The sequence below is a fragment of the Oceanospirillum sediminis genome, from assembly GCF_014164585.1.
Classification (GTDB): domain Bacteria; phylum Pseudomonadota; class Gammaproteobacteria; order Pseudomonadales; family Halomonadaceae; genus Oceanospirillum; species Oceanospirillum sediminis.
This window is the reverse complement of the sequence record NZ_JACJFM010000007.1, coordinates 71569-127889: the sequence shown is the minus strand read 5'-3', so window position 1 is coordinate 127889 and position 56321 is coordinate 71569. Positions and strand designations below refer to the sequence as shown.

At 50.5% G+C, this 56321-nt stretch carries 62 protein-coding genes (1 of these 62 running past the window's edge); 40 read left to right on the top strand and 22 right to left on the bottom strand.

From position 1 onward, the window contains the following. A protein-coding gene (gene rph / locus H4O21_RS07820) for a ribonuclease PH (RefSeq protein WP_182808294.1) crosses the window boundary here: on the top strand, positions 1-120 show its final stretch. It extends 612 nt beyond the left edge of the window; only the last 120 of its 732 coding nucleotides appear in the window; the start codon falls outside the window, past its left edge; it ends in the stop codon at positions 118-120. Positions 121-231: 111 nt separating this feature from the next. On the opposite strand, the gene H4O21_RS07815 is transcribed toward rph, so the two are convergent. Continuing rightward, a complete protein-coding gene (locus H4O21_RS07815) occupies positions 232-993 on the bottom strand; it encodes an exodeoxyribonuclease III (RefSeq protein WP_182808293.1) in 762 nt (253 codons plus the stop codon). Positions 994-1158: 165 nt separating this feature from the next. Between H4O21_RS07815 and pyrE the strand changes: the two genes are divergently transcribed. The 3 genes from pyrE (at position 1159) to H4O21_RS07800 (ending at position 3854) form a co-directional block, all read left to right on the top strand. Next, on the top strand, positions 1159-1800 hold the full coding sequence (pyrE, locus tag H4O21_RS07810) for an orotate phosphoribosyltransferase (RefSeq protein WP_182808292.1): 642 nt from the start codon (positions 1159-1161) through the stop codon (positions 1798-1800). Between the two features lie 133 nt (positions 1801-1933). Beyond that, a complete protein-coding gene (locus tag H4O21_RS07805; RefSeq protein WP_255487195.1) occupies positions 1934-3277 on the top strand; it encodes a deoxyguanosinetriphosphate triphosphohydrolase in 1344 nt (447 codons plus the stop codon). A 148-nt stretch (positions 3278-3425) separates the two neighbouring features. Further along, positions 3426-3854, top strand: coding sequence for a PaaI family thioesterase (locus H4O21_RS07800; RefSeq protein ID WP_182808291.1), 429 nt, complete (start codon positions 3426-3428; stop codon positions 3852-3854). Between the two features lie 135 nt (positions 3855-3989). On the opposite strand, the gene H4O21_RS07795 is transcribed toward H4O21_RS07800, so the two are convergent. Beyond that, positions 3990-4376: a DUF423 domain-containing protein gene (locus H4O21_RS07795; protein ID WP_182808290.1), complete on the bottom strand. Its 387-nt coding sequence runs from the start codon at positions 4374-4376 to the stop codon at positions 3990-3992. Positions 4377-4667: 291 nt separating this feature from the next. Here H4O21_RS07795 and thiS point away from each other — a divergent pair, with 291 nt between their 5' ends. From thiS to trmB, 3 genes are all read left to right on the top strand, one after another. Continuing rightward, positions 4668-4868 (top strand): sulfur carrier protein ThiS, encoded by a 201-nt coding sequence (thiS, locus tag H4O21_RS07790; protein WP_182808289.1) that lies wholly within the window; start codon positions 4668-4670, stop codon positions 4866-4868. Positions 4869-4971: 103 nt separating this feature from the next. Further along, positions 4972-5754, top strand: a complete 783-nt coding sequence (locus H4O21_RS07785; RefSeq protein ID WP_182808288.1) for a thiazole synthase — start codon at positions 4972-4974, stop codon at positions 5752-5754. A 24-nt stretch (positions 5755-5778) separates the two neighbouring features. Continuing rightward, positions 5779-6555, top strand: coding sequence for a tRNA (guanosine(46)-N7)-methyltransferase TrmB (trmB, locus tag H4O21_RS07780; RefSeq protein WP_182808287.1), 777 nt, complete (start codon positions 5779-5781; stop codon positions 6553-6555). A 121-nt stretch (positions 6556-6676) separates the two neighbouring features. Here the strand turns inward: trmB and H4O21_RS07775 are convergent, their stop codons facing one another. After that, positions 6677-7552 carry a LysR family transcriptional regulator gene (locus H4O21_RS07775; RefSeq protein WP_182808286.1) on the bottom strand — a complete coding sequence of 292 codons (876 nt, stop codon included), beginning with the start codon at positions 7550-7552 and terminating at the stop codon, positions 6677-6679. 91 nt (positions 7553-7643) lie between these two features. Between H4O21_RS07775 and H4O21_RS07770 the strand changes: the two genes are divergently transcribed. From H4O21_RS07770 to nifM, 9 genes are all read left to right on the top strand, one after another. Next, positions 7644-8843, top strand: a complete 1200-nt coding sequence (locus H4O21_RS07770; protein WP_182808285.1) for an MFS transporter — start codon at positions 7644-7646, stop codon at positions 8841-8843. Next, positions 8840-9160 (top strand): hypothetical protein, encoded by a 321-nt coding sequence (locus H4O21_RS07765; protein WP_182808284.1) that lies wholly within the window; start codon positions 8840-8842, stop codon positions 9158-9160. Before H4O21_RS07770 ends, H4O21_RS07765 begins: the two co-directional genes overlap by 4 nt. Positions 9161-9496: 336 nt before the next feature. Then, on the top strand, positions 9497-9820 hold the full coding sequence (locus H4O21_RS07760; RefSeq protein ID WP_182808283.1) for a HesB/IscA family protein: 324 nt from the start codon (positions 9497-9499) through the stop codon (positions 9818-9820). 12 nt (positions 9821-9832) lie between these two features. After that, complete coding sequence (nifU, locus tag H4O21_RS26275) at positions 9833-10888, top strand: Fe-S cluster assembly protein NifU (protein ID WP_182808282.1); 1056 nt, start codon at positions 9833-9835, stop codon at positions 10886-10888. Positions 10889-10890: 2 nt separating this feature from the next. After that, the gene (nifS, locus tag H4O21_RS07750) at positions 10891-12090 is read left to right on the top strand and encodes a cysteine desulfurase NifS (protein WP_182808281.1); all 1200 of its coding nucleotides are present in this window, start codon (positions 10891-10893) and stop codon (positions 12088-12090) included. 37 nt (positions 12091-12127) lie between these two features. Beyond that, positions 12128-13300, top strand: a complete 1173-nt coding sequence (nifV, locus tag H4O21_RS07745) for a homocitrate synthase (protein ID WP_182808280.1) — start codon at positions 12128-12130, stop codon at positions 13298-13300. Between the two features lie 13 nt (positions 13301-13313). After that, entirely contained in the window at positions 13314-13682 is a 369-nt protein-coding gene (gene nifW, locus H4O21_RS07740; protein ID WP_182808279.1) for a nitrogenase-stabilizing/protective protein NifW, read from the top strand. Next, positions 13679-14149 (top strand): nitrogen fixation protein NifZ, encoded by a 471-nt coding sequence (locus tag H4O21_RS07735; RefSeq protein WP_182808278.1) that lies wholly within the window; start codon positions 13679-13681, stop codon positions 14147-14149. The genes nifW and H4O21_RS07735 overlap by 4 nt, the downstream gene beginning before the upstream one ends. Position 14150: 1 nt before the next feature. After that, positions 14151-15032 (top strand): nitrogen fixation protein NifM, encoded by an 882-nt coding sequence (nifM, locus tag H4O21_RS07730; RefSeq protein ID WP_182808277.1) that lies wholly within the window; start codon positions 14151-14153, stop codon positions 15030-15032. A 342-nt stretch (positions 15033-15374) separates the two neighbouring features. Here nifM and H4O21_RS07725 read toward each other — a convergent pair whose 3' ends face one another. The 7 genes from H4O21_RS07725 to rsxA form a co-directional block, all read right to left on the bottom strand. Continuing rightward, complete coding sequence (locus H4O21_RS07725) at positions 15375-15650, bottom strand: RnfH family protein (protein WP_182808276.1); 276 nt, start codon at positions 15648-15650, stop codon at positions 15375-15377. Between the two features lie 33 nt (positions 15651-15683). Then, entirely contained in the window at positions 15684-16364 is a 681-nt protein-coding gene (locus H4O21_RS07720) for an electron transport complex subunit E (RefSeq protein ID WP_182808275.1), read from the bottom strand. A gap of 16 nt (positions 16365-16380) precedes the next feature. Then, positions 16381-17205: an RnfABCDGE type electron transport complex subunit G gene (locus H4O21_RS07715; RefSeq protein WP_182808274.1), complete on the bottom strand. Its 825-nt coding sequence runs from the start codon at positions 17203-17205 to the stop codon at positions 16381-16383. A gap of 10 nt (positions 17206-17215) precedes the next feature. Next, a complete protein-coding gene (locus H4O21_RS07710) occupies positions 17216-18382 on the bottom strand; it encodes an RnfABCDGE type electron transport complex subunit D (protein ID WP_182808273.1) in 1167 nt (388 codons plus the stop codon). A 2-nt stretch (positions 18383-18384) separates the two neighbouring features. Continuing rightward, positions 18385-19851, bottom strand: a complete 1467-nt coding sequence (gene rsxC, locus H4O21_RS07705) for an electron transport complex subunit RsxC (protein WP_182808272.1) — start codon at positions 19849-19851, stop codon at positions 18385-18387. Between the two features lie 52 nt (positions 19852-19903). After that, the gene (locus H4O21_RS07700; protein ID WP_182808271.1) at positions 19904-20428 is read right to left on the bottom strand and encodes an RnfABCDGE type electron transport complex subunit B; all 525 of its coding nucleotides are present in this window, start codon (positions 20426-20428) and stop codon (positions 19904-19906) included. Between the two features lie 77 nt (positions 20429-20505). Next, positions 20506-21081, bottom strand: a complete 576-nt coding sequence (rsxA, locus tag H4O21_RS07695; RefSeq protein ID WP_182808270.1) for an electron transport complex subunit RsxA — start codon at positions 21079-21081, stop codon at positions 20506-20508. 472 nt (positions 21082-21553) lie between these two features. Between rsxA and nifL the strand changes: the two genes are divergently transcribed. The 5 genes from nifL (at position 21554) to H4O21_RS07670 (ending at position 27534) form a co-directional block, all read left to right on the top strand. Beyond that, complete coding sequence (gene nifL, locus H4O21_RS07690) at positions 21554-23092, top strand: nitrogen fixation negative regulator NifL (RefSeq protein ID WP_182808269.1); 1539 nt, start codon at positions 21554-21556, stop codon at positions 23090-23092. Then, positions 23085-24677: a nif-specific transcriptional activator NifA gene (gene nifA / locus H4O21_RS07685; RefSeq protein WP_220495560.1), complete on the top strand. Its 1593-nt coding sequence runs from the start codon at positions 23085-23087 to the stop codon at positions 24675-24677. The genes nifL and nifA overlap by 8 nt, the downstream gene beginning before the upstream one ends. A 236-nt stretch (positions 24678-24913) precedes the next feature. Beyond that, positions 24914-26431, top strand: coding sequence for a nitrogenase cofactor biosynthesis protein NifB (gene nifB / locus H4O21_RS07680; protein ID WP_220495559.1), 1518 nt, complete (start codon positions 24914-24916; stop codon positions 26429-26431). A 163-nt stretch (positions 26432-26594) separates the two neighbouring features. Beyond that, positions 26595-26846: a 4Fe-4S binding protein gene (locus H4O21_RS07675; protein ID WP_182808267.1), complete on the top strand. Its 252-nt coding sequence runs from the start codon at positions 26595-26597 to the stop codon at positions 26844-26846. A gap of 124 nt (positions 26847-26970) precedes the next feature. Further along, a complete protein-coding gene (locus tag H4O21_RS07670; protein WP_182808266.1) occupies positions 26971-27534 on the top strand; it encodes a nitrogen fixation protein NifQ in 564 nt (187 codons plus the stop codon). A 25-nt stretch (positions 27535-27559) separates the two neighbouring features. Here the strand turns inward: H4O21_RS07670 and modC are convergent, their stop codons facing one another. The 5 genes from modC to H4O21_RS07645 form a co-directional block, all read right to left on the bottom strand. Continuing rightward, a complete protein-coding gene (gene modC / locus H4O21_RS07665; RefSeq protein ID WP_182808265.1) occupies positions 27560-28702 on the bottom strand; it encodes a molybdenum ABC transporter ATP-binding protein in 1143 nt (380 codons plus the stop codon). 8 nt (positions 28703-28710) lie between these two features. Next, positions 28711-29400: a molybdate ABC transporter permease subunit gene (gene modB / locus H4O21_RS07660; RefSeq protein WP_182808264.1), complete on the bottom strand. Its 690-nt coding sequence runs from the start codon at positions 29398-29400 to the stop codon at positions 28711-28713. Between the two features lie 120 nt (positions 29401-29520). Next, positions 29521-30354, bottom strand: a complete 834-nt coding sequence (gene modA / locus H4O21_RS07655; protein ID WP_182808263.1) for a molybdate ABC transporter substrate-binding protein — start codon at positions 30352-30354, stop codon at positions 29521-29523. 252 nt (positions 30355-30606) lie between these two features. Further along, a complete protein-coding gene (locus H4O21_RS07650) occupies positions 30607-31029 on the bottom strand; it encodes a bacteriohemerythrin (protein ID WP_182808262.1) in 423 nt (140 codons plus the stop codon). Between the two features lie 115 nt (positions 31030-31144). Beyond that, positions 31145-32038, bottom strand: coding sequence for an SIR2 family protein (locus H4O21_RS07645; protein ID WP_182808261.1), 894 nt, complete (start codon positions 32036-32038; stop codon positions 31145-31147). Between the two features lie 395 nt (positions 32039-32433). Here H4O21_RS07645 and nifH point away from each other — a divergent pair, with 395 nt between their 5' ends. The 15 genes from nifH (at position 32434) to fdxB (ending at position 44925) form a co-directional block, all read left to right on the top strand. Further along, on the top strand, positions 32434-33309 hold the full coding sequence (gene nifH, locus H4O21_RS07640; RefSeq protein WP_182808260.1) for a nitrogenase iron protein: 876 nt from the start codon (positions 32434-32436) through the stop codon (positions 33307-33309). A gap of 84 nt (positions 33310-33393) precedes the next feature. Beyond that, a complete protein-coding gene (gene nifD, locus H4O21_RS07635; RefSeq protein ID WP_182808259.1) occupies positions 33394-34863 on the top strand; it encodes a nitrogenase molybdenum-iron protein alpha chain in 1470 nt (489 codons plus the stop codon). A gap of 116 nt (positions 34864-34979) precedes the next feature. Then, on the top strand, positions 34980-36551 hold the full coding sequence (gene nifK, locus H4O21_RS07630) for a nitrogenase molybdenum-iron protein subunit beta (protein WP_182808258.1): 1572 nt from the start codon (positions 34980-34982) through the stop codon (positions 36549-36551). A 134-nt stretch (positions 36552-36685) separates the two neighbouring features. Continuing rightward, positions 36686-36898 (top strand): putative nitrogen fixation protein NifT, encoded by a 213-nt coding sequence (nifT, locus tag H4O21_RS07625; protein ID WP_182808257.1) that lies wholly within the window; start codon positions 36686-36688, stop codon positions 36896-36898. A gap of 44 nt (positions 36899-36942) precedes the next feature. Further along, a complete protein-coding gene (locus tag H4O21_RS07620; protein WP_182808256.1) occupies positions 36943-37131 on the top strand; it encodes a 4Fe-4S binding protein in 189 nt (62 codons plus the stop codon). Between the two features lie 105 nt (positions 37132-37236). Continuing rightward, on the top strand, positions 37237-38088 hold the full coding sequence (locus tag H4O21_RS07615) for a NifB/NifX family molybdenum-iron cluster-binding protein (protein WP_182808255.1): 852 nt from the start codon (positions 37237-37239) through the stop codon (positions 38086-38088). Further along, positions 38078-38362 carry a DUF6129 family protein gene (locus H4O21_RS07610; RefSeq protein ID WP_182808254.1) on the top strand — a complete coding sequence of 95 codons (285 nt, stop codon included), beginning with the start codon at positions 38078-38080 and terminating at the stop codon, positions 38360-38362. The genes H4O21_RS07615 and H4O21_RS07610 overlap by 11 nt, the downstream gene beginning before the upstream one ends. A 14-nt stretch (positions 38363-38376) precedes the next feature. Next, the gene (locus tag H4O21_RS07605) at positions 38377-39417 is read left to right on the top strand and encodes a hypothetical protein (RefSeq protein ID WP_182808253.1); all 1041 of its coding nucleotides are present in this window, start codon (positions 38377-38379) and stop codon (positions 39415-39417) included. Positions 39418-39839: 422 nt separating this feature from the next. Further along, the gene (gene nifE, locus H4O21_RS07600; protein WP_182808252.1) at positions 39840-41258 is read left to right on the top strand and encodes a nitrogenase iron-molybdenum cofactor biosynthesis protein NifE; all 1419 of its coding nucleotides are present in this window, start codon (positions 39840-39842) and stop codon (positions 41256-41258) included. Positions 41259-41271: 13 nt separating this feature from the next. Then, positions 41272-42648 carry a nitrogenase iron-molybdenum cofactor biosynthesis protein NifN gene (gene nifN / locus H4O21_RS07595; protein WP_182808251.1) on the top strand — a complete coding sequence of 459 codons (1377 nt, stop codon included), beginning with the start codon at positions 41272-41274 and terminating at the stop codon, positions 42646-42648. Beyond that, positions 42636-43196: a NifB/NifX family molybdenum-iron cluster-binding protein gene (locus tag H4O21_RS07590; RefSeq protein WP_182808250.1), complete on the top strand. Its 561-nt coding sequence runs from the start codon at positions 42636-42638 to the stop codon at positions 43194-43196. Before nifN ends, H4O21_RS07590 begins: the two co-directional genes overlap by 13 nt. Next, positions 43193-43723, top strand: coding sequence for a SoxR reducing system RseC family protein (locus tag H4O21_RS07585; protein ID WP_182808249.1), 531 nt, complete (start codon positions 43193-43195; stop codon positions 43721-43723). The genes H4O21_RS07590 and H4O21_RS07585 overlap by 4 nt, the downstream gene beginning before the upstream one ends. Before the next feature lie 83 nt (positions 43724-43806). Then, positions 43807-44274 carry a NifX-associated nitrogen fixation protein gene (locus H4O21_RS07580; protein ID WP_182808248.1) on the top strand — a complete coding sequence of 156 codons (468 nt, stop codon included), beginning with the start codon at positions 43807-43809 and terminating at the stop codon, positions 44272-44274. 154 nt (positions 44275-44428) lie between these two features. After that, positions 44429-44641, top strand: coding sequence for a CCE_0567 family metalloprotein (locus tag H4O21_RS07575; protein WP_182808247.1), 213 nt, complete (start codon positions 44429-44431; stop codon positions 44639-44641). Continuing rightward, positions 44641-44925 carry a ferredoxin III, nif-specific gene (fdxB, locus tag H4O21_RS07570; protein ID WP_182808246.1) on the top strand — a complete coding sequence of 95 codons (285 nt, stop codon included), beginning with the start codon at positions 44641-44643 and terminating at the stop codon, positions 44923-44925. Before H4O21_RS07575 ends, fdxB begins: the two co-directional genes overlap by 1 nt. Positions 44926-45046: 121 nt before the next feature. Here fdxB and H4O21_RS07565 read toward each other — a convergent pair whose 3' ends face one another. The 3 genes from H4O21_RS07565 to H4O21_RS07555 form a co-directional block, all read right to left on the bottom strand. After that, positions 45047-46603, bottom strand: coding sequence for a methyl-accepting chemotaxis protein (locus H4O21_RS07565; RefSeq protein ID WP_182808245.1), 1557 nt, complete (start codon positions 46601-46603; stop codon positions 45047-45049). Between the two features lie 217 nt (positions 46604-46820). Continuing rightward, the gene (locus H4O21_RS07560; protein WP_182808244.1) at positions 46821-47090 is read right to left on the bottom strand and encodes a hypothetical protein; all 270 of its coding nucleotides are present in this window, start codon (positions 47088-47090) and stop codon (positions 46821-46823) included. After that, positions 47087-47473, bottom strand: a complete 387-nt coding sequence (locus tag H4O21_RS07555) for a bacteriohemerythrin (RefSeq protein ID WP_182808243.1) — start codon at positions 47471-47473, stop codon at positions 47087-47089. The genes H4O21_RS07560 and H4O21_RS07555 overlap by 4 nt, the downstream gene beginning before the upstream one ends. 264 nt (positions 47474-47737) lie before the next feature. Between H4O21_RS07555 and H4O21_RS07550 the strand changes: the two genes are divergently transcribed. From H4O21_RS07550 to H4O21_RS07540, 3 genes are all read left to right on the top strand, one after another. Next, entirely contained in the window at positions 47738-49741 is a 2004-nt protein-coding gene (locus tag H4O21_RS07550; RefSeq protein WP_182808242.1) for a TonB-dependent receptor plug domain-containing protein, read from the top strand. Between the two features lie 39 nt (positions 49742-49780). Further along, positions 49781-50977, top strand: coding sequence for an HmuY family protein (locus H4O21_RS07545; RefSeq protein ID WP_182808241.1), 1197 nt, complete (start codon positions 49781-49783; stop codon positions 50975-50977). A gap of 187 nt (positions 50978-51164) precedes the next feature. Beyond that, complete coding sequence (locus H4O21_RS07540) at positions 51165-52232, top strand: hemin-degrading factor (protein ID WP_182808240.1); 1068 nt, start codon at positions 51165-51167, stop codon at positions 52230-52232. Between the two features lie 113 nt (positions 52233-52345). Here the strand turns inward: H4O21_RS07540 and H4O21_RS07535 are convergent, their stop codons facing one another. The 3 genes from H4O21_RS07535 to H4O21_RS07525 are packed head-to-tail and all read right to left on the bottom strand — an operon-like array spanning position 52346 to position 55047. Then, entirely contained in the window at positions 52346-53104 is a 759-nt protein-coding gene (locus tag H4O21_RS07535; RefSeq protein ID WP_182808239.1) for a heme ABC transporter ATP-binding protein, read from the bottom strand. 28 nt (positions 53105-53132) lie between these two features. Beyond that, positions 53133-54161: a FecCD family ABC transporter permease gene (locus H4O21_RS07530; protein WP_220495558.1), complete on the bottom strand. Its 1029-nt coding sequence runs from the start codon at positions 54159-54161 to the stop codon at positions 53133-53135. A gap of 34 nt (positions 54162-54195) precedes the next feature. Then, the gene (locus H4O21_RS07525) at positions 54196-55047 is read right to left on the bottom strand and encodes a heme/hemin ABC transporter substrate-binding protein (RefSeq protein ID WP_182808238.1); all 852 of its coding nucleotides are present in this window, start codon (positions 55045-55047) and stop codon (positions 54196-54198) included. A gap of 294 nt (positions 55048-55341) precedes the next feature. On the opposite strand from H4O21_RS07525, the gene H4O21_RS07520 reads away from it, so the two are divergent. After that, a complete protein-coding gene (locus tag H4O21_RS07520) occupies positions 55342-55875 on the top strand; it encodes a HugZ family pyridoxamine 5'-phosphate oxidase (protein WP_182808237.1) in 534 nt (177 codons plus the stop codon). 87 nt (positions 55876-55962) lie between these two features. Here H4O21_RS07520 and H4O21_RS07515 read toward each other — a convergent pair. Then, the coding region (locus tag H4O21_RS07515) for a hypothetical protein (RefSeq protein WP_220495557.1) at positions 55963-56321 on the bottom strand (359 nt) is incomplete at its 5' end.

The following is a 56321-nucleotide window of genomic DNA, read 5'->3' as shown; positions in this document are numbered from 1 at the left end:
GTGCAGGGTACAGCAGAGGGGGCACCTTATTCTCAGGATGAGCTGCTGGCGATGCTGGAGCTGGCGAAGAAAGGCTGTCAGGAGCTATTTGATATTCAGCAGCAGGCTCTGGCTGAATAGTGTTTGGCTGCCGTTATCTGTGACGGATACTGGCAGACAATAGAAAAAGCCCGCTTAGCGGGCTTTTTCGTTTACGGATGTTTCAGTCATCGTAAACCAGAACCAGGGGAGTTACAGCTCCAGGTCGTATTCGATGACCAGAGGTACATGTTCTGAGAAACTGGCGTGAGTATCAAACCAGGCGTTGACAATATTACGACGCATATTAGGACCGGTGACCTGATAGTCGATACGCCAGCCATCCTGACGGTTTTTTGGCTGATCCAGATCCGGATACCAGGAGAACTGGTTTTCATCGCGGTTTACTTCGCGAAATGCATCCAGAAAACCCATAGGACCAAAGACCTGATCCAGCCAGGCGCGTTCTACCGGACGGAATCCCGGAGTGTCCTGGTTGTTAGCCCAGTCAGCCAGATCAATGGTTTTATGTGCGGTATACCAGCTACCGCAGATAATGTATTCACGACGTTTACGGCGCAGTTTTTTCAGATACTCATTAAACTGCTCCATAAAGGCATATTTTTCCTGAGGCGAGCTGTTATCCGGCATCAGGAAGGAGCCGATGCTGACCTTGTCGAAATCAGCCTGAATATAGCGGCCTTCAAAATCAGCCTGCTCGAAACCCAGACCAGTCATAATGGCCTTGGGTAGCTTACGGCAATACACACCCGTTCCGCTGAAGTTTTCTTTGTCAGCGTCAAAAAAGTAACCCTCATATCCTTGAGGATAAAGAATGCTGTCATCCAGTTCGTAGGATCTGGCCTGCAGATTCTGAACGCAGATTACATCAGCGTCCTGTTGTTGCAGCCATTCCAGAAAGCCGCGTTCTACGGCCCGGCGAATGCCATTTAAGTTAACGTTAATGATCTTCATACATGGTTCCTGCTACGACTAGCGTGTATGATACCCGAGCTTTAGACGTTTTGGTAAGGACACAGCTAAAAAGTCGCGGTTTATTGCGATTTTTTGCCTGTTTGTGACCCTGTTAGCGTCTGAAAGTTGTATCTTTACAGCAGACAATCCATCGGAGCTTATTGAATGAAAGACTATCAGCGTGAGTTTATCGAATTTGCCATTGAACAGAACGTACTTCGTTTTGGTGAATTTACCCTTAAATCAGGCCGGGTTAGTCCATACTTCTTTAATGCCGGTCTGTTCCGCACCGGTCGTGCGCTGGCGAAACTGGGGCGTTTTTATGCCGAAGCGATTGTTGCTGCTAAAGTAGAGTATGACGTAATTTTTGGTCCTGCGTATAAAGGAATTCCTCTGGCAGCGGTTACAGCTGTTGCGCTGGCAGATCAGCATGACCTGGATGTGCCTTATGTCTTTAACCGCAAAGAAGCCAAAGATCACGGTGAAGGTGGTGTACTGGTAGGGGCTGAGCTGAAAGGTAAGGCGCTGATTGTGGACGACGTCATTACGGCAGGTACTGCTATTCGTGAAGTGATGCAGATCATTGATGCTAATAGTGCTCAGGCCGGTGGTGTGGTGATCGCTCTGGACCGTCAGGAGCGTGGCAAAGGTGAGCTGTCTGCTATCCAGGAAGTTGAGCGTGATTTTAACATTCCTGTGGTCAGTATTATCACTCTGGAACAGGTACTGCAGTATCTGGATGAGAAAGGTGGTCTGGAACAGCATGCTGATGCGATTCGTGCGTATCGCGAACGGTATGGTATCTGATGCTGTTATCAGATCAGTAATATCCGGCCAGACTGTTAAACAGAAGGCATCTGTATTGTATGGAGCGGTTGTCCCGTAGGCTGGATTCCCGGATAAATCTGGGGGTGTTTCTAAGTGCATTAGGGAACCGATAATGAAAGCTATGATGAACTGGCAACAACTGTTGTCTGATGCACGTCTTAAAGGATGTACCCGGCACAGTCTGGATGATGTCGGGCGCTCCCCCTTCCATAAAGATCATGACCGCGTCGTTTTCTCCGGTTCTTTCCGTCGTATGGGACGCAAAACCCAGGTGCACCCCTTTGCTGAAAATGATCATATTCACACCCGTCTGACCCATAGTCTGGAAGTGGGGTGTGTCGGGCGCAGCCTGGGGATGATGGTGGCAGAACAGTTGCAGGAGCAGTTACCGTCAGGTATCAGTGCGGCAGATCTGGGAGTGATTATCCAGAGTGCCTGTCTGGCCCATGATATTGGCAACCCGCCTTTTGGTCATGCCGGTGAGTATGCGATTCGTGACTGGTTCACCCAGGCCCAGAAACAGGGGCGCTTGCAAGGCCTGACCCGAGAGCAGCAGGCTGATCTGGTCACTTTTGAGGGTAATGCTCAGGGCTTTCGTATGGTGACTCAGATTGAGTACAACCAGTTTTCCGGTGGTATGCGTCTGACCTATGCCACACTGGGTACTTTTCTGAAATATCCCTGGACGGCACCCTATGCGGACCATGCCGGTAAATTCAGCTGTTATCAGACCGAATTGCCTGCACTGCAGGAAGTGGCTGATGCCCTGGGATTGATCCAGCTGTCTGATCAGCGCTGGTGTCGACATCCTCTGGTGTATCTGGTCGAAGCCGCAGATGATCTCTGTTATGCCCTGCTGGATCTGGAAGATGGTCTGGAGATGGAGATTCTTCGTTATCAGGAAGTGGAAGAGATTCTGCTACAGATCGCAGGTGGCAATCCTGCAGGCTACAGTGAGCTGAATCAGGCCTCAAATCGGCGACGGATTGCAGCACTCAGAGGCGCGGCTATGGAGCAGGTTGTAGCCGCTGTATCTGAACAGTTTGTACAGCATCAGGCCGATCTGCTCAGCGGGCAGTTTGATTCCGATCTGATTGATGTCTGTCTGCCCGATATTGCTGAGGGTGTCGCTGAAGCCAAGCGTCTGGCGCAGCAGTGTATTTTTGATCATCCCCGGAAAGCCAAGCTGGAAATTGGTGCTTACAGTACTCTGGGCGTACTGCTGGAGTCCTTCTGTGGCGCGGTGGAAGAGCTGGGTCAACTGCAGGATGGCGATTCACTGGATCATCTGAGTTTTAAACATAAGCGTATTCTGGCCCTGATTGGCGAGAACATACCAGGACCTGACTGGAACCGCTATGAAGCTTATCGTCGGGTACTGGACTTTATTGGTGGTATGACCGACAACTATGCAGTGGATCTGGCCCAGGAGATGGGTGGGCGACTGAACGGCTGATTGTTTCTATGCGGGCTGTCAGGGACTCACAGGTCATACTCACTGCTGTTCTTCTCCGATACTTTCACGTCATACTGTGACCTGATGCTGACAATCAGTCACAGACTGAAGCCACCATAACAAAAACAACAATATCGGAGTCTCTGCCATGAATGCACCCTTACCCGACACTGTGATGACGACAGATGAAATTACCCTGTTTCTGGAACAGGAGTTTCCGCAACATATTGGCCATGTGGTTCGTCTGGGGAAAAATACGGCGGATATGCGACTGGATGTGAGTGATGACCATCTGCGTCCCGGAGGTACCGTATCTGGCCCGACGATGATGGCACTGGCGGATGTCTGCCTGTATGTGGCTATTCTGGCTCAGATTGGACCGGTAGCGCTGGCGGTCACCACCAGTCTGAACATCAACTTTTTACGTAAACCAGTGCCGGAAAAAGCGATTCTGGCACAAGCCCGGTTACTGAAGCTGGGGAAACGTCTGGCAGTGGGGGAGATCAGTATTTTTTCTGAAGGAGAGGAAGAGCCTGTCGCTCATGTGACGGCGACGTATTCTATTCCGCCTCGTTAATGGCCGCTTTATGTCCGACTGTGCTGGCAAACAGTTATGATGAGCAGAAGAGCGAAGTCTTGAGGGTGTGAAGAGCTGTGCAGGTGATAGCGACGAGACTGTTTGTATTACAGGTCTCGTCGCATGTTCTGGGCCTCAGAAGCCGCTTTGTCGTGAACGCTGGATATAGCCCAGCCCGGAAACCGCCAGTAGTATCCAGCCCAGCGCTGTAATCAGACCACCAGCAGGGGTAATCATACCGGTATTCAAAGCCATCAGGTGTTTACCGTAAATGCCTCCACTGAATGCAATGATACCCAGAGTAAAACACCAGGCTGGCAGGATATGTATAAAACGAGGGCTTTTACCGGCCAGGATCAGGGATATAATCACCAGCACACTATTCAGTTGCTGGTAATAAATGGCTGTTTTAAGGCTGGACATAACATCCGGCGTAGTATTCAGACCATGACTGAACCAGGCATCCAGTAATACACTGCTGCCTCCCAGCAGTGCGACGCCTGTCCATAGCAGTGTCGTCATGGAGTTCTCCTTGTAATGAGCAGTATCCGGCGACTGTGCCGGAGTAATCGTTATCGTAATTCGGGATTAACTTCTGTTATGTCGGCATTCTGAGCGGAGTGTTTATTTTTTAACACGTTTACCCGCTGCTTCAGACCTGCAAAATCCTGGAAATCCGTTACAATGTCGGGTCATTCTGACAGATAGCCTGCGGCTGTAATACGTGCCGGGTCGCTCGTGGTATCCGGATTCTGTATTACTCGGCCTGAGGCCTGTTAATGATTCACCAGACTATCCGGAGCATTTTATCGTATGCAGATCCAGGTAAATGGCGACACGCGTACCCTTGACGCTGGCAGTACGCTGCTACAACTGATTCAGTTACTTGAGCTGGAAGGCAAACGTATCGCAGTGGAAATTAATGAAGAGATCGTTCCGCGCAGTGAGCATGGCAGTACGATTCTGAATGAAGGCGACAATATCGAAATCGTGCATGCGATTGGCGGTGGCTGATCCGGTCAGTTTATGCAAATCCTGCAGACCACATAAGTTACAGACATCCGCATACGGAATCTTCTGAATACAGGGTACATCTGAGAAAAGGGTAACAGACGTTATGACTCAAGATCTTTTAACCATCGCAGGCAAATCTTATCAGTCCCGATTACTGGTCGGTACTGGTAAATACAAAGACCTGGATGAAACCGGCCGGGCGATTGCAGCCAGTGGCGCTGAAATTGTGACAGTCGCAGTTCGCCGTACTAATATTGGTCAAAATGCTGATGAACCGAATCTGCTGGATGTGATCTCCCCGGATAAGTACACCATTCTGCCTAATACTGCAGGTTGTTATACCGCTGATGATGCGGTACGTACCTGTCGACTGGCTCGTGAACTGCTGGACGGCCACAAACTGGTCAAGCTGGAAGTGCTGGGTGATCAGAAAACCCTGTACCCGGATATGGAAGAAACCCTGAAAGCCATGGATACTCTGGTGAAGGATGGTTTCGATGTCATGGTGTACTGTAACGATGACCCGATTGCAGCGAAGAAACTGGAAGATATGGGCGCTTGTGCGATCATGCCTCTGGGTTCTCTGATTGGTTCGGGGCTGGGGATTCTGAATCCGCACAATATCCGTATTATTATGGAAAGTGCCAATATCCCGGTTCTGGTCGATGCCGGTGTAGGTACAGCATCTGATGCAGCGATTGCTATGGAGATGGGCTGTGAAGCGGTGCTGATGAACACGGCTATTGCTGCCGCTAAAGACCCTGTTCTGATGGCATCGGCAATGAAAAAAGCCATTGAAGCCGGCCGTGAAGCCTATCTGGCCGGTCGTATGCCACGTAAAAAATACGCCAGTGCCTCTTCTCCGCTGGACGGTCTGATTGATTAATATTTATACAGGTTAAACAAGATAATGTCTGATTCCACTGATGCTCAGAATCTGAATCAGGACGCTGCTGAAGCGACTGAAGCTGAAAATAATCTTCCTGAGCAGGAGCAGAATGTGCCGGAAGAGCACAAACGCCGCATCCGTAGTTTTGTACTGCGTACCGGACGTATGACCGCAGGTCAGCAACGGGGAATGGATGAGTTCTGGCCGAAATGGGGCCTGACTCTGGAGCAGGGAATGATCGACCCGACAGACGTCTTCGGACGTGAAGCGCCGTTAGTGCTGGAAATCGGTTTTGGTATGGGCCACTCTCTGCTGGAGCAGGCGAAGACCATGTCTGATCATAACTTTATCGGGATTGAAGTGCATACGCCGGGCGTAGGCAAGCTGATGGCCGAAGCCGGTGATGCTGGCCTGAGCAACCTGCGGGCTTATGAAGATGATGCCATTGAGATTCTGAAACAGTGTATCCCGGATGGCTCTCTGGACTTATTGCAGCTGTTTTTCCCGGACCCGTGGCATAAGAAACGCCACCATAAACGTCGCATTGTGCAGGCGGAGTTTGCTCAGATGATTCGCCAGAAACTGAAAGTCGGCGGGCGTTTCCACATGGCAACAGACTGGGAAAACTATGCAGAGCATATGGTTGAAGTGATGAATCAGGCAGAGGGCTACGAAAATACCGCGACTGATGGTGATTACGTGCCGCGTCCTGATTCCCGTCCGGTGACTAAATTTGAAAAACGGGGTGAGCGCCTGGGGCATGGCGTATGGGATATTATCTATCGCCGCACCTGTTAAGTTCATGATCATCTGATCGTTAAAGGCTGCCATCTCCGGGCAGCCTTTTTTGTGTGTTCTTTGTATTCTGTTCTCCTGGCACTGCTTGCGCTTGCAGACAGCGGATTTTCGCAGGCTCAGGCTATTGCAGTTTATCAAACAGGTGTCTGGCGATATCAGAACTCTGCCCTGACATGCAGAGATAAAGCCCGATACTGTTCTCCCGACCAGATGCCGGGCGGGCCGCAAATTGTTCAGAAAATGAGCGGGCTACACTTTCGGGCAAAATGGCAACTCCGAGGCCAAACTGCACCATATTGATCATGGCTGAGATATCCGACACTTCAATAATATTGCCCGGACTGCAATGGTTCTCTTTCAGATAATGATCAATACGCAGGCGAAGCGAGGTGTTATCGGTACGACTGTAGGTCACCAGTGCACAGGACTCCAGCTGCCGGGGATGTACGATGGTTTGCTGCATCAGTGGATGATCAGCCAGAGCCAGCACATACAATTGCTCCTCTGATATGTGATGGTAAAGCAGATCGGGGCTGGCAGGAGGCTGGCTGTTCCGGATCAGAGCCAGGTCCAGCTGATCACTTAATAGCTTCTGTTGCAACTCTGTCGCATTACCGCACACCATATGCAGGCTGACGCCTGATTGCTGAGCGGCATACTCTTTCAGCCGCTGCATCACCGGAGCGACAAAGGTACTGGTGCCTGAATAACCGATACGGATTTTTTGTTGTTGCTGCTTACCCAGATCCCGGACTTCATAACGGGCCTGGTCAGTATCACGGATAATGTTTCGGGCTTTGCCCAGAAAATATTCACCGGCAGGTGTCAGGCTGACCTGGCGGGTATTTCTGATCAGCAGCTGAGTATCCAGCTCCTCCTCCAGCTGACGAATCTGCTGGCTCAGAGGCGGCTGAGTGATATACAGACGTTCCGCTGCGCGGCGGAAGCTGAGTTCTTCAGCCACGGCGATAAAATATTTCAGCTGCCTGATATCCATCTGATTAAGTCCTTTGCTGAATAACAGTGATCTGAAAACAGACATTCTCTGCTCAGCCACCTTGTGGGATTCTCGAAGAAGGGAGAATCTCATGCAAGTATTTATCACATTTGTCGCCTCTGCCGGGGCTTTTTTCAATCTGTATCAATTACAGGCACTGTTTCCACAGCTCAATGTGTTGTTCGGAGTCTCCGAAGCGCAGGCCGGACCTCTGAATATGGCCACGTTACTGAGCCTGGCACTGATGGCGCTATTCAGCAGTGCACTGCTGGGACGTATCAGTAGTTACCGGTTAATTTATAGTGCATTCCTGTTGATGGCAGTCTGTAATGCCGCGCTGGCAATGGTCAGTGAACAATGGCAGCTACTGGTGGTCAGGCTGACCCAGGGCATTCTGATTCCGCTGATTCTTTCCACCTTATTACGTTCAGCCCGTAACACCTGTGCAGATAAAAAAGCCACCGTTATTTCAGCTTATGTCACGGGTACAATTCTGGGGAGTGTATTCAGCCGGTTTGGTTCCGCCTGGCTGGTAGACAGTACTGGCTGGCAGTTCGGGTTTATGATCGCAGCCGCCCTGATGCTGCTGGTGTGTCTGCTGGTTTATAGCCAGAAATCGCTGTTTCATGATGGAGATAGCGACTCGTTACCTTCTGCAGATGGGGAACAGACTGCCCAAACTAACATTCGACACTGGTATCAGCTGACCGGGACTGATCAGCACCGGCTGAAGGTTCTGCTGGTGATCGGTTTCTGTATTCTGTTTTCTCAGAGCAGCATGTTTACGGCCATTGGCCTGAGACTGGCGGTGGAGTATCAACTCAGCGCCAGTGAATCCGGTCTTATTTATCTGACCGCAGCGCTGGCAGTCTTCTTTCCGGCAGTTGCGCTTAATCTGTCCCGGCTATACGGGCAATGTATCGCCTTACTACTGATTAGCTGCCTGAGTGTATCGGCGGTATTGTTCTCAATGGTGGAATCTCTGCCTTTGATTGCCGTTGCGATTGCTGCGTTTTCCGTCAGTGCCTATATGGCACAGGCACTGACTAACTACCTGATTTCTGACCTGCCCGCCGCCGCTGTACGGTATGGCAATGGTCTTTACCTGTTTTTTTACTACCTGGGGGGATGCTCCGGAGCCCTGCTATCAGCCTGGCTGTACAGCCACTATAGCTGGGGGTATATCGTAGCCAGTGTCGCAGCCTTTCAGATAGTTACCGCTTCATATGTTGCCCGACAGGTCCTGGCCAGTCGGGAGAAGGGAATAATGAAAGACAGGAGTGTGTCATGAACCTTGAACCTATCTTTGACTTTGGTAATGCCGGCTGGAATATCATTCTTGAACGTTTTGGCCGCCTGATCACTGCAGATTATCCATCGTATCAGTTTTATCATGCATTTATTGAACGTCAGAGTCCTCAGCCCTGGCGGGATGACCTGATCCATTATCGCAGTGCTTTCCAGGATATTCAGCGCCACCTGTTACGTATCTGGGTCACTCAGGGAGAACAAGTACAGAGCCGACCTCCGGGAGTTATCAGCTATCGGGCTGAAAATACACTCTCCGCCAGACATAAAGCCTCTGCGCCATACGCTATGACCTTTTAAGCTGATCCCGCGAAATATATATTCCCCGTAGAACTGACAGACTCTGATCTGTCAGTTTCTTCTTTACCAGCATAGCAACATTTACATCTTCATCAGAAACCGTTTCTTCCTGCTGTAGCCCTCTGTTTCCCCGGACATCCGGTTCCTTGTGGCAAAGGCGTGTCGTAAAACCGACAAATGTGATGCCTCGTAGTATTCAGTACATACATTGCACTGCATTATAAAAAATAAAATCATTATTTTTCATGGTGTTACAGATGATTTTATCTGCTGGTACAGAGTTTGCGCTACTCCGGTTAACACTCGTGATTAGTAAAAAAATACCGGAGAACTGTCATGCTTACTGTTACTCCCAACGCTCAACAAGCGATCAGTCGCTTTATTCAGAATTATCAAGGGCCGGTTGCCGGACTGCGTATCTCCGTTTCAGACGGTGGCTGTTCAGGTTATCAGTATGGTTTACAGCTGGAAAACCAGGTGGCGGATGACGATATCCGACTGGTATTTGATGATGTGGTGGTATTAATCACCCCGGACAACCAGGCGTTGCTTGATGGCTGTGTGGTCGATTTTGTCGAAAACCTGGAAGAGAGCGGCTTTAAATTTGAAAACCCGAATGCAAAAGCGGCCTGTAACTGTGGTAAGTCGTTTTCGGCTTAGGGGGGAAGGGATATGTGGAATTATTCAGAAAAAGTACAGGAACATTTCTTCAATCCTCGTAATGCCGGTGAACTGGAAGAAGCCAATGGCATTGGGGATGTGGGCTCTCTGTCCTGTGGTGATGCGCTTCGACTGATGCTGAAAGTGGACCCGGATACGGAAACCATTCTGGATGCCAGATTCCAGACCTTTGGTTGTGGTTCGGCAATCGCATCGTCTTCGGCACTGACGGAAATTATCAAGGGAAAAACGCTGGACGAAGCACTGGCGGTCAGCAATCAGGATATTGCGGATTACCTGGATGGTTTACCACCGGAAAAAATGCATTGCTCCGTCATGGGACGAGAAGCACTTCAGGCGGCAGTGGCTAATTATAAAGGTGAGGAGTGGAGCGACGACCACGAAGAGGGTGCTCTGGTCTGCAAGTGTTTTGCAATTGATGAAGTCATGATTGAAGACACCATCCGGGCTAATCATCTGAGTACAGTGCAGGACGTTACCCATTACACCAAGGCGGGCGGTGGTTGTTCAGCCTGTCATGAGGGCATTGAAGACATCCTTAACCGTGTACTGGCTGAGCGTGGTGAAGCTCCTGTCGGCAGCAATCTTCAGCCTTCTGATAGTCGGTCTGAGGGGCATATCATTCCTGATGATCAGGTCTCAGGTGTCTGGGTCAGTTCATCTGCCGGAGAAAAAGCGATGACAGCCGCTGATGTGGCTGCCGATGCGATGGCAGCGTTGAGCCAGATAGAGCTGCCAGATACTCCGGTGGTACCTGATACTGCGCCAGTGACTGGTAATACCGCGAAACCTGTGATGAACAATCTGCAGCGGATGCGCAGAATTGAAGCTGTTATTGAGCGGGTGCGTCCTCAGTTACAGAGAGATCATGGTGATGTGGAGCTGATCGATATTGATGGCAGCAATATCCATATCAGACTTACAGGGGCCTGCACCAATTGTCAGCTGGCCAGTATGACGCTCAGTGGAATTCAGCAACAGATGATGGAAGAGCTGGGTGAATTTGTGAAGCTGATTCCTGTTAAAAGTGCGGCGGTAGGAGTATAGCGATGGAGACGATTTATCTGGATAACAATGCCACCACCCGTGTTGATCCGGAAGTAGTGGAGACCATGTTGCCTTACTTTACAGAGCAGTTTGGCAATCCTTCTTCGCTGCATGAGTACGGTAATCGGGTTGGTCTGGCACTGAAAAAAGCCCGTGGACAAATTCAGGCTCTGTTAGGTGCGGAATATGACACAGAGATTGTGTTTACCTCTTGTGGTACCGAGAGCGATTCCACCGCGATTTTATCAGCTCTTAAGGCTCAGCCTCAACGCAGGGAAATTATCACCACCCAGGTAGAGCATCCTGCGGTGCTGGCGCTGTGCGAACACCTGGAAAAAGAAGGATATACCGTTCATTACCTTGCCGTTGATGGTCAGGGGCGCCTGGATCTGGAACAGTATCAGTCTCTGCTGTCTGAGCAAACCGCTATTGTCAGTGTGATGTGGGCCAATAACGAAACAGGCACCTTTTTCCCGGTACTGGAGATGGCTGAGATGGCTCATGCCAGAGGTGTGATGTTCCACACCGATGCTGTTCAGGCGGTGGGTAAAATTCCGATGGATCTGAAAAACAGCAAAATCGATATGCTGTCGTTATCCGGCCATAAACTGCATGGGCCTAAAGGCATTGGCGTTTTATATCTGCGTCGTGGGACCCGCTTTCGTCCGTTATTACGCGGGGGGCATCAGGAACGGGGCCGCCGGGCCGGAACTGAAAATGCCGCATCTATTGTGGCGCTGGGTAAAGCAGCTGAGCTGGCACTTCAGGCTATGGAGCATGAAAATACAGAGGTCCGGCGGCTCAGGGATAAGCTGGAGAAAGGGATTTTATCTCAGGTGAATTATGCTTTTATCACCGGAGACCCGGATAACCGCCTGCCCAATACCAGTAATATCGCCTTTGAATATATTGAGGGGGAATCCATATTACTGATGCTGAATAAGTTTGGTATTGCCGCTTCCAGTGGTTCTGCCTGTACATCCGGTTCGCTGGAACCTTCCCATGTTATGCGGGCTATGGGACTGCCCTATACTGCGGCCCATGGCACGGTACGCTTTTCTTTGTCACGGGATACCACTGAGGCTGATATTGATCGTGTCATTGTTGTGCTGCCCGGCATTATTGATCAGCTGCGCACCCTGTCCCCTTATTGGAAATATAACGCACCGGTCAAGGAGAGCTTTGATCCGGCATATGCCTGAGTGGGCAGCGTTCTGAATTTAATATAGGGGGCAGAGGATGAAACAGATCATTATTGATGATACTACGCTTCGGGATGGTGAGCAGACGGCTGGCGTTGCTTTTTCGCTGGAGGATAAACTCCGTATCGCCCGTCAGCTTGATGCTCTGGGGGTTCCTGAACTGGAGATTGGTATCCCGCCTATGGGAGCGGCAGAGCGGGATGATATTCAGAGCATTGCTGCAGAAGGACTACAGGCTGAATTACTGGCCTGGTGTCGGATGCACCCCCAGGATTTGAAAGCCTGTGCCGCTTTACCTCTGTCGTTACTGGATCTGTCCATCCCGGTGTCCGACCTGCATATTGAACGCAAGCTGAAAAAGGACAGAGCCTGGGTGCTGCAACAGATTGCAGATCTGGTGCCTGAAGCCAGTGATCTGGGGTACAGGATTGTTGTTGGCTGCGAAGATGCTTCCAGGGCTGATCCTGATTTTCTGTTGCAGGTGGCAGAAACCGCTCAGAAAGCCGGTGCTGTCCGTCTCCGGTTTGCAGATACGCTGGGCATTATGGAGCCATTCGGCGTTTTCGACAGTATCAATCAATTGGCGAGAAATACGGATCTGCAGCTGGAAATGCATGCTCATGATGATCTTGGGCTGGCGACCGCTAATAGCCTGGCAGCGGCTCACGCCGGTGCAACGCATATTAATACTACGGTCAATGGCCTGGGTGAGCGTGCCGGTAATGCGGCTCTGGAAGAGGTGGTGCTGGGACTGGATCATCTTTATGGCATGGATACCGGTATTCGTCTGCATGACTTCCCTGAACTATCCAGTTATGTAGCTCAGGCCTCGGGAAGGCCTGTCAGCTGGCAGAAAAGCCTGGTGGGAGAGGGTGTTTTCACCCATGAGGCGGGCATCCATGTGGATGGTTTATTAAAAGATCCTCTGATCTATCAGGGTGTCGATCCGGCCTTGCTGGGGCGTACGCATCAGCTGGTGCTGGGCAAACATTCGGGACGCAAAGCGGTGCAGGCCAGCTACGCCCGTCTGGGCATTACTCTGGATAATCAGCTGGCCGGGGAGCTGTTAACCGGGATACGTCACTGGAGTACTCTGCATAAGCATCCTCCGGGGGATCACCAGTTACTGAGTCTGTACCATGCTGCACTGAATAACACGGATACACCAGTGCTGCCACAGGCTCAGTCTTTTCTTCCTTCCTGCACATGATGAGGTGAATATTATGAGCAATCTGCAACAGATCGACTCGCTGGAAGCTCTGGATGAAGCTCTGTATGAACTGGAATCCGCAGAGGATTTTCTGGAGTTCTTTCAGCTGGAATTTCAGCCTGAAGTGGTACAGGTCAATCGTCTGCATATTCTGCAGAGATTCCATAACTATCTGCAGCAGCAAGAGGAGCTGCCTGATTCAGTCCAGCATCGTATAGCGGTCTATCAGACGCTGCTGGATCAGTCCTATCAGAGCTTTATTAACTCCAGTGCCCAGCAGGAAAAAGTCTTAAAAATTTTTAATCGCCCTCAACCGGGACAGGGATTTGTTTCCCTGACAGCCATATCCACTCAGTCTGCCAGTAAGCCGGAGGCGTTATGATTTCTGTGTTTGATTATGGAGATGAAGTCAGGGTGATCCGGAATCTGCGTAATGATGGCAGCTTCCCCGGAGCCGATAAAGGTGATTTGCTGATTCGACGAGGACAGATCGGTCACGTACGTAATGTCGGAACCTTTCTTCAGGATCAGATTATTTACACGGTGCACTTTCTGGAAGAAGACCTGCAGGTCGGCTGTCGTGAGGAAGAACTGATTGATGCCTGTGAACCCTGGCTGGCCAGCCAGTTTGATAACAGGGATAAAGTGCTGTCAGCGATGGCATTATCCGTTCAGGGTGATGTGCTGGTAGAAGAAGGTACGGAAGGACAGATTTTTAAAGTGCTGAGAGATACAGAGCAGCAGCGTATTTCCTACCATGTCCAGTTTCCGGGGCGTTTACTGGTGGTGCCCGAACATGCCCTGAATCCGGCGGGGCTGCCGGTATCTGCTGAGCATCCGGAGGCCTGATATGCTGGTGAATGAAAAAGAAGCGCTGGCTTACCTGGAGCTGAAAATTGCCAACGCCCGCTTTGCTCATGCTCCCGGGCAACTGACAGCTCATCAGCAGAGAGAGATTAAGCTGATTGCCAGACGGCAGTTTATTCTGGAAGAGCGGGTGCTGGCGTCGTCGGAAGCACAGCAGATCGTACTGACCGACGCGACCCTGGACGAAGTGTTTTTTCGCCAGAGGGAGGCTTACGACAGCACCCAGTTGTTTGAACAGGCTCTGAGTCAGCAGTCGCTGACAAAAGATGGGTATCGTATGGCGCTACAGCGGGAGCTGATTGTTGATGCTGTACTGGAGACGGTTGCACACCGTGCAAAGCCGGTATCAGAGCAAGAAGCCCGTGAATATTATGATCGCTATCCTGAACGATTTACGTTGCCGGAAAAACGACGTACCTCCCATATTCTGATTACCCTGAAAGATGATTTTTCTGAGTCAGAGGCACAGGAAGTCCGGGAATTGCTGAATGTGATTCGCGTTCAGGTGATGGAGGACCCTGAGTCATTTAACGAACTGGCACTACGTTATTCACAATGCCCCACTGCTGTTGAAGGCGGTCAGCTTGGATTAGTGCCTCAGGGGATCTTATATGATGAGCTGGATGCCGTACTTTTCAAAATGAAAATCGGTGATATCAGTGCTCCTGTACTGTCACCAATGGGGTATCACTTGCTGTGGTGCAAAGAACTTATACCGACTGAAAAGAAGACGTTTGCTGAGGCCCGGGATGTCATCCTGCAGAAAATGAATATTAAACGTAAAGAAGAACTGAAAAAAGACTGGATTCGTCAGCTGTCCAGGGTGGCTGTTCAGGATAGAAGCAGAAAGTCCGAACAGGAGTAGTCCACCCGGCCATACCGGATCTGATTGTTCGCGAATGCCTCTTGTGCTGGGAGGTTGTCATGTGGGGTATTGAATTCCCCCTTTTACCGGTCTGGTAGATATTACCTGACCGGTTTTTTTCTGGCAGTTCAAATCAGCCTGTCTGTTATGATGTTTCCCATATCTGTACTACTGCCACTGACCGTTACAAAGCAATGTTGCTAATCTATCGGTATTAATCAGCTCGTAACACTGTTCCGATGGCAGAGTATACCAAAAGGGGAATCGCTGTCTGAAGGGGCATCGGTATTCACTCATTCAACAGGCCTGTGAATACCGACGAAGATCGTTCGAGGGGTGATGCTAATCGGCATCGGGCGTTTTACGTCTGGGCACCTGCTTAGGGTCTGCTGTGATTGCACGATAAATTTCGACCCGGTCAAACTCATTCAGGCTCTGATCCGGTTTAACCTGTTTGCCAAAAATGCCAATTTTCTGCTGTGACAGGTCAATCTCCGGGAACTGGTGCAGAATACCTGAAATCTCAATGGCCTGTTGGGCACAGGTATCCTCGGCTACTTCCAGGTTTATCCAGTTCTGATCACCACTCAGGCTGCTATAAGCCACACTGATCTGCATACTAATTCTCCTTTCATCCGTTGGGGGCGATGGTTACACAGTACAGCCTGATGGCTGATCTGCACTCTGCACTTGTTTGTCTGAGAGTTTCTGGTCCAGCCAGCGTTTAGCGACCAGCAGAAAACCCGTTGCAATAAAACCACCGGGAGGCAGCACCATGATCAGAAAGCCTTTATAGTCAGGAAGCACTGTCACTTCCAGGAAGGCAAAGGCGCTGCCCAGCAACAAGCTGGCGTTGGCAAATAAAGTGCCACTGCCGATAATTTCCCGGAACGCTCCTATCGCTACCAGCGCCCAGGTCAGGCCGATCCCCATTACCAGAGCGTCGTACAGCGAGTCCAGTACTGTATTTTTGGAAGCAAAGGCTTCTGCCCGGCCCAGGATCGCGCAGTTCACCACAATTAAAGCGATAAACAGACCGAGAACTTTATAGAGTTCATAAGCGAATGCATTGATCAGCATATCGGTCAGAGTGACCAGGGTTGCAATAATCACGATATAGACCGGAATACGGATCGCCTGACTGATGGTGTGACGTATCACAGAGATAATCAGGTTTGCACCAACCAGTACAAAAAGGGTCGCAAGTCCCATACCCAGGCCGTTAGTTGCGGTACCGGTGACGGCCATCACCGGGCAGAGTGCCAGCATTTGAGCAAAGACAATATTGTTATCCCACAAGCCATCACGGGTCATCTGTTTGTAGTTCGCCATTACGGGTTCCTCGCATTCAATTCTGATTTGCCGGAGATTGATCCTGACCGGATTGAGTACCTGCCGGTGTGATCTGATGCAGGGGGTAAAGCAGCTGCCCCTGTTGTTGGTCAAAGAAGGTCAGCCCCAGGAAAATGCCTTTAACGACTGCCCGAGGGGTAATTGTGGCACCGGTAAACTGGTCAAATACACCGCCATCTTTTTTGACTTTCCACTTTTCGGGTGCAGGCTGTTGTAGTGATTTACCATTAAATCCGGTGATCCAGGGGTCCCGGTTTGCTTCAATCTTATCGCCTAAGCCCGGAGTCTCCTGGTGGACTAATACGCGAACACCGGAGATTTCGCCATTGGCTTTGATAGCCATCAGCATCTCAATGCTGCCGGCATAGCCCTCTGAACGGATAGGGAAAATAACGGCAGTGACCTGGCCTGAAAGCGTCGCCTGGAAATAACTGATCTCTCCCCAGGGGGACTGAATCTGCCCCTGGCTTTGAAGCAGATCGTTGTCATATAGTCTGGCTGGAAGCACTTCAGAAAAATTTTGACGCATGTCGGCTTCCAGAGCCTGACGAATTGGCTCCCGTGTTAGCTGATAGGCCAATGCCAGCGCACTGCATGTCAGCAGGACAACGATACCCAGCAGAGCCGATTGATAGTCCAGTCGATCACGAATACTAGTCAGTGTCTGTTCCAGCCCGACTTTTTGTTGTTTCCCAGCTTTTCGCTCTTCCCCAGCTCTTTGCTCTTCCCCTGCTTTTTGCTCCAGCCCGGCCTTTGGCCCTTCTTCTGCCAGTTGATTCTTACCCGTTTGTTGCTCGTTAACGTCTGATACCTGATCCATCGCCCGCTCCTTATTTGTCCGCTGCTGGGTTATTGACTGCCAGGGCCTGGCCCCGGCGGCTACGGCCATAGATTCTGGGCTGTATATAACGGTCGATTACAGGTGTTGCGCTGTTCATCAACATAACAGCGAAAGCAATGCCTTCCGGGTAATTACCGAAGGTGCGAATCAGATAGGCCAGCAGACCACAGCCCAGACCAAATATCAGACGGCCTCTGGCAGTAACCGGGCAGGTAACAGGGTCTGTGACGATAAACCAGGCCGCCAGCATGGTTGCACCGTTAAGCAGATGAAAATCGGCTCCGGGATACAGCTCAGGTGAGGCCTGATTCAGTAATAAAGCCGGAATCGCTATTCCCAGTAATAGCCCCACAGGAGCCTGCCAGGTAATAATGCCTCGCCAGAGCAGAAACAGGCCGCCCAGACTCAGCAGCAGCGCAGAGCCCTCTCCCAGGCTACCGCTGTGCAGACCCAGGCCGGTGTCCAGCACGCTATACGCTGGCTGGTTGGCGGAAGAGCTGACAGCCGTGGCGATATGAGCTGGGGTGCCAGCCTCAATCTGCATTTTTATGTCACTTAAAAAAGTGGCTCCGGTGGCGCCATCCGGTAACGCCTGACTGGAAAAGATATAGCTGATACTGCTACTGATGTCAGGAAATTGAAAGGTTAGTGCTGAAGGCATATTGTCCAGTACGGGTGCCGGATTGATCCATTGTGTCATTTCTACTGGAAATGCGATCAGAAGCATAACCCGCGCAGCCATCGCTGGATTAAACACATTCTGCCCCAGACCGCCAAAAATCTGTTTGATGATCACTATGGCCAGAAACGTGCCGACGATGGCCAGCCACCAGGGAGCCCAGGGAGGCAGACATAATGCCAGAATCCAGGCTGTCACCAGAGCGGAGCCATCTTTCAGATGTTTACTGACGGATTTACCGAACAGTTTCAGCAGCAGACTTTCCCATAACAGAGCGCTGGTCAGACAAATCAGCCAGAGAATAAAAGAAGGCCAGCCATAGGCCCAGAAGGAAAACAGGGTCGCAGGACTCAGGGCCAGCATAACCTGCAGCATCAAAGCCGGAAGATGGGCACTGGAGTTCTGTAAGATACTGGTATTGCCTGTACTGTTGTGGATATGAGGCCCATGGTTCGGTGGGAAGGATGATACCGGCATCTCTAAGCCTCCTCTTTCTGTTGCTGAGCTGCTTTTTTGGCTGCGGCCGCTGCTCGTCTTGCAGCCATCAGGGCTTCTTTTTCTTTTGCCTGACGTTCCAGTCGTCGTTCACGTCGTTGTGCCAGAACCTTAGTGTTTTCCATTTTCTGTCGGGCTTTCTGCTGCTGGGCCAGCTCGCCTTTGGCGTAATTGAACAGGTGAGTAAGAGGAATACTGGATGGGCAGATATAGCTACAGGCACCACAGGCAACGCAGTCATGCAGTCCCAGTTCGTTTGCTTTTTTCAATTCACCACTGCGGATATTAGCGGCCATCTCCAGAGGCAATAAGCCCATAGGGCAGGAGCGGACACAGTTGCCACAGCGTACACAAGGGCCGGGATTTGTATGGTTTATCTCATTTTCGGTTAATGCCAGAATGCCGCTGGTGCCTTTAATGACAGGCACATTCAGATCCGGTAGCTGAATGCCCATCATGGGGCCTCCCATAATCAGGCGAGCTGGTTTTTCGTTAAAGCCACTGGCCCTGTTCAGGAAATGGCTGGCCAGAGTTCCCAGGGGGACTTGCCAGTTTCCTGGATGTGTCACCGCACCGCCACTCAGGGTAACAATACGGGAAACCAGCGGTTTTCCCTGATACAGGGCCTCTGCGGCTGCATAGGCGGTCGCCACATTATGTACGATAATGCCACTGGCTGCGGCACGGCTCATGGCGGGAATTTCGATTCCGGTCAGTTGCTGAATCAGCTGCTTTTCAGAGCCCATAGGGTACTGGCTGGGTACCGGGATAACCTGTACTCCGCTGCCCTGAGCAGCTTGTTGCATCGCTGAAATAGCATCTGGCTTGTTATCCTCTATGCCAACCAGCACCTCCCGGGCCTGAACGGCATGCTGCATCAACAGAATCCCCTGAATGATCAGGGTAGCTCGCTCCCGCATCAGACGATCATCACAGCTCAGATAAGGTTCGCATTCCCCGCCATTAATAATCAGAGTCTGTATCTGACTATTCAGGCTCAGGTTCAGTTTGACTGCCGATGGAAAGGTTGCACCACCCATACCGACAATACCGGCTGCTCCGATACGTATGCAGACCTCTTCAGGAGATAATGCCATAGGGTCTGACGGAGGATTCAGAGCCCCCCATTCATCCAGACCATCCGGTTCCAGTGTGGCAACCAGCACTGGCAGGCCAGAAGGGTGTGGTGCGGTATGTTCTGCCAGAGCCAGTATTCTGCCTGATGTCGGCGCATGCACCGGTGCGGATATATTGCCCTGACTGCTGGCAATCAGCTGGCCTTTAAGGACATGATCGCCGGGTCTGACTACCGGGCTGGCCGGTGCACCGATATGCTGTTGCATAGAAACATAGAGGGTGTCAGACAGTGGAAAGTATCTGATCGGACTGTCATTACTCAATGATTTATGACCGCAAGGGTGTACTCCGCCACGGACTGTTTTCCTGAACATCTGGGTGACTCCTTGTTGATTCAAAACAAAAAGGCTGATCTCCGGGAGATGATCAGGCTGTGGGCTGGCTCCATGTCCAGGTGTGCAGGGTCGGTTTGATGGCGACCATGCTGATACATTCTGTCGGGCAAACGTCTTCACATTTACCACAGGCTGTACAGGCCTGTTCAAACACCACATGCATCTGTTTGGCCGAACCTAAAATGGCATCTGTCGGGCACACCTTGTAGCAGCGGGTACAGCCGATACAGAGGGATTCGTTGATCAGTGCGATTCTGGGGCCTTCATCACACATGGCACTGCTATCCAGAGGGATACCCAGTTTCCCGGCAATGGCTTCGGCAACGGCTTTGCCTCCGGGAGGGCAGAATGTTGGCGGCAGATCTCCTGCAACAACCGCTTCAGCGGCTGCTCCACAACTGGGGTTGCCACACTGACCGCATTGAGTACCGGGTAGCAGCTGTTCGATCTCTTCTGCCACATTGCTGCGTTCGACTTTTAATAACCGGGACGCGATGCCCAGCACCAGACCAAGAAATGCGCCCAGCAGGGTCAGAGGTAATACTGCCATTAACATAATGATGACTCCTTGGTGACTCAGTAACTCTGGTCGTACTGTCTGTTAAACGATGGAGAAAGTAAGTATCCGGGGGTTCAGGCCAGGCCAGCAAAGCCCATAAAGGCTACGGAGAGCAGACCGGCGACGATATAAGCGATAGGGGCTCCTTGATACAGTACCGGTACATCCAGCACTGCCAGACGTTCACGCAATCCGGCAAATAGCACCAGCACCAGGGTGAACCCCAGTGCGGAGCCTGTACCGTAGATCAGGCTCTGCAGAAAACTATGACTTTGTTGTACATTCAGCAGAGCGACACCCAGCACTGCGCAGTTTGTCGTGATTAAAGGCAGGTAGATACCGAGCACCTGATACAGGGCCGGGCTCAGCTTCCGAATCAGCATTTCGGTAAACTGCACCACGGTCGCAATGACCAGAATAAAGGCCAGAATACGCAGATACTCCAGTCCCAGCGGAGTTAACAGCCAGTTTTCCAGCATCCAGCTGGCGGCTGCTGCCAGTGTCAGAACAAAAGTGGTGGCCAGCCCCATACCCAGAGCTCCATCCATTTTGGTGGATACTCCCATCAGAGGGCAGAGGCCAAGAAACTTGATCAGCACGACATTGTTGACCAGTGCTGTGGAGATAATCAGCAACAGATACTCTGACATCAGATTGCTCCTTTAAACAAAACTGCGTGTTACATCCTGTTAACGCAAGGAGTATGCCATTCGGTGAAAAGTGCCCTTTTAAAGCACATTTCCGCTATTTTTGCTCCATGATCGTTGCATTTGTCTGTGTTGCAGAGCCGATAAGTCCGTTGTTTTTGTCAGAAAGCCGACAACCCTGATATCCGCCTGATGATCTTAAGTGTCGACTTTCTGAGCGCTTTATTCCTGAAATAACAGTACAAAATGTATTGGTATAAGCGTTGCATTACCCCTGTTTGCAATAAAAAAAGTGCTTCACATTTCTTTTTACACTGAGTTACGCAGTTTTTCTTAATGTTACAGGTGGGGCTGTTGCAGGAAGAGCGTTCCAGTGTGCCGTGGTAATACAAACCGTGATAAAGCAAACCGCAGGGGATCAGGCTGTTCTGGCCGGATTGTGAAAACCCGGGCGGAATAAAAAGAGGATACAGGCATGTCGGAAACTGATGATGTTTATAAAGGATCTGTTGCCAATCCCTATGCCGAGATACTACCGCAGAAAGTATTTCAGCTGGCTGTTGAACAGGCGGCAGTAGCGATCACTATTACAGATCCTGATGCCAGGATTCTGTATGCAAATCCGGCTTTTGAGAAGGTGACAGGTTACTCAATCGGGGAAGTCGCCGGACTGAATCAGTCAATACTGTCTTACAAAGTCACTCCCCGGCTGGTTTACGATAGCCTGTGGGCTCAGCTTGAACGTAAGCAGCCCTGGAAGGGCGTACTGGTAAACCGCCGGAAGGATGGCTCCCGTTATCTGGCTGACCTGACCATTACGCCGGTACTGAATGCCGAAGGTGATATCAGTCATTATCTGGGGATGCAACGGGATGTGACGGATGTACATCGCCTTGAGCATCAGGTGAATAATCAGCAGGCACTGATTGAATCGGCACTGGATGCCACTCAGGCTGCTATGGTCACCCTGGATGATAGCTTAGTACCGGTATTGCGCAATCGTAGTTTTCTGGAGCTGGAGCAGAAACTGGAAAAAGGCTTTATTAACCGGGTGATTGAACGCCTCCAGCAGTTATGGCCAGAGCAGTTCTGCCTGGAAAACGTATTCTCGACCGGTTTTTCTGCTCTGGAAATTGATCTGCAGCCGCTGGATAAAGCTCAGCCTTTATGGTTCAGCTGTTCTGGTTCTGCAGTCAATGAACAGGATGCCAGTGCGGAGGGATTTTACGACAATAAAAGCAGCCAGTATCTGCTGATCACCCTGCAGGATATCACTGACCTTAAGCAGCAGCAGACTCAACTGCATCTCAGTGATCTGCAGGCTTTGTTGCAGGAGCAGGAACGGATTCGCAGCGTACGCGAGACGCTGTCAGGCGCTATTTATCAGCTGGAACGTCCTCTGAATATGATCAATGCGGCTGCCAGGCTGGTTTCCCGACGCAGTCAGATTGATCCGCAGGGATTACTGCATCTGTTTAAGGAAGTGCAGAGTGCTGGCCAGCAGACCTTAACCACACTCAGTGCCTGTCTGCCGGAACCTCATGAAGAAGCGACGACTCTGGTTAATGTGAATGAAGTACTGAGAAATACCCTGAGTTTACTGACGCCGAGACTATTAGCTGCTGGCATTGTCGTGGAGTGGCAGCCAGAGGTTGACCTGCCAGGGCTTCCCGGAAAGCCGACAGAGCTGACCACGTTGTTCAAGTTGCTGCTGGATAATGCCACAGAAGCCATGATCATAGGGCGTTCGGAGATTCGGGAGCTGTATCTGCAGACTCGCTCTGCAGGCTCAGGGGTGGAGATTATTATTCAGGATACCGGCCCCGGCATTGATAAGAATAAGCAACTGAAGGTGTTTGAGCCGTTTTACACCACCCACCCGCCAGGCAAGGGACATCTGGGAATGGGATTTACTCTGGCACAGGATATTGTCAACAAGCATCAGGGAACATTAGAAATTGACCCGGGATATACCCGGGGCTGCCGGATAAAGGTGCAAATCTGTCATGCATGATTCTTACGTTTGCGAGAAAGGTTCACCGGTGGTTGTTACCGGAAGTGATGATGAAAGTCTGAGCCCGGATATGCTGCAGGCGGTACAGGCCGGAGAGCTGGAAACTCTGTTTCAGGTCAGTCAGGTCTTGTCTGAGTCACTGGATTTACAGGAAACTCTGAGTCTTTTACTGGAGGTACTGCATCGCCGGGTTGGGCTGGAGCGAGGTCTGGTGGGGCTGGTTCCTCCTGATCAGGAAGCGATGGTGGTGTATGCCCTGCATGGTATGCCGGAGTTGAATGCGGAGGATGTTGTATACCGTCCCGGCGAAGGGATTGTCGGCGAAGTGCTGGGTAGCAGACAACCTTTGCTGCTGGAGAGGATTACTGACGACTCCCGGTTTCTGGGTCGATTAGGGGTTTATGATCCGGAACGCCCTTTTATTGGTGTGCCGATTCAGAGTGGAGATGATGTACTGGGTGTACTGGCCGCTCAGCCCAGCAGTAGTCAGCGTGGTTTGCTGAATGAAAGAGCCCGCTTTCTGGCTATGACAGCTAACCTGATCGGTCAGAGTGTCCGCCTGTCCAGGCAGGTAGAGCAGGAGCGCAGGGTATTGAGGGATGAAAGGGACCAGCTGAAACGTACGGTACGTAACCAGTATGGATTCGACAATATTATTGGCCGGGCTCATGCGATGCGTAAGGTGTTTGAGCAGGTGCGTCAGGTCGCTAAATGGAATACAACGGTGCTGATCCGAGGGGAAACAGGAACGGGTAAAGAGCTGATTGCTAATGCAATTCACTATAACTCTCCCCGTGTTAAAGGCCCATTTATTAAGGTGAACTGCGCGGCACTACCAGAAAACCTGCTGGAATCTGAGCTGTTCGGGCATGAAAAAGGGGCTTTTACCGGAGCTGTTTCGCAACGGCAGGGGCGCTTTGAGCAGGCTGATAATGGCACTTTGTTTCTGGATGAAATTGGTGAAGTCTCTGCCAGCTTTCAGGCGAAGCTTTTGCGTATTCTGCAGGAAGGAGAGTTTGAGCGAGTGGGCGGCAGCCGGACCATTAAAATCGATGTGCGTGTCGTGGCGGCGACCCACAGGGATCTGGAAGCTGATGTCGGAGAAGGCAGGTTTCGGGAAGATCTTTATTATCGTCTGAATGTTATGCCTGTGATGATCCCTGCATTGCGCGACCGGCTGGAAGATATTCCTGATATTGCTCACTTTCTGTTGCAGAAAATTTCTACGGCTCAGAAACGTCCTCTGAATATCACGGATGATGCTTTGAGAGTGCTGATGCATCATCAATGGCCGGGTAATGTCAGAGAGCTGGAAAACTGTCTGGAGAGGGCATCTGTAATGTCTGGCGACGGAACGATTGATCGTGATCAGGTGCTGTTAACCGGCATTGATGAGCAGGTAACGGGCGCCAGAGGAGGGGATATTGATCTGCTGGATGAGTCAGTAGATGAGCGGGAGCGGGTTATCGCTGCTTTAGAGCAGGCGGGCTGGGTACAGGCAAAAGCAGCGCGTTTGCTCAATATGACGCCCAGACAGATCGCCTACCGTATTCAGACACTCAATATTCGTGTGAAGCAGTTGTAACTTACTGTGTTCCTCCGCTTTATTCCCATAACAACTTGTACTAAACCTCACAAGCATCAGGTGCTGGTTTGTGAGGTTTAGTACAACATCTGTTTTGTTTTTTTTAATGGGTAATAAAAACAATAGGTTATCTGTTTTTCATCTGCGGCACGGGTTTTGCCCTATCAGGAGTAGTGACTTAAAACCTCCCGGCTCAGTCTGATTCCATGCCAGGGAGCAACCTGAAGGAGATCACCGTGAAACTGCCCGTATTGATCGATAAGACAGTGAGCAATCCGATAGAGCAACAAGCATCCGGTGGTTGTTCATCAGGCTCCTGTGGCAGCAGTCAGCAAGCTGTGAACCAGCTACCGGCTGATATTCAGGCCAGGGTAGCAGATCATCCCTGCTTCTCAGAACAGGCCCATCACTTTTTTGCCCGCATGCATGTAGCTGTTGCTCCGGCCTGTAATATTCAATGTAACTACTGCAATCGTAAATATGATTGCTCAAACGAATCCCGTCCGGGAGTGGTCTCTGAAGTGCTCAGCCCGGACCAGGCCATTCAGAAAGTCAAAGCGGTTGCGGCTTCGATTCCTCAGATGACGGTACTGGGGATTGCAGGTCCCGGTGATCCTCTGGCGAATCCTGAAAGAACCTTTGAAACCTTCCGTCGGCTGTCGCGGGAAACACCGGATATCAAGTTATGCGTCTCTACCAATGGGCTGAATCTGCCAGACTGTGTGGAGGAACTCAGCCAGCACAATATTGAACATGTCACTATCACCATCAACTGTCTGGACCCGGAAATTGGTGCCAGAATTTATCCCTGGATCTTCTGGAATCACAAGAGAGTAAGAGGTGTTGAAGCGGCCCGTATCCTGATTGAACAACAACAGAAGGGGTTGGAAATGCTGGTGGCCAGGGGGATTCTGGTGAAAGTTAATTCTGTCATGATTCCGGGTATTAACGACCAGCATCTGCTGGAAGTCTCGCGGGTGGTAAAGGAAAAGGGCGCGTTTTTACATAATGTGATGCCCATTATCGCTGAGCCAGAACATGGTACCTACTTTGGCCTGACCGGTCAGCGGGAACCCACTCATCAGGAGTTGCAGAGTCTGCAGGATGCCTGTGCCGGAGATATGAATATGATGCGGCACTGTCGTCAGTGTCGGGCAGATGCTGTTGGCCTGCTGGGCGAAGACCGGGGTGAGGAATTTACTCTGGAAAAGATTGCTGCCATGGATATTGATTACGATGCGGCGATGGAAAAACGCCAGCAGATCCAGGCACAGTTACTGGAGCAACTGCATCGTCAGCAGGCCGGAGGAGAGGTCTCTTTGCCTGATGCAACGCTCTGTTCTTCTGAAGCGCAATCCAGACCGGTTCTGATGGCCGTCGCCAGCAAAGGCGGGGGGCTGGTCAATCAGCATTTTGGCCACGCCACTGAGTTTCTGATCTATGAAGCCAGCCCTCAGGGAGTACGTTTTGTGGGGCATCGTTCGGTTGATAAGCCCTATTGTGAAAATAGCAGCAGCTGCGGTGATGGGGACAGTGTACTGCAGACGATACTGAGCAAACTGAAGGATTGTGAAATGTTGCTGTGCTCAAAAGTAGGCTATGAACCCTGGAGTGCACTGGAGGATGCCGGTATTCAGCCGGATGGCTCTCATGCTCTGGAGCCGATAGAAGATGCGATTCAGGCGGTGTATCAGGAGATGGCTGATAAGGACTTATTGAGTTCTGAGTCTGAAACACAGCAACAAAGCGCCTGACAAAGCGGAGGGCAGAGAGGGCGACCTGAATGCCTGCTCTGGCCCCGATAACTGAACAAGAAAAATAGCTGACGGTTTCAGTGTTCTGCACTGGTGCTGTCAGCAGAGATAACTTACGTGATTGAGCGGGTTGGCATCTTAGGTATGCCAGGGAGAAAGAGTGATGGCTTATGAAATTGTGGATAGCTGCGTCAGTTGTACGGCCTGTGCCATGGTCTGCCCTAATGATGCTATTTCAGAGCAGGACATGCAGTTTGTGATTGATAGCACTTTATGTACCGAGTGCGCCGGTGATTTTGATGACCCTCAGTGTGCCAGCATCTGCCCTGTTGAAGGCGCGATTGTGGATGAACTGGGATATGAACTGAATCCACTGGGTTCTCTGACAGGCATTATTCCACTCAGTGCTGCCTGAGTGGGCGCTGAGCTGACGTTTTAATTCTTCATAGTGAATGAATACCGGCCGTTGTGCCGGAGTGAACAATAGCCGGATCAGAGAGTGATTGATCAGGATGATATTCAGCAGCAGCGAGGTGGCTATGAACGCATTACTTTTACCTCCCCGTGTACAACAGGCTTACAGTCAGTGGGTCGCGCTGTCCGATGGCGACAGTAATGCGATCCATCTGGCAAAAATGCTGGCGGCACAGACAGAAGGTCATTCCGCTCTGAGTGGAACCCTCTCTCTGACCGATGATGAATTCTATCTGCTGATGCAGCAGTATTTTCCCCGGCAGGACCTGAAGGGATTGTTTCTGGATCGGGAAGGCCGTCATTTCACCCCGGAGCATGAGCAGCTGGTGGAATTAATACTGGCTAACCGGGCGGCACGCTGCAAAAGCGAAGTTTTTTTTGCTCAGATACTGGCTGCGGGTTGTTCCGGAGCGGATCACCTCTGGTATGACCTGGGGTTCTGGTGTCGCAGTGATCTGCAGCAGTTTATTCAGCTGAACTTTCCCGGCCTGGTGGAGAAAAATATGCTGGGCATGCGCTGGAAAAAATTTCTCTATCGTCAGCTATGCGTTGATACCGGGATTAATATGTGCCGTTCGCCCAGCTGTCAGTCCTGTGTTGAATACAAGGAATGCTTCAGCCCTGAATAGCTGTGCCGGCGTTGTTCAATTTAGTTCAGTTCAGTGCAATACCCTTAATCAGTGCATAAACCTGTTGATCAGGTTTCAGACCGAGCCGGGTGATCGACCTTCTTGAGATCCGGGCCAGCATAATCTGCTGGCCAAGAGCCAGCCGAACCAGAGACTGGCTGGGGTTATTATCGTCTCTGATATCCATCACCCTCACCTGCAGGCAGTTCAGCAGACTGATCTGCTGTGGCGGTGATGTCGCCAGCACCACATCTCTGGCCATGACCCGCACCCGAATGGGTGAGCCTGCATCTCCTGATGGCTTCGTATCGGCTAAATGCGTATTAGTTTGCAGTTGCTTATTCCGGGGCAAGTGATTCCGGGGGATATCCTGCTGGCTGATAAACAGACGCTGGCCTTCTACGGTCAATTCCGCCAGATAATCCTCCGTTATGGCGCTGGATTTCAGCTGGGCCTGTAATACCGTCGAAGCCTGCCCGGTGCTGATAAAGGGCAGGTCAGGGTCTGTCAGCATCTGTTGTAATGGCCCCTGAGCCAGTACTTCACCATTTTGCAGATACACCAGATGATCTGCCAGTCGGGTTACTTCATCCATTGAGTGAGTAACATAGATAACTGGCAGCTGTAAGCGTTCTTTCAGCATTTCCAGAAAGGGTAAAATATCCGCTTTACTGGTGGAATCCAGAGAGGCCATGGGTTCATCCATCAGCAACAGTTCAGGGCTGGTCAGTAAGGCACAGCCCAGAGCGACCCGTTGTCGTTGTCCGCCAGACAGCTGTGACGGGTACCGGTTTAAGAGTGTGCCCAGCCCCAGCAGTTGTACCACCTCTTCAAACTGAACGCTGCGTTTGTTTTCGTGTACGCGCTGCCAGCCGAACTGCATATTTTTCAACACATTCAGATGAGGAAACAGGCTGGCTTCCTGAAACACATAGCCCAGAGGCCGCTGATGAACGGGCAGGCAGAAGGTCTTTTTCTGCCAGATCTGATTGTTAAAACGCAGCTTACCATCTGCCTGGTACTCCAGACCGGCAATACAGCGCAACAGAGTGGTTTTACCTGAGCCGGAACGACCAAACAGTACGGTCACTCCTTTATTGGGCAGCTGCAGTTGCACATTCAGTTCAAAAGAGGCCCTGTGTATACGAAAATCCAGCTGTAGTGACATAAAGACTCCTAGTGAATCTGAGTGACTTTAGCCTGTCGGTTCAGAGCAAAGATGCAGATCAACAGGGTAAAAGAGGACAGGACCAGAATAGAGGACAGCTGATGGGCGCCCTGGTAATCCATCGCTTCCACGTAGTTATAAATGGCAATGGAAGCCACCTGTGTGCGACCAGGAATATTGCCGCCAATCATCAGGATCATGCCAAACTCTCCCAGTGAGTGAGCAAAAGACAATACTCCGGCAGTGATAAATCCCCGGCGGGAGAGGGGCAGTACCACATGGATGAAGCTATCCCAGGGTGAGGCTCTCAGGGTAGCGGCGACTTCCAGTACCCGGCCTCCGGCTTCGCTGAAGGCATTCTGCAGAGGCTGTACCACAAAAGGCAGAGAAAACAGCATAGAGCCAATGACCAGTCCGGAAAACGAGAATGCCAGATGTCCCACTCCCAGTTGTTCTAAGAAGCCACCCACAGCTCCTTTAGGGCCTAAGAGCAGCAGCAGATAAAAGCCCATAACGGTAGGAGGCAGTACCAGAGGCAACGCGACTAACGCTTCTATAATGACTCTGGCGCGACTTTTACTGTGTGCCAGCCACCAGGCCAGCGGGGCGCATAGCAGTATTAACAGTAAGGTACTGATCACAGCCAGTTTGACCGTAATCCACAGGGCGCTTAAATCGGCAGGTGTCAGTGACCACATGGTTAAGATCTCCGCGCTGGTAAAAGTGACGGTGCAGGCAGTGTTTCAGCCGGTTTCTGGCTGTTTGCTGCTTTCTGGTCAAACATTGTTTAATGTGCAGTACTGTTCTTTAAAGGCCGTTTAGTACACATCGGGCATGTAATAGCCGGCATTTTTAATGATGCGTCTGGCAGACGGCTGTTGTAACCAGCTGACAAAATGCTGTGCCAGTTGGGGGTCTGAAGAGGTCTTCAGCACAACGGCCTGTTGCATAATAGGGCTATAGCTGGAGGCATCCGGTATCCAGCGTGATCCCTTCTTTTCCAGCCTGGCCTGAGCCAGTGCGATAAATCCCATAGCAGCGGCCCCGGAAGCGACCTGAGAGTATGTCTGGCCGATGTTACTGGCCCGGATCAGGCGTTGTTGCTGTTCCAGTGTCTGCCAGACTCCTTTGACCTCCAGTACCTGCCGGGCGGCGAAGCCATAAGGGGCATTGTCAGGGTTCGCGATAGATAAATATTCATACTGCCCGTGTCGCAGCACTTCGCCTTTGGCATCCACCAGATTGTCTTCAGACGACCAGAGCACCAGAACCCCCTGGGCATAGGTGAAACGGCTGCCTGTCAGGATCAGGCCCTGCTGTTCCAGTTTTTCCGGTCGCTGGTTATCTGCGGCAAAAAACAGATCGAAAGGAGCACCGTTGCTGATCTGTGCGTAGAGTGCACCGGTAGAACCAGAGCTGATTAATAACTGATGACCGGTACTCTTCTGGTAATTCTGTGCCAGTTGCTGCATGGTGCCGAGAAAGTTTGTGGCTACGGCCACATGCAGCTCTTTAGCCTGAATGTTCAGGCTGAATAGCAGAGTGATCACTGCGAGTAACAGAGCAACAGAAACTCGATATTGTCTGTTTGTCCGGTGTGATCGATTCCGGATGTGACGGTCGGATAAAATCGTGAGAGAGCTGAAATACATGTGGCCTCCTGACCCTGAATATCATGTTCAGGGATGATCTGAATAATCGTGGCTGTTTCATTCAGGGCTGATATTTTCAGAGCGACTATTTGTAAAGCTAAGCAGAGTGCCTTTTGCGGATATTTGACCGGAGACTTACCCGTTCCCGATGCTTTTTTGTGGCAAAAGGCACAAATTTATGTGCTGAACAGCACAAAGCTTTGTCGTAAAACTGACAAGACAGTGGAGTAAACATGGCTCCGTACTGACCGGTTAACACACTTCCCGGGTGTTGTGTGGCCGCCAGCTGGCGGCGTAGTTAAGAAAGGTGGCCAGAGGGTCATCCCATAGCTGCTGATGTTCATGCTGCCACTGGCATAATGCGCCGTGAATCTCCTGAATATCCGGGCAGGCTTTTGACTCCAGAGCGGCTTGATAGTCTTCCAGCAGGTTCAGGAAAGCCTGATGCTGGCCGCTGTGATTCTGATAATGGTTGTAATCTGTCATCTGCATAAAACGTTCTTCCTGATCGAAGTGTTCGCAGGCTTGCTGGCGCAGGCTATTCAGCAATTCGGGAATAGCGTTTTCTGTTGCCAGAGGCAAAGCACCCAGTAAGGCGATAAAACGGTGGTGTGCCTTATCCATCGCGGGCTGATCATAGTGCTGGTTGCGCAGGGCGGACATCATATCTGTCATGGGACTATCTCCTGTGGCTGATAACAGGGCTGTTTCCCCTGTCTCAGATTGTTTTGTCTGATGAGGTATCCCGGTGTCATAAGGTTATCTCTGAATAGCACCGGGTAACGGAGTACTAAGCCGATACGGCCCTCAGGGTCTGCAATTGTTGCAGGCAATCCATCGGCTGGCAGGGAATCGCTTCTAACCCCTGACGTTGAAGAAACCGGGTTTCTTTACTGGCGACAGAGGCTGCTTCTGAGCTATTGCTGACTCCGGCACTGGTGCAGCTCCAGCCAGAGGGTTGTCCTGCATCATAGATGATGTCATTGATCAGCATACGGCTGGTGTCCCGGTTCAGGGGCAGGCCCAGCAGCAGATAATGCAGACCTTTACGACGCTGCTTCAGGAAAGCAGGCATACCAAAACCACCCATCAGTTCCGTCAGGTAATCAACATAGTCTGCATCTGAGGCAATATATAAAGACTCCGGAATCGGTGTGCCCACAGGTTTGAACAGCACTGGCAGATGGGTATCCACATCCTGTTCCTCAATCGCCTGATACTCTGTGCCATCGTATTGGAACAGGCGGTAGCGTTCGGTTGCTCCTCCGATTCGGGCCACTCCGACAACCAGCAGATGCTTTTTGTTACTCCAGGCCTGCTGCAACTGAGTGTCCCGGTTCATATCTATGATATAAGGCAGATCCAGCTGCCCCAGTTGTTGGTGAAACTCAGATGGTGCCCAGTCGGTATCCCGGTACACGGTGTCCAGAAAACGGGTAACGGTTTTACGGCCCTTTTTCAGTTCGATATTCATTGCTGCTCTGGGGAACTCATACATCAGCTTAGGCGCCATAGGGCGACCGTTATTCATGGCCAGAATCAGGCTGTCACTGTCAGCAGGAATATTTTTCCCCTGCTTATCTGTGACGCCGGATAACACTCCGGGGCCCAGTACAGGTACACATTGCCCACTGCTGAAAGCCTCAATCAGTGCATGCGGAACCGGGTTGTTTGCTGAACTCATCTTAATCTCTCCTGGCTATAGGCGGATGCTTATTAATCTGAGTCAGGCAATTCCTATACCAGAGAAAAAAGCCTGGTTTTGCTGACACTGTAAATAATGGAGACTGCTCTTCCTGTGCGGCTGTTGTTTTCAGGCCAGTGCCGGAATGACCTCTGATGTATTTTTCCTTTGCTCTTTTTTCTGCTTGATGGTTTTCCCCGCAAAATCCTTGTTCAAAGTCCGACAACAGACTGACATCTGTTGTGTCTCATACGACCATAATAAATTTATGGTTATTTGAAAGTTTAATAAAAACAGATGGTTACTAAATATTTTCTGATTGGCACAGGCCTTGTAACTACCAATACAGCAGCGAACCCCGTTCGTTTTGACTACCCAAAGTGAGGAGAATGACTATGGCTTTACGTCAAGCTGCCATCTACGGTAAAGGCGGTATTGGTAAATCAACCACTACCCAGAATCTGGTAGCCGCACTGGCTGAGATGGGCAAGAAAGTAATGATTGTCGGCTGTGATCCTAAGGCTGATTCCACTCGTCTGATTCTGCATTCAAAAGCACAAACCACAGTGATGCATCTGGCCGCTGAAGCCGGTTCTGTTGAAGACCTGGAGCTGGAAGATGTGATGGCGATCGGTTATGGCGATGTGAGATGTGTGGAATCCGGTGGCCCTGAGCCTGGTGTGGGTTGCGCAGGACGCGGGGTAATTACCGCGATTAACTTCCTGGAAGAGGAAGGTGCCTACGACGAAGATCTGGATTTTGTGTTCTACGACGTACTGGGTGATGTGGTATGCGGTGGTTTTGCGATGCCAATTCGTGAAAACAAAGCACAGGAAATCTACATCGTTGTGTCCGGTGAGATGATGGCAATGTTTGCGGCCAACAACATTGCTAAAGGCATCGTGAAGTATGCGACTTCCGGTAGCGTACGTCTGGCGGGTCTGATCTGTAACAGCCGTAATACTGACCGTGAAGATGAGCTGATTGAAGCACTGGCGGCTCGTCTGGGCACACAGATGATCCACTTTGTGCCACGTGACAATGTGGTACAGCATGCTGAGATCCGTCGTATGACGGTGATCGAATATGATCCGAAGGCGAAGCAGGCCGATGAGTATCGTGCTCTGGCACAAAAAGTGGTCGCTAACGAGAAGTTCATCGTACCGACACCTCTGGAGATGGATGACCTGGAAGATCTGCTGATGGAGTTCGGTATTCTGGAAGAAGAAGACGAAAGCATCGTAGGTCAGAAAGCTGAAGAAGTGGTCTGAGCCTCTCTCTTTTCTCTGTTAATCGTTTGTTTTTTTCTCATTAGCGTGCCTGCGGATGGGCAGGTAACGCTGGAGGACCGTGAAATGGCTAATTTAAGTAAAGAAGAGACCCAGGCGCTTATTCAGGAAGTTCTTGAGGTCTACCCGGAGAAAGCAAAAGAAGATCGCGCCAAGCACTTATCTATTAATGATCAGGCCGCTGATACCAAGTGTGTGACGTCAAACCGTAAATCTCTGCCAGGTGTCATGACCATTCGTGGTTGTGCTTATGCCGGTTCCAAGGGGGTGGTCTGGGGACCGATCAAAGATATGATCCATATCTCCCACGGCCCTGTAGGTTGTGGTCAGTATTCCCGCGCAGGCCGTCGTAATTATTATGTTGGCACGACGGGTGTGAACAGCTTTGGCACCATGAACTTCACCTCAGATTTCCAGGAAAAAGATATTGTTTTTGGTGGTGATAAAAAGCTGAGCAAGTTGCTGTCAGAAGTTGAAACTTTGTTCCCTCTGCATCGTGGAGTCAGTGTGCAGTCAGAGTGTCCAATCGGTCTGATTGGTGACGATATTGAAGCGGTATCAAAAGCCAGCAGCCAGGAAATGGGTAAGCCGGTTATTCCGGTACGCTGTGAAGGTTTCCGTGGTGTATCTCAGTCTCTGGGTCACCATATTGCTAATGATGCGATCCGGGATCATGTCTTTGAGCGTGAAGGCGCTGCTGAAACAGTTGAACCCGGTCCATACGATGTAGCCATTTTAGGTGACTACAACATCGGTGGTGATGCCTGGTCATCCCGTATTCTGCTGGAAGAGATGGGGCTGCGTGTCGTATCCCAATGGTCTGGTGACGGCACCATTGCTGAGATGGAACATACTCCGAAGGTGAAGCTGAACCTGCTGCACTGCTACCGTTCTATGAACTATATCTCCCGTCATATGGAAGAGAAGTACGGTATTCCCTGGGTGGAATATAACTTCTTCGGCCCGACTAAAGTGGCCGAGAGCCTGCGTAAAATCGCTTCTTATTTTGATGACTCCATTAAAGAAGGTGCCGAGCGTGTGATCGCTAAGTACCAGACCATGATGGATGAGGTGATTGCTAAATATAAACCCCGCCTGGAAGGCAAAAAAGTGATGCTGTATGTGGGTGGGCTGCGTCCTCGTCACGTGATTGGTGCTTACGAAGATCTGGGTATGGAAGTGGTCGGTACAGGTTATGAATTTGGTCATAACGATGATTATGAACGTACCACTAAGGATATGGGTAACGCGACCCTGATCTATGATGATGTCACCGGTTTTGAGTTCGAAGAGTTTGTTAAGCGTGTGAAACCGGATCTGATTGGCTCTGGTGTGAAAGAGAAATACATCTTCCAGAAGATGGGCGTACCTTTCCGTCAGATGCATTCCTGGGATTATTCCGGTCCTTATCACGGCTACGATGGCTTTGCCATTTTCGCTAAAGATATGGATATGACCCTGAACAACCCTTGCTGGAAAAACATGACGCCACCATGGAAAGCCAGCGCAGAGGAAGAGCAACAAGCTGTCGCATAAGACGCTGAGAAGCGCATAAACAGCTCAATGCTCAGAGCGTAAGCCTTTTGCAAAGCAGATCCTTTTTATCACCGATGCCCGTGTCCACAGATTGGTGGCCGGGTAAGGAGACAGTCATGCAAGATACAGACAATATTAAACAAAGTTACCCTTTATTCCGTAACGAAGAATATAAGGATGTTCTGGCTCGTAAGAAAACCGATTACGAAAACCCTCATCCAGACGACAAAGTTCAGGAAACCTTTCTCTGGACCACAACCGAAGAGTATCAGAAGCTTAACTTTGAACGTGAAGCTCTGACAGTTAACCCGGCAAAAGCATGTCAGCCACTGGGTGCTGTTCTGTGTTCCCTGGGGTTTGAAAAGACGCTGCCTTATGTGCACGGTTCTCAGGGGTGCGTTGCTTACTTCCGTACCTACTTCAATCGCCATTTCAAAGAACCGGTAGCCTGTGTTTCTGACTCTATGACAGAAGACGCGGCAGTATTTGGTGGCCAGAAAAACATGATTGATGGTCTTGAAAACGCTAAAGCGTTATACAAGCCAGAGATGATTGCGGTTTCTACCACCTGTATGGCCGAGGTGATCGGTGATGATTTAAATGCCTTTATTGGTAATGCCAAAAAAGAAGGTGCTGTCGAACAGGATTTCCCGACACCTTTTGCCCATACCCCTTCTTTTGTCGGCTCTCATGTGACCGGCTGGGACAATATGTTTGAAGGTATTGGCCGCTACTTCACTCTGAATAACATGGAAGATAAAGCGGTGGGCAGCAACGGTAAGATTAACCTGGTGCCGGGTTTTGAAACCTATCTGGGTAACTATCGTGTGATTCACCGTATGCTGGGTGAGATGGGCGTGGATTACAGTCTGCTGTCTGATCCCACTGAGGTGCTGGATACTCCGGCTGATGGTGAATACCGCATGTATGAAGGTGGCACTACTCAGGATGAGATCAAAGATGCGCCTAATGCGATCAGCACTATTCTGCTACAGCCTCTGCAGCTGGATAAAACTAAGAAATTAGTGACCAATACCTGGAAGCATGAGGTGCCTGCTCTCGATATTCCTATGGGGCTGGAGTACACCGATAACTTCCTGATGGAAGTGGCGCGCCTGACCGGCAAAGAGATCCCTGAATCTCTGGCCACTGAGCGTGGACGTCTGGTGGATATGATGACCGACTCTCACACCTGGCTGCACGGTAAGAAGTTTGCTCTGTACGGTGATCCTGATTTCACTCTGGGTATGACTAAGTTCCTGCTGGAGCTGGGGGCAGAGCCCACTCATGTACTGTGTCAGAGCGGCAGTAAGCGCTGGCAGAAACGCATGAAGAAAATGCTGGAAGAATCGGCTCCGGTGAATAACAAAACTGAGCTGTATTTTAAGCAGGATCTGTGGCACTTCCGCTCACTGATGTTTACCGATAAACCTGACTTTATGATCGGTAACTCTTACGGCAAGTTTATTCAGCGTGACACCCTGCATAAGGGTAAAGAGTTTGAAGTACCGCTGATTCGTATCGGCTTCCCTATTTTTGACCGCCATCATTTGCATCGTGCTACCACGCTGGGTTACGAAGGTGCGATGACTGTGCTGACCACTCTGGTGAACTCTGTGCTGGAAAAAATGGATGATGATACCCGCATCATGGCGCAAACAGATTACAACTACGATCTGGTTCGCTAAACCGTTGGGATATTGCTGGCCATGGATGGCCACTTCTTGTGATGCCCGGCCTGGATATCAGAAAACAAACCAGGATATCAGAACAACCCCGATATCAAAAATGAGTTTATCCGTGAATAGATAGAGAGTGTCTTATGGCCAATATCATTATCAGCAAGGCAGAAGACGGTGGTCTGACCTTCTATATGCCAAAAAAAGATCTGGAAGTGAAGGTTATTTCTCTTGAGTTTGAGGCAGCAGACAAGTGGGGAGGAGAGCTGAAACTGGCCAGCGGCCAGAGCTACTATATCGACCCTATGGCTGCGCCCTCATTACCAAAATCGTTACGCGCCCGCCGATTGGATTAATGGCCAGAGATCTTGTTTGAACGCTTATATGAGGAGAAGCGATCATGGCAATGAAAATTGACCCGGATATGTGCACAGCTTGTGCCGACTGTGAACCTGAATGCCCTACTGTCTCCATCACTGAAAAAAGCGGCGTAGTGACTATTAATGCTGCGACCTGTGACGAGTGCGTGGATGAGGGAGAGCCTCGTTGTGTTTCTGTTTGCCCGGTTGATTGTATTTCACCGGCGTAATCTGACAGTCCTTTCTCTGTGGGAAGCCTCTGAAATATTTTTCAGAGGCTGACTGCAAGCCCTGAACCCGAACCCCGGTTAACCCCCCCGACAGGGAGTGATCTTATGTCTGTTTCCAGTAAAACAAAGCCTGTTTCCAGTAAGAAAGACTGTACCTGTGATGGTGACTGCCAGTGTCAGGATGATTGTAAGTGTAATGGTAAAGGCGATGGTGCTTTGCCTGAAAAAGAGAGCATGATCAGTAAAGTAGCCGCCCAGCGTCTGTCTCAGGCGGCAAGGGCTCTGTCATCTGATGACCCGGAAGTATTTGTGATTGCTACAGGTGCTTATCTTGGGCTGCCGATTGATGAAACTCAGCTGCAGGCACTGACCGTTGAAGATATCAATCGTATTGTCAGTGGTGATGATGGGCAGCTACCCGAAGATTATCGTCCGGAAGCAATAAAACTGGCGCTGAGTTATCTATGGGGTGAGCAGTCCGGGCAGCAGGCTCCACCACAAATTGATCCGGAGCCAGAAGTGATGGCTGGCCTGCCTTATCTTCAGATTGCCGTTGCATCGAATAATGGTACTCAGCTGGATGGCCACTTTGGTTCCTGTCTGCGCTTTCTGATTTACCGCCTGAATAAAGAGGGGATTTACCTGGCTGATATTCAGGATAGCCATGAGGTGCCATCGGGGCTGGAAAAAAATGAAGCTCGGGTTAAATTACTGGAGGGCTGCCAGCTGCTCTATGTGCAATCCATTGGAGGACCTGCTGCGGCCAAGGTGGTGCGGGGTGGCATACACCCGGTGAAAGTTCCTGTGCCCGGAGAGGCGATGGCAACCCTGAATCTTCTGCAGAGCCGGCTGGACAACCCTCCGCCCTGGCTGGGAAAAATCCTGGGACAGCAGAGCAGTATCGAAAAACGTTTCAGTGCGGAAAAAGCAGAGGAGCTGGTAACCGATGATCAGTGAACAGGTGCTGGAGCAGCTGGCGGGGCAGATTATTCAGACACCTCCGGAGCTGCGTTATCAGGAGGTGCTGCAACCGGTATTTAAAGCTCTGGTAACTCAGGGCTCATTAACGGTTTGTAGTGACAATGACATTCCGGGTTTGGCTAAGCCTGTATTTGAAGGTGAGGACTTTGATCTCTATCTGGTGGATGCTTCCAGTCATTGTGCCGGTTTAACTAACAATCATGATATTGCCTGTGGGGTGGTATTAGCCCTGCATGACGATGACGACTAGCAGAGGAGTAAGCGATGGCATGGTTTACGACATCTGATAGTGCAAAAGAAGACGCCCGGCCTGCCAGTATGCAGGGAACGTTAAGTCAGAAAACAACAGAAGCCGCCCGCGACCTGATTCAGGGGCTGGGTCAGGTAAAACCTGATCAGGCTGCTTTACTTCGTTATCTGAAAACATGCTGGCCAGAGGTCGATTTCCGGTATCAGCTGACCCGGTCAGGCTGGCACAGGCCCGGAGGACTGATGACGGCCGATCAGCAGATCCTGACACGGGACCCTGAATTGTGGTTACAACAGCAACTGGAACAGCAGGGCAGCTTTGAAAATTTACTCTGTCAGCTGGAGCAGCAACCGTTGCTGGTTTTCAACCTGGACGGTTCGACACATTTTTTCGTCGCAAACTATGGTGACAGGCCGGAACAGAGCTGGCAGCTGGAAGTGGAAGAACTGCAGGAAATGATGACCCGTTGCCTGTTAAGTCAGCATGCCGGTCTGTTCAGTGAGAGCGATGTATCTTCTGATGACACTATGCCGGACGATCTGCAGGATCTTCTGGAACCGGTTACACCTGCGATTTTGCCTGCCAGGCCTCTGGGTGATGCCCGATATCAGCCGGGGCATCTGATGAATATCAGCGAGGCCATTGAGCAAAGTGTCAATAAAGATGATCTACACCGTTTCTGTGATGAATGGCGTTTGTCTGTTACTCCTGAATCCGGCTTTTATCAGTACTGGTTTTTTCAGCGCCATGAAAGCCGGATTGGTCCGGGGATTCAGCAGCTGCGTCTTTATCCGAAGGCGATACAGGCAATCAGCCTGAAAGCCTTTAACTGGCAGCTGGATACCAATGCTCAGGACATGGCCAGGCAACTACGCCAGTTTGACAGAATCGCAGGTTATTCCGGGGCATGGTATTTCTGTATGGTAGCGGGCAACCTTGTGCCCAGGGAGTTGCCGACGCGCTTACAGGATGACTGGCTGGATGAATACCGGTATATCTCTGAGCGACAGGCCCGGCTGGTACGCAACTGGCTGCATAAACCCTATACCCTCTGAACATAATGCGGGAGCTTCCCCGCTCCGTTATGCCTGCATAAACTGGTTACTGCTGAATACCTGACCCGGGTTATCTGTGGGGGATTGGAACGGGGGGCTGGTGTTCAGCCTGTCCGGTTTGTGCGGGCTTTTATCTGCTTTCCTACGAACGTGGTGCCTGTCTTTTTTCATTTCATATTCTGGCTCTGTCAGCTCGTTAGCAGGGCATTGTCGTATTTATGCCAATCGCATGCTCCTGAATGTCCTCTTCCTGACAATCTGACTATCAGTTGTGAGTCAGTATTTTTTCTTGTGTTTTTATTCTTTTTAAAACAATAGGTTATGTTTTTTCTGGCAGAATGTTTGTCTGGTACAGCCTTTGCTCCTTTATCCCTGAAACCCAATGACTGAATGTGATCAGTCCAGTTTTCGGGGGAATGTTTATGCAAGCAAAAGAACTGGCCGCTTTAATGGATGAACCAGCCTGCGACCATAACACCAAAGAAAAAAGTGGCTGTAAGCCTGCAAAACCAGGTGCCTCGGATGGTGGCTGTGCCTTTGATGGCGCTCAGATTGCGCTGCTGCCGATCGCTGATGTCGCACATATTGTGCATGGCTCTATCGCCTGTGCCGGTAACTCCTGGGATAACCGTGGCACACGCTCTTCAGGGTCCGAGCTGTACCGTATCGGCATGACAACCGATCTGTCAGAAGAAGATGTGATTATGGGACGTGGCGAAAAGCGTCTGTTCCATAGTATTGGTCAGGCGCTGGATCGTTATTCACCCACCGCGGTATTTGTTTATAACACCTGTGTTCCGGCTCTGATTGGCGATGACTTTGAAGCCGTCTGTAAAGCTGCCAGTGAACACTTTTCCATTCCTGTTATTCCTATCGACTCTGCCGGGTTTTACGGCACTAAAAATCTGGGTAACCGTCTGGCGGGAGAAGTCATGTTCAGATATGTGATTGGAACGGCAGAACCAGAGCCTGTTTCTGCTGAAGCTCAGCGTCATGATATTCAGGTGCACAATATCAATCTGATTGGCGAATACAACATTGCTGGTGAACTCTGGCAGGTAATGCCTTTACTGGATCAGCTGGGGTTGAGGGTGTTATGCACCTTATCCGGAGATGCCCGTTTTCGTGATGTTCAGGTGATGCATAAGGCTGAGGCCAACATGGTGGTTTGTGCCAAAGCCCTGCTCAATGTGGCCCGCAAGATGGAGCAGCGCTATCAGATTCCCTGGTTTGAAGGCAGCTTTTATGGTGTCAGGGATACCTCGGATGCGCTGCGCAGTTTTGCCCGATTGCTGCAAGATGAGGATCTGGCTGCGCGTACAGAGCAGCTGATTGAACGGGAAGAAAACCGTATCCGAGCGCAGTTGATACCCTGGCAGCAGAGGCTGAAAGGCAAACGGGTGTTGTTATATACCGGGGGAGTTAAATCCTGGTCGATTGTTTCTGCCTTGCAGGATCTTGGTATGGACGTTGTGGCGACCGGTACGAAGAAATCCACCGAAGAGGATAAAGCTCGTATCCGGGAAATTATGGGCGATGATGCCCGTATGCTGGAGGAGGGCAGTCCACGGGCATTACTGGATACGATCCGGGACTATCAGGCTGACCTGCTGATTGCAGGGGGGCGCAATATGTATACGGCGTTGAAAGCACGGCTGCCGTTTCTGGATATTAATCAGGAACGGGAGTTTGCCTACGCTGGCTACGACGGCATGGTTGAGCTGGCCCGGCAGTTGTGTCTGACGCTGGAGTCACCTATCTGGCCCGCATTAAGAACACCGGCACCGTGGGAGTCACCGAGTGTGACACCTGTGGCACAGAGTGACAGGGAAAGCTCATAACAGGAGGCCCGATATGGTCAGAGTGATCAAAAAGCAGAAGCCTTTATCCGTTAATCCGCTCAAGGTCAGCCAGCCGGCAGGGGCTATCCTGGCATTTATGGGGGTCAGAAATGCGATCCCTATGCTGCACGGCTCTCAGGGATGCAGTGCGTTTGCCAAGGTATTGTTTGTGCGGCATTTTCGTGAACCCATTCCCCTGCAGACCAGCGCGATGGACCAGACATCAACAGTCATGGGGGCTGATGGCAACGTACTTCAGGGTTTAAAGACCATCATTAATGCCCGGAATCCGGAGCTGATAGGTATTCCTACCACAGGACTGTCAGAGACTCAGGGCAGTGATGTAAAAGGCCTGATCCGGCAGTTTTATCTGGACAATCCTGAGTATCAGTCTTTGCCTGTGATTCCTGCCATCACGCCTGATTTCAGTGGCGGGCTGGAAACCGGTTTTGCGATTGCACTTTATGAAATGCTCGACCGGCTGGTACCCGCTACCGACTGTGCTGGTGAGAATGCCTGTCAGGTCAATGTACTGGCCTCATCTATGCTGACAGGGGCTGATATCGACTATCTGAAACTGCTGCTGGAACGCTTTGGGCTGAAGGCGGTGGTTGTTCCTGATCTGAGTGATTCTCTGGATGGTCATATGATGGAGGCGGATTTTGTCCCCGTGACGACAGGAGGTACGCCGGTTTCTGCCTTTGCTGAGCTGGGCAAAGCCAGTGCTACCCTGGTTATAGGACACTCCCTGAATCATGCTGCGGATCTGCTGACACAAAGAACCGGAGTTGAGGATTTTCGTTTTGACGGGCTGATGGGGATGGAGGCGATGGATCAGCTGGTGAATACTCTTCATCAGATAAGTGGCAGAGCCGTACCGGATACCGTAGAGCGGGAACGCAGCCAGTTACAGGATGTGATGCTGGACAGTCACTTTATGCTGGGTTTTACCCGTTATGGTATTGCCGCTGACCCGGATCTGTTGCTCTCATTCAGCTCACTGGTCACTTCTGTGGGAGGAGAGGTCGTTGCGGCAGTGGCACCTCATAACGCACCCTCACTGAATCGAGTCTGTGCTGAAGAGATTCATATTTCTGATCTTGAAGAGCTGGAGCAGCAGATGGTGTCTCATAAGGCCCGGTTGTTAATCTGTAATGCTCATGGGGCCGGACTGGCCCAGCGTCTGCAGCTGCCGTTATTAAGAGCGGGCTGGCCGGTTTATGACCGACTGGGTGCTCAGCATCAGTTATGGATTGGTTATAAAGGATCTTTGCAGACTCTGATTCAGTTAGCCAATATGCAGTTGTCTCAGGCTCATCATCATGAAGTCGCTCCCTATGTTTCTGTGTATTCCCGGCGTGAGCAGGAGATGTCGTCATGCGCCATTTGAAACTGATTGCTCCGGCTGCACAGCAATCTCAGATATCACAGGATCTGACGGATAACCCGGAGTCTCCATCTGTGAGAATCGCCTTTGCCAGCAGTGACCGTGTACATATCAATCAGCACTTCGGCGCTGCCAGAGCCTTTATGATTTACGACGTTAGTTCGCAGACGTATCAGGTTTCTGAAATCGTAGAGTTTTCTACTGCGGATGCGCAGCAGGATAAGCAGCATAGTCAGCTGGATGCCCGGTTAGATCTGCTGCAGGGGTGTCATGGCGTGTACTGTAATGCTATCGGCGGCGGAGCGATCAGGCAACTACAGGCTATGGGAATTTATCCGGTTAAAGTCGATGAGGGACTGTTGATCGAAGTGGCACTGAAAAACCTGCAGAGCCTCTGGCAAAGTCGCCCTCCTCTCTGGCTACAGAAGGCATTACGTCAACTGCAACAGCCCGATGCCGGGCAACGTTTTTTGGATATGGCGAAATCATCCTGGGACGGTGACTGGAGTGATGATCTTCCCCGAGAAGAGCAAGAGGGAGAGACATTATGATTTCTGCGCAGGGAGTGATTATCCGGCTACCGGGGAATCGACTTGGTGTACAGGCGGACTGCCAGCAAAGCTGCAAAAGCTGCAGTGTACATAAGGTATGTCAGGGCAGTCAGCGTACTATGCAGCTGGAACTGACACCTGAAGCTCAGGTAATGCCTGATGCCGGAAGCATACCAGGAGCTTTATCAATACACGGCTGGCAACCGGATTCTCTTGCGTCCCGGAGAACAGTTCCCCCAGCGTTGCCGGCACAGATACCATCACTGAATGAAGGGCAGGGAGTACAGATTCATATTGCAGAGGAAGAACTGCTGCGTATTACCTTACTGGCTTACTGTCTGCCTTGCGTTGTGATGCTGGTCTGTGCCTGTCTTGGTAGCTTGTGGGGAGATATTTTCGCAGCGATTCTGGCGCTGGCAGGACTGATGGCCGGGGTTTTATTCAGTCGTCATCTCAGTTTGCGCAGTCCTCCCCGTTTAACACTGAAAACCCTGAATCCGACAGCAGAATCAGGCCCGGTATCGTAATACCGGACTGATGACATAAACCCGTTGTTTAATGGCGTCGTCAGTAAGGCTGTCGCCATTTCCTTTGTAACCAGGAGATGATTATGAACGTTGATCATACGATACCTTCAGAGGCTTTACCGGACCATCTGTTTATACCGGAAATCACTCGTCAGACCAGGGCGTTTGATACTTATGGGGTGAATGAAGAGTTGCCACCGGCAGAAATTCTGCAGGCTTATGTGGTCACTAAAGCCCAGCGGCGGGAAATGCCGATTATTGGTGATCCCGATGAGGAAATCATTGCCCGGTTGAAAGCCTATTACAGCGCGATTGCGATGCGTATTGAAGCTGGTAGTGGTCTGATGGCTGCACCTATGTTCAGTCTGTCACATGAAGGCTTTGGCCGTGTCGTTATCACCGTAGGCAAGCTGTTAGTGCTGGACAGGACATTAAGAGATGTTCATCGCTTTGGCTTTGAAAGTCTTGATGTGATGTGTGAACAGGCTGACAAACTTTGCCAGAGTGCCCTGACTCTGCTGGAAAACTACCCCAGGGCTGCCAGAGAGTAGTTTCCGGTTAACCTTCATCCCCTGCTGAGCTGACAGTACCCCGTCCATCCCCCCTGAAACTGTTCCGGCCATTTTGCTGGCTGTCGCTGATAACAACGACAGCGGGCGGCAATAAGAAACTAAAACACTTTTGACCTGCTGATGAGGAATAAATATGTCTCCGGAAGAGATTAAAGCGCTAGAGAAAGAGGTGCGTAAAGCGAAACGCATTGCCAGTGAAGCCGCGATGGCTCTGCATGATCTGGTTGAAGACAGTCTGCCTGCTGGTTATGAGCAGCTGCCACAGATGTCTGATGCGACTTATCAGGCCTGCCTGCGCTGGGATCAGGTCCGAACAGAGCTGGCAGCAGTAAAGGAGGGCGTCTGATGTCTGTGATTACAGGATTAACCCGTGATGGTACCAGCTGGACACCGGAGTTTGTGGTGCATCTGGATGATACGACCTGCATCGGTTGTGGTCGCTGTTATAAGGTCTGCCCCAGAGATGTGTTTACTCTGGAAGAACGGGAGCCGGATGATGACGATGATATGGATGATGTCGTCAGTGTAATGGTGATAGAAAATGGTGGCGATTGCATCGGTTGTGGTTCCTGTGCCCGAGTGTGTCCTAAACGCTGTCATACCCATGAAGCACGGGCTGCCGGAGAGTAGTTTCGTCATGTTTTCAGTGGTAAAACTGACTCTGTGATGAAGATAGCCGTGCAACCGGAGACGTCATTCAGACGCTTCCGGTTGCTTACTGTATGGCCATAAACATTCGAATAAATGTTATCTACCTGGCGATGCTTTGCATGATCATTCTGACGTTATCAATCAGATTCTTTGACGCATTTTTAGTTTGCTCGGAAGCTTCTGTCGCTTCAACTGCAGCACTGTTTACCTGATGCAGGTTATTGCGAATGACCTCGGCAGCACTGCTTTGCTGTGATGCCGCTGTCGCCGTAGCCTGGCTCATCCCGGTAATACTTTCCATTGTTTCACTGATAGTGGCCAGAGTCTCGCCAGCCACTTCAGCCTGTTGTACACAGGACTGAGCATTTTGCCTGCTGACCCGCATAATGGATACTGCATCGTCTGTTTCCCTGGTCAGATTATCCAGCGTGCGATAGATCTGCCCTGTAGATTCCTGGGTGCGCTGAGCCAGGGCCCTGACTTCATCCGCAACAACGGCAAACCCTCTGCCCTGTTCCCCTGCGCGGGCTGCTTCGATGGCTGCATTGAGAGCCAGCAGATTTGTCTGGTCAGCAATCTCAGTAATGATACTGATGGTATCTGCAATTTCGCCGGTCGCCTGGTGCAGGCGACTGACTTTATCTGATGCCTGTTCAATGGTATCGACCAGGGAGAAAATCGCCTGAGAGGTTTCCTGTACAGCACGTTTTCCCTGGTGGGCCAGCTGATTCGCTCTATGGGTTGCGTTGCAGCTATCGGCAGCATTCTGCGCGATATTGTCGATGGAGCCTGATAGCTGATGGGTAACAGCGGCGATCTGCTCGATTTCTGCTGCCTGACGATTGATTGCATCAGCTGCATGCTGAGCAATCTGAGTGGTGTCATCTCCCAGTTTGTATAACTCATTCACGGAGTAGGTGATGCGGGTAGTCATGGCACGGATATTGGCTTCTCGCATGATACCGGCCAGATAAAGCTGCCCGGCTTCTGCGGTACAGTTACCATACATTTCTGATAACAGATCGCTTTTGACATACTTTTCAGAGCGCTGAGTGGCATTGTTTAACGGACGGAGAAAAAAATAACTAAGCCCGGTCATCAGCAGGGCGGAGCTGACAGAGGTTGCGATTAAACCAGCATAAGATAATGACCAGATACCTGTGATAACAGAGGGTGTCATCGCTGATACTGCCGCAATGACAGGCATGATATGGCGCAGCTTTAAATCATATAGACTGAAACGGTTGACGCCTTTGTTGACCCGGGCATAGATCTGTTCTGCCCGTCTGATCTGATTGGGTTTTGGTTTTTCCCGTACTGACTGATAGCCCACCACTTTGTGACCTTCGAATATGGGCGTAACAAAAGCGTTTACCCAGTAATAATCACCATTTTTGCAGCGATTTTTTACGGTCCCCATCCAGGGCTTACCTCTGTGTAATACCTGCCACAGGTCGGCAAAAACAGCCGGGGGGACATCCGGGTGGCGTACAATACTGTGAGCTTTGCCAATCAGTTCTTCCCGGGTAAAACCAGACACTTCAATAAAGGCATCGTTCACCAGGGTGATGCGACCTTTAAGGTCGGTTGTTGATATCAGAGGAACATTATCAGGAATGCTCTTTTCTTTATCCGTTGTTGCTATATGACTTCTCATAAGGGCTCCTTCGGTCGCCCAACCCGGTAACTGGCGGATCGGGTCTCTGAAAGCTGAGCTTTGGTCTGACAGTTACCCTCTTAAAACAGCAAATATTGCGCCAGCGAAATAAAAATGTAATAGAGCATTCTGGCGAAAAAATGGATCATGCACGGTGTTTGTCTCACAATCCGGCGCTGTTATGGTGCAGTTCAGTGCGTTGGGCGGATCTCTGGTTTCAGGTATCACTGTCACCAAATAGCAGATCATCAATTTCACGCATGATGAATTCATGACGATGAATATTCTGTACCAGCTCTTTTGCTTCCGGTTCGCTGTATCCATACAAATTAAAGCTGGCCTGACCTGATGGCTCGCCATCGTATAGCAGTTTCAGAGATAGCAGCCAGTTGCCCGGACTATGGCCTGCTTCCAACTCTGCGATAGCTTTCAGGGCTCCTTCCAGCGGAACAATATAATGATTTATGCTCTGATTTATCTGGCTCATGACAGGTCCTGCTGTGCCAGATGAGCAACCAGTGCGCTGTCCAGTGTCTGCAGATGCAACTCAAACCATTGAGGCAGGCGATCACGCAGATAGGCCCGGGCAAAGACCTTATTCCCCCGATCAATACCGCGTTTAAACTGACGCAACTCACCCAGTAAGCGAGCATGCTCACTTTTATGCTCTTCCTGTGCTGAAAAGCCGGATATCTGCATCAGATGATTTTCTCTGTCAAAGTGGGTCTGAGCAAGCTGCAACAGCTGCTGGAAAAGCCCTGCCAGCTCCTGATTCGTACACACTTGTATCCGGTTGATCAGCTGATAAAAATGTTCATGGTCCTGATCAATGTCATCATGACCAAGCCGTGTCAGTGAGTTGTGAGACATAGGGCTTATCCATCTGAACTGTTTGGAGTCAGTGCAGCAAAAAGCAGGCCTTTATGAAAAGTTTTTTTAAATCATATAGTTAATTTGATTTTAATGGCGTGATGGGAATGAATTGACACAGATATGATGTTTGTTGTGGCATAACTGACAATCAATTTATCTGGCGACATTTTGAATCGCATCCTTGTAATTATAATAAATGCTAATTATTATCAGTTGCATTGTCTTATAAGTATTGCTGTATATGAGTGGTCGTTAGCTGCTGTGAAAGTCTTAAAATCTCTGCCAATTCTGATTTCGGGTCTGGTACTGGTCTGTTCAGCCAGGGCCGATCAGCCTGCTTCGCTTCCTGATGAAGCCAGTGAAGGTGATACCTGGGTAATTACCGGTACCCGGACGGAGCGTTTACTGGAAGATACACCGGTCAGAACAGAAGTAATCAGCCGTACTAAGCTGGATCAGATTCATGCCCGTGATCTGACAGAAGCCCTGAAAATTGTTCCCGGACTGATGCTGAAAGATATTCACGGTAAAGGTGGTAAAGAAGTCTGGTTACAGGGGCTGGATGCTGACCGGGTACTGATTCTGATCAATGGCCGACCAATGACTGCCAGTACCGGTTCTTCTGTTGATGTTGCTCAGTTGGCTACAGCGGATATTGAGCGGATCGAGATTGTAAAGGGTGCTACTTCAGCCCTTTACGGCAGCTCCGCTATGGGTGGGGTAGTGAACGTGATTACCCGCAAACCGACAGAGCCATTCAGTGCTGCCCTGGTTCTGGATATGGGCAGTTATGGCGATGCTAATACCGGGCGTTCAGATCTGAGTCTGGGTGGCCGTCAGGAGGAGCTGGCCAGTCGCCATGCCCGCTTTGATATCGGCATGAAACGGGAGCAATGGACCACTCAGATCAACGGCAGTATCAGAGATACAGAGGGTTATGATCTGAATCGTGATACCGCCTTTGAAGAGGGTGGTGCCGGTACACGTAAAAACCTTTCCGCCCGGATCAGCTTTGAGCCGGATGAGCATAAAGAGTTCTTTTTTGAACCGGCTTATTACAAAGAAGATCTGACCGCTCACAATATTCTGTTCCGGCCAGGCAGTGGCTATCTGGATAAAACCGAAATTGCCACTCGAAAGCGGCTGGATGGCGGTACGATTCTGGCATTTGGAGACGATCTGCTGAAGCTCTCTGCCACCTGGGAAAATTTCGAAGATGTGACCGAAAAAGGCGATATCAGAATTGCAGAGCAGGATATTTATAAAATCAGCTCTCAGTTTGATACGCCGGTAGCTGATAATCAGTTGCTGACTCTGGGTATTGATCTCAGCCATGCCTCGATGGCTCAGGAGCAGAAAAAACCGACGGCTTCCGGTTATGAGGTGGTCAAAGAGATTGGCGACGGTTCTGATAACAGCAGTGCAGAAGTTTATCTGCAGAATGATATTTTTCTGACCGACCAGTTAGAGTTGTTACCGGGTTTCCGCTATCAGCATGATACTGATTTTGGCGATCATCTGACGCCAAAAATGAACCTGCAGTACACCCCGCAATGGTCCGATACGATGGATGTTCGTATCCGGGCAGGTATCGGTAAAGGGTACCGGGTACCTAATCTGAAAGAGCGTTATTACGTTTTTGATCACAGTAATCTGGGCTATATGGTGCTGGGTAATCCGGATCTTCAGCCGGAGTATTCGACTAACTATCAGCTGGGTATTGAACTGAGACCTTCACCTGATCTGCGTTTTGATCTGAATCTCTTTCGTAGTGACCTGAAAGATCTGATAGCGACATCCGTCGAGTCCGTCAGAAACAATGTGGTTAATTATCGCTATCTGAATATTGATCAGGCTCGTATCTTCGGTGCTGAACTGGCTGCAGGCTATGACTGGAAAGGTCGGGCTCAGCTGGATGTTGCTCTGACCTGGATGGATGCCGAAGATAAAACAACCGGTAAACCTTTACCCAAGCGACCGGAATATCAGTTGAAAACTGGTCTGACAATCAGGCCTTTCACCGGTTTTAGCGCCAGCTTACAGGGTATCTGGCAAAGCAAAGAATATAACGACCTGGAAAATAATTTTTATACCCCGTCCTGGACGACCTGGGATCTGAAACTGAATCAGCAGGTTTCTGAACATGTTCGCCTTTTTATGGGTGTGGATAACCTGCTGAATAAGACCCGTGATCCCGATAATCCCCATGACCAGGGGCCACATCCCGGACGCTTTATCTATACCGGCCTGAGAGTCGATATCTGATCTGTTTTCTGACTGAAAATCTGGTGGAGTAAATACCTGATGAGCCTCTTCTTTCGTTTTAACCGTACAAAAACTGCTGTTGCTGTAATAGCAGCCACTCTGATACTTGCTGGCTGTAATGGCGGCGGTAGCAGCAATAATGATAGTAGCGATAATACGGGGGGGAGTGATAACACGGGCGGTGATAGCACTCAGAGTGGTGCTCGTTATATCACTCTGGACGCAGCAACGGATGTGACTCAGGCGGCTTATCTGGATCTGGCGACAGGTGTGCAGACGACATCAGGTCAGGACTGGCATGTGGCATATCAGAAATATGTTGGTTTTAAAGTGAACGGTGGTGCTTCCGGTGCCGGTAATGCTAATGGCGCTATTACGGCATGTTATACCGGCAATAGTGCTGCTCTGTATGATGCTGAAGGCAATCCTGTACAGAGTGCTTTTGAAGCGGCCAGTGCTGACTCAACCCTGGAGGCTTTCAATGCGGTAACGGGTGTTGAAAGTTGTGTCGACGGAGGTATGAAGTCAGACAGCATTGCCCCTCAGATCAAAGACTGGCTGAGTGCGGATTATAGCCAGGGTGCTCCGGTATACAGTGCGGACAGTAGCAAGTGGTGGGTGCTGAGATCGGCTAAAGCGGATCCTTCGACACAGACGTTTGATTATAGTCGTTTCCATATTACTGACCTTACGGTTGAACTGGGCGAAACCACGACCCGTCAGATGACCCTGGGAGTACAGACCTGGAATCCTCTGACTCAGAGTTTTAATGATGAAGTAGCATCGCCTGTACTGGATTACAGCAATGGCCGGGTTTACTACGATATGGAAAGCAACAGCGTTGTTTCCGCCGAGGACGACTGGGAGCTGAGCGTTGTGGTTCAGGATCGAAACTACCTGATCCAGGTAAATGGTGGTGCGTCAGGCACTGCATCTGCTGGTGTCGGTGTTCTGCAGGTTGACTCTGCTCTGGATGTGACAGATCCAGCCAATACTGATCAGGTGTATAAGTATTTTGCTGATCAGTCTGAAGGTGCATTTTCTGCCCCCGGCGATTACGGTGCTTTTGATTACAACGTCGATGGACAGGGGCATCAGATGTGGCCTAACTATGGCATCTATCTGGTACAGGATGGAGCGCAGTTGTTTAAGATGCAGGTGCTGAGTAACTATGGCGAAGATGGCAATCTGACCAGTGGCAACCTGTATATCCGTTATGCTCCTGTTACTCAGTAAGGGCTGCGAGGGTTTATAAAGTCACAGAGGTTTAGTCGTGGCTTTAGTCTGTATTTTACGGGGACATTAGTCCCCGTTTTTATTGGTTATTCCTGAGAACAAAAAGCTGGCCATTTGCCATAGACAGAGAATAACCGTTGATTCGTGGTGAGATCCGGTGTTTCCGGATGCAGTAAGGGGAAATGTAATGACACTATCCGTCAGTCCGGAAGCCGTTGCTGATCTGCAACAGCGCTATCAGCAATTCAGAGATGAAAACCCGCAGCTGAGAATTCGTAATGCTGCTGATGCACTGGGCGTCAGTGAGCTGGAGCTGGTTGCTCTGAATTGTGGGCCTGAGGGCTTCAGCGTTCAGCGTCTGGATAGCGCAGCGGGACAGTTCCGTAAACTGCTATCAGAGGTACGTGAGCTGGGCTCCGTTATGGCGCTGACCCGTAACGATACTGTTGTACATGAGAAAACCGCACCTTATGGCAAATTAGGCGGCGGGGAGAAGGTGGGGCTGTTCCTTGGTGACATTGATCTCAGAGTGTTTTTTGAGCGCTGGCATTATGGCTTTCATGTGACGGAAGGTGAGCGTCGTAGCCTGCAGTTTTTTGATGCGACAGGAACAGCGGTGCATAAAATTTATGCCAATGAGCAGACGGATATGGCAGCGTTTGATGCACTGGTAGCCCGATATATGGCGGATGATCAGTCTCAGGGAGCCGTGATTGATCCTGAGGCCGTGGCAGAGCAGAAGCAGAGTGCTTACGAGACTGTGGCTGATGATGAGGTTGATATTGCTGCTTTTCATCAGGACTGGGATGGGCTACAGGATGTACATGATTTTCTGGCGCTGTTAAAAAAACATGCTCTGGAGCGGCAGCAGGCATTCCGGCTGGCAGGAACAGAACGTGCAGAGCCTCTGGCAGCAGAGGTATTTGAACGTGCTCTGGAAATGGCTGCTGAGCAGGAAATGCCGGTGATGATTTTTGCAGCTAACAAAGGCATGGTGCAGATTCATACCGGGCCGGTAAAGCGTCTGGTGCGTCGTGGTCCCTGGTTTAATGTACTGGATGCTGGCTTCAATCTGCATGCTAATACAGAAGCTTTTTCACAGGCGTGGAAAGTGGTGCGCCCCACAGAAGATGGCCCTGTTTCCTCTCTGGAACTGTTTGATCATAAAGGACAGCTGGCTCTGCAGATGTTTGGTGCCCGTAAGCCTGGACAGCAGGAACTGAATGAATGGCAGGCGTTATTGTCTGCATTGTAAGTCTGTCTGATGAAATCAGGGGTGTTATCTGGTTATGAGACACCACTGATCTGGTTAGCGGCTGATTTTCGGGGCAGGTGGCCAGACTCCCGGATATGCCAGAGGTCAGTTGGTTAAATCAGAGCGGGCAGACCATCATCCAGGGTGATCTCTCTGGGGCGATACTGCCAGTACATTTCAACCGTATCGGCGCGGAGCACATCAAAGGGTTTTCCCTGAGCAGCTACCTGCCCTTCTTTTAGCAGATAACAGTGATGGCAATAGTGCAGTACCTGGTTGAGATCATGCAGAATAGCAATAACACCGTATCCCTGCTCACGTGCCAGTTCAACGGCCAGTTTCAGAATACTGTGCTGCTGTCCCAGATCCTGTGCCGATGTCGGTTCATCCAGCAATAATAACGGAGCCTGTTCCGCCTGGCTTAGTTGCAGTAACACCCGCGCCAGTTGTACCCGTTGTCGCTCTCCGCCAGATAACGATGGCCAGTTACGGTCAGCCAGATGCAGACAGTCTGTTTTTTCCATCAGACGCTGAATATGACGCTGGCCTTCTTCGTGACTCATACTCAGAGGCGTCAGCCCCAGAGCAACCACTTCTTTTGCCTGAAAAGGGAAAGTCAGCTGACTGGCCTGAGGCAAGACTGCCAGATGGCGTGCCAGCTGTTGCGATGACCACTTATGGATCGCTTTACCATGTAAAAGTGCCTGCCCGCTGGCCGGTATTTCTCCGGTAATCGCTTTTAATAAAGTAGATTTACCTGCGCCATTAGGACCCAGTAAACCCATTACCTGTCCTTCTGCCAGTGCCAGATGGTTAATATCCAGCAAGGTTTTTTCCCGAATTTTCCAGCTCAGCTGATTCAGTTCAAGCATTATTATTCTCTCTTTCTGATCGGGTTTGTCAGCTGTTCCAGCTATGACGCTGACGAATCAGTAATGCCATAAAGAAAGGGGCGCCCATCAGGGCCGTGACAATACCGACGGGAAGCTCTGCAGGCTGGACAATCAGGCGGGCAAACAGGTCAGCAATCATCAATAGAAAAGCACCACACAGGGCGCTCAGAGGTAGCAGCGTTCTGTGATTGGGACCGGTACTCATACGGACAAGATGAGGTACCACCAGGCCAATAAAACCGATGATACCGGCAGAGGCAACGGCAATGCCGACACCGATAGCGGTCAGTACGATCAGTTCCAGCTTTAGGCGTTCAACCTGAATCCCCAGGTGTCGGGCCTCGGCTTCACCCAGTAGCAAGGCATTCAGTGCATTGGCCCGTTTCTGAAACGCAATAGCCAGCAGAATGAGAGCGGCTGTTGAAAGCAGGATGTTCTGATCGTTGCTGCCAGCCAGTGATCCCATCTGCCAGAGGCTCAGTGCTCTGAGGTCCTGATCATTAGCGAAATAACTGACAGAACCAATACCTGCTCCGGCAAAAGCGGTAATAGCAACCCCGGCCAGCAATAGCACAGTAATTGAGGTTCCGGCACGAGTCTGAGCCAGAGAGTAGATCAGCAGGGTGGTGATCAGACCACAGACAAAAGCAGAAACCGGTACTGCCCAGGCTGAAATGGCTGCCGGAGCCCATACAATGGCCAGCACAGCGCCGACGGCTGCGCCGGAAGAGACACCGATGATTCCCGGATCAGCCAATGGATTCCGGAATAACCCCTGCATGACCGCACCACATTGCGCCAGAATCGCACCCACCATAATGGCCAGTAATATTCTCGGTAGTCGCAGCTCAGTAATAACAGCATGCTGGTAGTCCTGTAACCGACTCATGGTTGATCCACTCAGGTGGTCCACCACAGAAAGCAGGCTCTCGATTGCAGGTAAAGGCATCGCTCCCAGCATCAATGACAGCAGGCTACCGCCGGTCAGCAGCAGGAGAAGAATGCCCGTTGTCATCGGGACAGGCAGGCGCAGCATGACAAAACTCCTTAAAAAGCAGACTGGCAGAGCATTAACGATTCAGGTGATTGCTCAGACGTAAAGCCTCATCAACGGCACTGACACTGAGACCACCGGAAACCAGGCTACTGCCATCTACCGCGAGGATTTTTTGCTGTTTACCTGCCGGAGTATGTTTCAGCATAGGGCTGGCTTTCAGCAACTGTTGTACTGCTTTTTCCGGTTCTTTTCCGGCAATAATGATCAGGCTGGGTTTAAGAGCCAGTAAGGCTTCGGCCGAGATACTACGGTAGTTGTCATAATCAGCCAGATTGTTAGCGCCCAGAAGTTTAATCAAAGAGCCGCCACCACTTTCTCTGCCAGCCATGCGCAGTTTATCGTTCATAAATAGCAGAAACACCGCCTGTTCAGATGACAGAGCCTGGTTATGCAGCTGATCCAGTTTTTTCTGCAGATCGGACAGAAGCTGTTGTCCTCGGGATGTCTGATCCAGCTGTTCTGACAGTGTCCGGATATTATCAATCAGCTGAGTTTCGCTACGTGCTGCAGGTAGCTGTATTAACTGAACAGGGCTTTGCTTCAGGCGATCAACGACGTGGTCAGGACCCATCTCTTTACCACCGATAATGGCATCCGGGTTAAGACTCAGAAGACCTTCAGCGGACAGATTACGGTGATAACCGATATTGGGTAGTTTTTTGCCGGGCAGCAGCTGAGGACTGGTGACATCAATGGCTACCAGATGATCGGTCAGCTCAAGTGCTTTAATGATTTCTGTTGTACCGGCATCGGTACTGATGATGCGCTCCGGTGCTGCCAGAGTCTGAGAGGATACCAGCAATGAAACGCTGAGAGCACTGGCTGTCAGTATGCGAAGCGGGTAGTTGAGATTGAACGGTTTCATTGTGTCATTCCGGGTTGTTTCTGGGGTATCTGACGACACTTATGATCTGTCTGATAAGTGCTGATACCGTGATTGGAAAGCGCTGGCTGCATCGGCCTGCCTGATCAGACAGGAATGTATCATTTATTATTAATGATAACAATTAGCGTTTACAATGATGTGTTATCACGGTTAAATAAGGGCCTGTTACAGCAGCTGTTCTGTTGATCGGGCGGGAGACATCATCGTTTTGTTTTATGCTGATCAGAATAAGCGGATGACATTATCAGTCGTGATTTAATCGAGGCCTGACTCATGAGCAAGCAAGAAATACTGAATACCCGAATTAATGAAGAAGTTTCTGACTTTATCGCCAGCCGCAAAAGCCTGATGTTGTCTTCGATTCAGCCGGATGGAACACCATATGCCTCTTATGCACCTTTTGCGATTGGTGATGATTGTCTGTATGTGCTGCTCAGTGAGATTGCTTTGCATGCCGTGAATCTACAGCATAACCCGGCAGCCTCTGTGCTGATTATTGAAGATGAAGACTCAGCAGGTGAACTGTTTGCTCGCAAACGTGTGAATTACAGTATGCAGGCAGCACTGATTGAGCTGGAATCTGAGGCCTGGTATCAGGGAATTGATATTCTGGAAGCCCGTCATGGCGAACGTATTCGTAATCTGAGCCAGCTGGCTGATTTCCGCTTATTCCGTCTGTCACCTGAAGGTGGTCGTTTTGTGAAAGGCTTTGGCCGGGCCTTTACCCTGGCGGGAAACTCTCTGGCCGGTGAGGAGGTCAGCCATATGCGCGATGGTCATAAAAAGCGTGATGATATTAAGGCCTGATATTTCAGAACAATAGCAGCAGGAATCCGGAATTCTGCCTGATCAGGGCGGAATTCCGGAAAGATGACAAAATACAGATCTTAGCGGTTATGGCTTCTTAGTCGCTTGAGGGGATTTCTTACGGCCTCGGGTTGTTGATGTCGTTTTTCGGGTTGTCCGGCCTTGAGTCCGGCGAGCTGGTTTCTTCGCTGTATTCGTCGTTGAGGTTTCTGCACTGGCGGCAGCTTGAGTGGTATCAGAAGTTGTTGTATCCGTTTCTGGCTGAGCCTTTGCTGGCGTTGATGCTGTTTTTTCCTCAGTGCTTTTTTTGACCAGATCTGCAAAGGTCAGAGGTGCTTTTATTTCTTCAGTTTTTGCTGTAACAGGCACGGTTAACGGCGTTGTCGGGACAATCTGTGTGTTTTCAGTCTTGACAGTTTCTGTCACTGGCTCAGGCTGTTCCACAT

Coding starts and splice junctions, on each gene's coding strand:
- H4O21_RS07815 (WP_182808293.1), bottom strand. CDS start 993: ATGAAGATCATTAACGTTAACTTAAATGGCATTCGCCGGGCCGTAGAA.
- pyrE (WP_182808292.1), top strand. CDS start 1,159: ATGAAAGACTATCAGCGTGAGTTTATCGAATTTGCCATTGAACAGAAC.
- H4O21_RS07805 (WP_255487195.1), top strand. CDS start 1,934: ATGAAAGCTATGATGAACTGGCAACAACTGTTGTCTGATGCACGTCTT.
- H4O21_RS07800 (WP_182808291.1), top strand. CDS start 3,426: ATGAATGCACCCTTACCCGACACTGTGATGACGACAGATGAAATTACC.
- H4O21_RS07795 (WP_182808290.1), bottom strand. CDS start 4,376: ATGACGACACTGCTATGGACAGGCGTCGCACTGCTGGGAGGCAGCAGT.
- thiS (WP_182808289.1), top strand. CDS start 4,668: ATGCAGATCCAGGTAAATGGCGACACGCGTACCCTTGACGCTGGCAGT.
- H4O21_RS07785 (WP_182808288.1), top strand. CDS start 4,972: ATGACTCAAGATCTTTTAACCATCGCAGGCAAATCTTATCAGTCCCGA.
- trmB (WP_182808287.1), top strand. CDS start 5,779: ATGTCTGATTCCACTGATGCTCAGAATCTGAATCAGGACGCTGCTGAA.
- H4O21_RS07775 (WP_182808286.1), bottom strand. CDS start 7,552: ATGGATATCAGGCAGCTGAAATATTTTATCGCCGTGGCTGAAGAACTC.
- H4O21_RS07770 (WP_182808285.1), top strand. CDS start 7,644: ATGCAAGTATTTATCACATTTGTCGCCTCTGCCGGGGCTTTTTTCAAT.
- H4O21_RS07765 (WP_182808284.1), top strand. CDS start 8,840: ATGAACCTTGAACCTATCTTTGACTTTGGTAATGCCGGCTGGAATATC.
- H4O21_RS07760 (WP_182808283.1), top strand. CDS start 9,497: ATGCTTACTGTTACTCCCAACGCTCAACAAGCGATCAGTCGCTTTATT.
- nifU (WP_182808282.1), top strand. CDS start 9,833: ATGTGGAATTATTCAGAAAAAGTACAGGAACATTTCTTCAATCCTCGT.
- nifS (WP_182808281.1), top strand. CDS start 10,891: ATGGAGACGATTTATCTGGATAACAATGCCACCACCCGTGTTGATCCG.
- nifV (WP_182808280.1), top strand. CDS start 12,128: ATGAAACAGATCATTATTGATGATACTACGCTTCGGGATGGTGAGCAG.
- nifW (WP_182808279.1), top strand. CDS start 13,314: ATGAGCAATCTGCAACAGATCGACTCGCTGGAAGCTCTGGATGAAGCT.
- H4O21_RS07735 (WP_182808278.1), top strand. CDS start 13,679: ATGATTTCTGTGTTTGATTATGGAGATGAAGTCAGGGTGATCCGGAAT.
- nifM (WP_182808277.1), top strand. CDS start 14,151: ATGCTGGTGAATGAAAAAGAAGCGCTGGCTTACCTGGAGCTGAAAATT.
- H4O21_RS07725 (WP_182808276.1), bottom strand. CDS start 15,650: ATGCAGATCAGTGTGGCTTATAGCAGCCTGAGTGGTGATCAGAACTGG.
- H4O21_RS07720 (WP_182808275.1), bottom strand. CDS start 16,364: ATGGCGAACTACAAACAGATGACCCGTGATGGCTTGTGGGATAACAAT.
- H4O21_RS07715 (WP_182808274.1), bottom strand. CDS start 17,205: ATGGATCAGGTATCAGACGTTAACGAGCAACAAACGGGTAAGAATCAA.
- H4O21_RS07710 (WP_182808273.1), bottom strand. CDS start 18,382: ATGCCGGTATCATCCTTCCCACCGAACCATGGGCCTCATATCCACAAC.
- rsxC (WP_182808272.1), bottom strand. CDS start 19,851: ATGTTCAGGAAAACAGTCCGTGGCGGAGTACACCCTTGCGGTCATAAA.
- H4O21_RS07700 (WP_182808271.1), bottom strand. CDS start 20,428: ATGTTAATGGCAGTATTACCTCTGACCCTGCTGGGCGCATTTCTTGGT.
- rsxA (WP_182808270.1), bottom strand. CDS start 21,081: ATGTCAGAGTATCTGTTGCTGATTATCTCCACAGCACTGGTCAACAAT.
- nifL (WP_182808269.1), top strand. CDS start 21,554: ATGTCGGAAACTGATGATGTTTATAAAGGATCTGTTGCCAATCCCTAT.
- nifA (WP_220495560.1), top strand. CDS start 23,085: ATGCATGATTCTTACGTTTGCGAGAAAGGTTCACCGGTGGTTGTTACC.
- H4O21_RS07675 (WP_182808267.1), top strand. CDS start 26,595: ATGGCTTATGAAATTGTGGATAGCTGCGTCAGTTGTACGGCCTGTGCC.
- H4O21_RS07670 (WP_182808266.1), top strand. CDS start 26,971: ATGAACGCATTACTTTTACCTCCCCGTGTACAACAGGCTTACAGTCAG.
- modC (WP_182808265.1), bottom strand. CDS start 28,702: ATGTCACTACAGCTGGATTTTCGTATACACAGGGCCTCTTTTGAACTG.
- modB (WP_182808264.1), bottom strand. CDS start 29,400: ATGTGGTCACTGACACCTGCCGATTTAAGCGCCCTGTGGATTACGGTC.
- modA (WP_182808263.1), bottom strand. CDS start 30,354: ATGTATTTCAGCTCTCTCACGATTTTATCCGACCGTCACATCCGGAAT.
- H4O21_RS07650 (WP_182808262.1), bottom strand. CDS start 31,029: ATGACAGATATGATGTCCGCCCTGCGCAACCAGCACTATGATCAGCCC.
- H4O21_RS07645 (WP_182808261.1), bottom strand. CDS start 32,038: ATGAGTTCAGCAAACAACCCGGTTCCGCATGCACTGATTGAGGCTTTC.
- nifH (WP_182808260.1), top strand. CDS start 32,434: ATGGCTTTACGTCAAGCTGCCATCTACGGTAAAGGCGGTATTGGTAAA.
- nifD (WP_182808259.1), top strand. CDS start 33,394: ATGGCTAATTTAAGTAAAGAAGAGACCCAGGCGCTTATTCAGGAAGTT.
- nifK (WP_182808258.1), top strand. CDS start 34,980: ATGCAAGATACAGACAATATTAAACAAAGTTACCCTTTATTCCGTAAC.
- nifT (WP_182808257.1), top strand. CDS start 36,686: ATGGCCAATATCATTATCAGCAAGGCAGAAGACGGTGGTCTGACCTTC.
- H4O21_RS07620 (WP_182808256.1), top strand. CDS start 36,943: ATGGCAATGAAAATTGACCCGGATATGTGCACAGCTTGTGCCGACTGT.
- H4O21_RS07615 (WP_182808255.1), top strand. CDS start 37,237: ATGTCTGTTTCCAGTAAAACAAAGCCTGTTTCCAGTAAGAAAGACTGT.
- H4O21_RS07610 (WP_182808254.1), top strand. CDS start 38,078: ATGATCAGTGAACAGGTGCTGGAGCAGCTGGCGGGGCAGATTATTCAG.
- H4O21_RS07605 (WP_182808253.1), top strand. CDS start 38,377: ATGGCATGGTTTACGACATCTGATAGTGCAAAAGAAGACGCCCGGCCT.
- nifE (WP_182808252.1), top strand. CDS start 39,840: ATGCAAGCAAAAGAACTGGCCGCTTTAATGGATGAACCAGCCTGCGAC.
- nifN (WP_182808251.1), top strand. CDS start 41,272: ATGGTCAGAGTGATCAAAAAGCAGAAGCCTTTATCCGTTAATCCGCTC.
- H4O21_RS07590 (WP_182808250.1), top strand. CDS start 42,636: ATGCGCCATTTGAAACTGATTGCTCCGGCTGCACAGCAATCTCAGATA.
- H4O21_RS07585 (WP_182808249.1), top strand. CDS start 43,193: ATGATTTCTGCGCAGGGAGTGATTATCCGGCTACCGGGGAATCGACTT.
- H4O21_RS07580 (WP_182808248.1), top strand. CDS start 43,807: ATGAACGTTGATCATACGATACCTTCAGAGGCTTTACCGGACCATCTG.
- H4O21_RS07575 (WP_182808247.1), top strand. CDS start 44,429: ATGTCTCCGGAAGAGATTAAAGCGCTAGAGAAAGAGGTGCGTAAAGCG.
- fdxB (WP_182808246.1), top strand. CDS start 44,641: ATGTCTGTGATTACAGGATTAACCCGTGATGGTACCAGCTGGACACCG.
- H4O21_RS07565 (WP_182808245.1), bottom strand. CDS start 46,603: ATGAGAAGTCATATAGCAACAACGGATAAAGAAAAGAGCATTCCTGAT.
- H4O21_RS07560 (WP_182808244.1), bottom strand. CDS start 47,090: ATGAGCCAGATAAATCAGAGCATAAATCATTATATTGTTCCGCTGGAA.
- H4O21_RS07555 (WP_182808243.1), bottom strand. CDS start 47,473: ATGTCTCACAACTCACTGACACGGCTTGGTCATGATGACATTGATCAG.
- H4O21_RS07545 (WP_182808241.1), top strand. CDS start 49,781: ATGAGCCTCTTCTTTCGTTTTAACCGTACAAAAACTGCTGTTGCTGTA.
- H4O21_RS07540 (WP_182808240.1), top strand. CDS start 51,165: ATGACACTATCCGTCAGTCCGGAAGCCGTTGCTGATCTGCAACAGCGC.
- H4O21_RS07535 (WP_182808239.1), bottom strand. CDS start 53,104: ATGCTTGAACTGAATCAGCTGAGCTGGAAAATTCGGGAAAAAACCTTG.
- H4O21_RS07530 (WP_220495558.1), bottom strand. CDS start 54,161: ATGCTGCGCCTGCCTGTCCCGATGACAACGGGCATTCTTCTCCTGCTG.
- H4O21_RS07525 (WP_182808238.1), bottom strand. CDS start 55,047: ATGAAACCGTTCAATCTCAACTACCCGCTTCGCATACTGACAGCCAGT.
- H4O21_RS07520 (WP_182808237.1), top strand. CDS start 55,342: ATGAGCAAGCAAGAAATACTGAATACCCGAATTAATGAAGAAGTTTCT.